This is a genomic window from Haladaptatus sp. AB618, assembly GCF_024136965.1.
Classification (GTDB): Archaea; Halobacteriota; Halobacteria; order Halobacteriales; family Haladaptataceae; genus Haladaptatus.
In genome coordinates this window covers 57,672-115,342 of the sequence record NZ_JAMYJX010000006.1, presented here as the reverse complement: position 1 = coordinate 115,342, position 57,671 = coordinate 57,672, and the positions used below count along the sequence as shown (strand labels likewise).

The 57,671-nt window shown below is 54.2% G+C and carries 51 protein-coding genes and 1 pseudogene (1 of these 52 only partly in view); 31 read left to right on the top strand and 21 right to left on the bottom strand.

Annotated elements, in window-relative coordinates; translation table 11 throughout:
* Positions 1-389: 389 nt before the first annotated feature.
* Together NKF26_RS17595 and NKF26_RS24450 are read left to right on the top strand one after the other, a co-directional pair.
* Positions 390-1,514: a PQQ-binding-like beta-propeller repeat protein gene (locus NKF26_RS17595; protein WP_253226984.1), complete on the top strand. Its 1,125-nt coding sequence runs from the start codon at positions 390-392 to the stop codon at positions 1,512-1,514.
* A gap of 552 nt (positions 1,515-2,066) precedes the next feature.
* A complete protein-coding gene (locus NKF26_RS24450) occupies positions 2,067-2,279 on the top strand; it encodes a glycerol dehydratase reactivase beta/small subunit family protein (RefSeq protein WP_369682169.1) in 213 nt (70 codons plus the stop codon).
* Here the strand turns inward: NKF26_RS24450 and NKF26_RS17590 are convergent.
* Complete coding sequence (locus NKF26_RS17590; protein ID WP_253226985.1) at positions 2,212-2,619, bottom strand: heme-binding protein; 408 nt, start codon at positions 2,617-2,619, stop codon at positions 2,212-2,214. The genes NKF26_RS24450 and NKF26_RS17590 overlap by 68 nt on opposite strands.
* 270 nt (positions 2,620-2,889) lie before the next feature.
* On the opposite strand from NKF26_RS17590, the gene NKF26_RS24445 reads away from it, so the two are divergent.
* Complete coding sequence (locus NKF26_RS24445) at positions 2,890-3,537, top strand: transcriptional regulator FilR1 domain-containing protein (RefSeq protein ID WP_253234673.1); 648 nt, start codon at positions 2,890-2,892, stop codon at positions 3,535-3,537.
* A gap of 130 nt (positions 3,538-3,667) precedes the next feature.
* Here NKF26_RS24445 and NKF26_RS17580 read toward each other — a convergent pair whose 3' ends face one another.
* Positions 3,668-5,125: a CehA/McbA family metallohydrolase gene (locus tag NKF26_RS17580; RefSeq protein WP_253226987.1), complete on the bottom strand. Its 1,458-nt coding sequence runs from the start codon at positions 5,123-5,125 to the stop codon at positions 3,668-3,670.
* 968 nt (positions 5,126-6,093) lie between these two features.
* Positions 6,094-7,062 (bottom strand): hypothetical protein, encoded by a 969-nt coding sequence (locus tag NKF26_RS17575; protein ID WP_253234672.1) that lies wholly within the window; start codon positions 7,060-7,062, stop codon positions 6,094-6,096.
* Positions 7,063-7,823: 761 nt separating this feature from the next.
* On the opposite strand from NKF26_RS17575, the gene NKF26_RS17570 reads away from it, so the two are divergent.
* The 3 genes from NKF26_RS17570 (at position 7,824) to NKF26_RS17560 (ending at position 11,411) form a co-directional block, all read left to right on the top strand.
* Positions 7,824-8,738 (top strand): 2Fe-2S iron-sulfur cluster-binding protein, encoded by a 915-nt coding sequence (locus tag NKF26_RS17570; RefSeq protein WP_253226989.1) that lies wholly within the window; start codon positions 7,824-7,826, stop codon positions 8,736-8,738.
* Positions 8,731-11,064, top strand: coding sequence for a formate dehydrogenase subunit alpha (fdhF, locus tag NKF26_RS17565; protein WP_253234671.1), 2,334 nt, complete (start codon positions 8,731-8,733; stop codon positions 11,062-11,064). Before NKF26_RS17570 ends, fdhF begins: the two co-directional genes overlap by 8 nt.
* Positions 11,065-11,252: 188 nt before the next feature.
* Positions 11,253-11,411, top strand: coding sequence for a hypothetical protein (locus tag NKF26_RS17560; RefSeq protein WP_253226991.1), 159 nt, complete (start codon positions 11,253-11,255; stop codon positions 11,409-11,411).
* Between the two features lie 280 nt (positions 11,412-11,691).
* On the opposite strand, the gene NKF26_RS17555 is transcribed toward NKF26_RS17560, so the two are convergent.
* Together NKF26_RS17555 and NKF26_RS17550 are read right to left on the bottom strand one after the other, a co-directional pair.
* Positions 11,692-11,901 carry a hypothetical protein gene (locus tag NKF26_RS17555; protein ID WP_253226992.1) on the bottom strand — a complete coding sequence of 70 codons (210 nt, stop codon included), beginning with the start codon at positions 11,899-11,901 and terminating at the stop codon, positions 11,692-11,694.
* Between the two features lie 335 nt (positions 11,902-12,236).
* Entirely contained in the window at positions 12,237-13,502 is a 1,266-nt protein-coding gene (locus NKF26_RS17550) for a sulfite oxidase (RefSeq protein WP_253226993.1), read from the bottom strand.
* Between the two features lie 260 nt (positions 13,503-13,762).
* Between NKF26_RS17550 and NKF26_RS17545 the strand changes: the two genes are divergently transcribed.
* On the top strand, positions 13,763-14,419 hold the full coding sequence (locus NKF26_RS17545; protein WP_253234670.1) for a dihydrofolate reductase family protein: 657 nt from the start codon (positions 13,763-13,765) through the stop codon (positions 14,417-14,419).
* A 157-nt stretch (positions 14,420-14,576) separates the two neighbouring features.
* Here NKF26_RS17545 and NKF26_RS17540 read toward each other — a convergent pair whose 3' ends face one another.
* The gene (locus tag NKF26_RS17540; RefSeq protein ID WP_253226995.1) at positions 14,577-15,548 is read right to left on the bottom strand and encodes an NAD(P)-dependent alcohol dehydrogenase; all 972 of its coding nucleotides are present in this window, start codon (positions 15,546-15,548) and stop codon (positions 14,577-14,579) included.
* An 805-nt stretch (positions 15,549-16,353) separates the two neighbouring features.
* On the opposite strand from NKF26_RS17540, the gene NKF26_RS17535 reads away from it, so the two are divergent.
* Positions 16,354-17,775, top strand: coding sequence for a right-handed parallel beta-helix repeat-containing protein (locus tag NKF26_RS17535; RefSeq protein WP_253226996.1), 1,422 nt, complete (start codon positions 16,354-16,356; stop codon positions 17,773-17,775).
* 201 nt (positions 17,776-17,976) lie between these two features.
* Here NKF26_RS17535 and NKF26_RS17530 read toward each other — a convergent pair whose 3' ends face one another.
* Positions 17,977-19,059 carry a TrmB family transcriptional regulator gene (locus NKF26_RS17530; RefSeq protein WP_253226997.1) on the bottom strand — a complete coding sequence of 361 codons (1,083 nt, stop codon included), beginning with the start codon at positions 19,057-19,059 and terminating at the stop codon, positions 17,977-17,979.
* A 164-nt stretch (positions 19,060-19,223) separates the two neighbouring features.
* On the opposite strand from NKF26_RS17530, the gene NKF26_RS17525 reads away from it, so the two are divergent.
* The 5 genes from NKF26_RS17525 (at position 19,224) to NKF26_RS17505 (ending at position 24,775) form a co-directional block, all read left to right on the top strand.
* Positions 19,224-20,603 (top strand): extracellular solute-binding protein, encoded by a 1,380-nt coding sequence (locus NKF26_RS17525; RefSeq protein ID WP_253226998.1) that lies wholly within the window; start codon positions 19,224-19,226, stop codon positions 20,601-20,603.
* A gap of 100 nt (positions 20,604-20,703) precedes the next feature.
* The gene (locus NKF26_RS17520) at positions 20,704-21,651 is read left to right on the top strand and encodes a carbohydrate ABC transporter permease (protein WP_253226999.1); all 948 of its coding nucleotides are present in this window, start codon (positions 20,704-20,706) and stop codon (positions 21,649-21,651) included.
* A gap of 1 nt (position 21,652) precedes the next feature.
* Complete coding sequence (locus NKF26_RS17515) at positions 21,653-22,513, top strand: carbohydrate ABC transporter permease (protein WP_253227000.1); 861 nt, start codon at positions 21,653-21,655, stop codon at positions 22,511-22,513.
* Between the two features lie 79 nt (positions 22,514-22,592).
* Positions 22,593-23,741 carry an ABC transporter ATP-binding protein gene (locus NKF26_RS17510; RefSeq protein ID WP_253227001.1) on the top strand — a complete coding sequence of 383 codons (1,149 nt, stop codon included), beginning with the start codon at positions 22,593-22,595 and terminating at the stop codon, positions 23,739-23,741.
* Positions 23,738-24,775: a Gfo/Idh/MocA family protein gene (locus NKF26_RS17505; RefSeq protein WP_253227002.1), complete on the top strand. Its 1,038-nt coding sequence runs from the start codon at positions 23,738-23,740 to the stop codon at positions 24,773-24,775. The genes NKF26_RS17510 and NKF26_RS17505 overlap by 4 nt, the downstream gene beginning before the upstream one ends.
* Before the next feature lie 126 nt (positions 24,776-24,901).
* On the opposite strand, the gene NKF26_RS17500 is transcribed toward NKF26_RS17505, so the two are convergent.
* Positions 24,902-26,212, bottom strand: coding sequence for an aspartate aminotransferase family protein (locus NKF26_RS17500; RefSeq protein ID WP_253227003.1), 1,311 nt, complete (start codon positions 26,210-26,212; stop codon positions 24,902-24,904).
* Positions 26,213-26,418: 206 nt separating this feature from the next.
* On the opposite strand from NKF26_RS17500, the gene NKF26_RS17495 reads away from it, so the two are divergent.
* Positions 26,419-27,900, top strand: coding sequence for an NAD-dependent succinate-semialdehyde dehydrogenase (locus NKF26_RS17495; protein ID WP_369682168.1), 1,482 nt, complete (start codon positions 26,419-26,421; stop codon positions 27,898-27,900).
* 197 nt (positions 27,901-28,097) lie between these two features.
* The gene (locus tag NKF26_RS17490) at positions 28,098-29,495 is read left to right on the top strand and encodes an APC family permease (protein ID WP_253227005.1); all 1,398 of its coding nucleotides are present in this window, start codon (positions 28,098-28,100) and stop codon (positions 29,493-29,495) included.
* Between the two features lie 49 nt (positions 29,496-29,544).
* On the opposite strand, the gene NKF26_RS17485 is transcribed toward NKF26_RS17490, so the two are convergent.
* Positions 29,545-30,039 (bottom strand): Lrp/AsnC family transcriptional regulator, encoded by a 495-nt coding sequence (locus NKF26_RS17485; protein WP_253227006.1) that lies wholly within the window; start codon positions 30,037-30,039, stop codon positions 29,545-29,547.
* Between the two features lie 517 nt (positions 30,040-30,556).
* On the opposite strand from NKF26_RS17485, the gene NKF26_RS17480 reads away from it, so the two are divergent.
* Positions 30,557-30,931: a HalOD1 output domain-containing protein gene (locus tag NKF26_RS17480; protein WP_253227007.1), complete on the top strand. Its 375-nt coding sequence runs from the start codon at positions 30,557-30,559 to the stop codon at positions 30,929-30,931.
* Positions 30,932-30,998: 67 nt separating this feature from the next.
* Here the strand turns inward: NKF26_RS17480 and NKF26_RS17475 are convergent, their stop codons facing one another.
* Positions 30,999-31,238, bottom strand: coding sequence for a hypothetical protein (locus tag NKF26_RS17475; protein WP_253227008.1), 240 nt, complete (start codon positions 31,236-31,238; stop codon positions 30,999-31,001).
* Positions 31,239-31,972: 734 nt separating this feature from the next.
* On the opposite strand from NKF26_RS17475, the gene NKF26_RS17470 reads away from it, so the two are divergent.
* The 3 genes from NKF26_RS17470 (at position 31,973) to NKF26_RS17460 (ending at position 34,741) form a co-directional block, all read left to right on the top strand.
* On the top strand, positions 31,973-33,235 hold the full coding sequence (locus NKF26_RS17470) for an AAA family ATPase (protein ID WP_253227009.1): 1,263 nt from the start codon (positions 31,973-31,975) through the stop codon (positions 33,233-33,235).
* A gap of 317 nt (positions 33,236-33,552) precedes the next feature.
* Positions 33,553-34,326 (top strand): ParA family protein, encoded by a 774-nt coding sequence (locus NKF26_RS17465; RefSeq protein ID WP_253227010.1) that lies wholly within the window; start codon positions 33,553-33,555, stop codon positions 34,324-34,326.
* Positions 34,313-34,741, top strand: a complete 429-nt coding sequence (locus NKF26_RS17460) for a hypothetical protein (protein WP_253227011.1) — start codon at positions 34,313-34,315, stop codon at positions 34,739-34,741. Before NKF26_RS17465 ends, NKF26_RS17460 begins: the two co-directional genes overlap by 14 nt.
* Before the next feature lie 353 nt (positions 34,742-35,094).
* On the opposite strand, the gene NKF26_RS17455 is transcribed toward NKF26_RS17460, so the two are convergent.
* The 3 genes from NKF26_RS17455 to NKF26_RS17445 all read right to left on the bottom strand — a co-directional run bounded on the left by NKF26_RS17455 (position 35,095) and on the right by NKF26_RS17445 (position 37,647).
* Positions 35,095-35,526, bottom strand: coding sequence for an arsenate reductase ArsC (locus NKF26_RS17455; RefSeq protein WP_253227012.1), 432 nt, complete (start codon positions 35,524-35,526; stop codon positions 35,095-35,097).
* Between the two features lie 93 nt (positions 35,527-35,619).
* Positions 35,620-36,672, bottom strand: a complete 1,053-nt coding sequence (gene arsB / locus NKF26_RS17450) for an ACR3 family arsenite efflux transporter (protein WP_253227013.1) — start codon at positions 36,670-36,672, stop codon at positions 35,620-35,622.
* Between the two features lie 582 nt (positions 36,673-37,254).
* The gene (locus NKF26_RS17445) at positions 37,255-37,647 is read right to left on the bottom strand and encodes a metalloregulator ArsR/SmtB family transcription factor (RefSeq protein ID WP_253227014.1); all 393 of its coding nucleotides are present in this window, start codon (positions 37,645-37,647) and stop codon (positions 37,255-37,257) included.
* Positions 37,648-37,957: 310 nt separating this feature from the next.
* On the opposite strand from NKF26_RS17445, the gene NKF26_RS17440 reads away from it, so the two are divergent.
* Positions 37,958-38,374: a low molecular weight phosphatase family protein gene (locus tag NKF26_RS17440; RefSeq protein WP_253234726.1), complete on the top strand. Its 417-nt coding sequence runs from the start codon at positions 37,958-37,960 to the stop codon at positions 38,372-38,374.
* Positions 38,356-39,265, top strand: a pseudogene (locus tag NKF26_RS17435) (hypothetical protein); the annotation flags it as partial. The gene NKF26_RS17440 and the pseudogene NKF26_RS17435, both read left to right, overlap by 19 nt.
* Before the next feature lie 20 nt (positions 39,266-39,285).
* On the opposite strand, the gene NKF26_RS17430 reads toward NKF26_RS17435, so the two are convergent.
* From NKF26_RS17430 to NKF26_RS17415, 4 genes are all read right to left on the bottom strand, one after another.
* Positions 39,286-39,654: a hypothetical protein gene (locus NKF26_RS17430; RefSeq protein WP_369682164.1), complete on the bottom strand. Its 369-nt coding sequence runs from the start codon at positions 39,652-39,654 to the stop codon at positions 39,286-39,288.
* Positions 39,585-41,051 (bottom strand): arylsulfotransferase family protein, encoded by a 1,467-nt coding sequence (locus NKF26_RS17425; RefSeq protein WP_253234667.1) that lies wholly within the window; start codon positions 41,049-41,051, stop codon positions 39,585-39,587. The genes NKF26_RS17430 and NKF26_RS17425 overlap by 70 nt, the downstream gene beginning before the upstream one ends.
* A gap of 255 nt (positions 41,052-41,306) precedes the next feature.
* Entirely contained in the window at positions 41,307-41,789 is a 483-nt protein-coding gene (locus NKF26_RS17420) for a DUF892 family protein (protein ID WP_253227018.1), read from the bottom strand.
* An 87-nt stretch (positions 41,790-41,876) separates the two neighbouring features.
* Positions 41,877-42,494: a hypothetical protein gene (locus NKF26_RS17415; RefSeq protein WP_253234666.1), complete on the bottom strand. Its 618-nt coding sequence runs from the start codon at positions 42,492-42,494 to the stop codon at positions 41,877-41,879.
* Positions 42,495-42,703: 209 nt separating this feature from the next.
* Between NKF26_RS17415 and NKF26_RS17410 the strand changes: the two genes are divergently transcribed.
* Both NKF26_RS17410 and NKF26_RS17405 read left to right on the top strand, forming a co-directional pair.
* A complete protein-coding gene (locus NKF26_RS17410) occupies positions 42,704-43,312 on the top strand; it encodes a class I SAM-dependent methyltransferase (RefSeq protein ID WP_253227020.1) in 609 nt (202 codons plus the stop codon).
* 261 nt (positions 43,313-43,573) lie between these two features.
* Positions 43,574-44,545 carry an NAD(P)-dependent oxidoreductase gene (locus NKF26_RS17405; protein WP_253227021.1) on the top strand — a complete coding sequence of 324 codons (972 nt, stop codon included), beginning with the start codon at positions 43,574-43,576 and terminating at the stop codon, positions 44,543-44,545.
* A 161-nt stretch (positions 44,546-44,706) separates the two neighbouring features.
* Here NKF26_RS17405 and NKF26_RS17400 read toward each other — a convergent pair whose 3' ends face one another.
* Entirely contained in the window at positions 44,707-44,979 is a 273-nt protein-coding gene (locus tag NKF26_RS17400; RefSeq protein WP_253227022.1) for a helix-turn-helix domain-containing protein, read from the bottom strand.
* Positions 44,980-44,991: 12 nt separating this feature from the next.
* Here NKF26_RS17400 and NKF26_RS17395 point away from each other — a divergent pair, with 12 nt between their 5' ends.
* Both NKF26_RS17395 and NKF26_RS17390 read left to right on the top strand, forming a co-directional pair.
* Entirely contained in the window at positions 44,992-45,420 is a 429-nt protein-coding gene (locus NKF26_RS17395) for an alpha/beta hydrolase (RefSeq protein WP_253227023.1), read from the top strand.
* 1,206 nt (positions 45,421-46,626) lie between these two features.
* Positions 46,627-47,472 carry a fumarylacetoacetate hydrolase family protein gene (locus tag NKF26_RS17390; protein ID WP_253227074.1) on the top strand — a complete coding sequence of 282 codons (846 nt, stop codon included), beginning with the start codon at positions 46,627-46,629 and terminating at the stop codon, positions 47,470-47,472.
* 41 nt (positions 47,473-47,513) lie between these two features.
* Here NKF26_RS17390 and NKF26_RS17385 read toward each other — a convergent pair whose 3' ends face one another.
* Positions 47,514-48,839, bottom strand: coding sequence for a GntP family permease (locus NKF26_RS17385; protein ID WP_253227024.1), 1,326 nt, complete (start codon positions 48,837-48,839; stop codon positions 47,514-47,516).
* Between the two features lie 306 nt (positions 48,840-49,145).
* On the opposite strand from NKF26_RS17385, the gene NKF26_RS17380 reads away from it, so the two are divergent.
* The 6 genes from NKF26_RS17380 (at position 49,146) to NKF26_RS17355 (ending at position 56,008) form a co-directional block, all read left to right on the top strand.
* On the top strand, positions 49,146-50,000 hold the full coding sequence (locus tag NKF26_RS17380; RefSeq protein ID WP_253227025.1) for a tripartite tricarboxylate transporter substrate binding protein: 855 nt from the start codon (positions 49,146-49,148) through the stop codon (positions 49,998-50,000).
* Positions 50,001-50,136: 136 nt separating this feature from the next.
* On the top strand, positions 50,137-50,643 hold the full coding sequence (locus NKF26_RS17375) for a tripartite tricarboxylate transporter TctB family protein (protein WP_253227026.1): 507 nt from the start codon (positions 50,137-50,139) through the stop codon (positions 50,641-50,643).
* Position 50,644: 1 nt separating this feature from the next.
* Positions 50,645-52,150 (top strand): tripartite tricarboxylate transporter permease, encoded by a 1,506-nt coding sequence (locus tag NKF26_RS17370; RefSeq protein ID WP_253227027.1) that lies wholly within the window; start codon positions 50,645-50,647, stop codon positions 52,148-52,150.
* A 91-nt stretch (positions 52,151-52,241) separates the two neighbouring features.
* Positions 52,242-53,225: a D-2-hydroxyacid dehydrogenase gene (locus NKF26_RS17365; RefSeq protein WP_253227028.1), complete on the top strand. Its 984-nt coding sequence runs from the start codon at positions 52,242-52,244 to the stop codon at positions 53,223-53,225.
* Between the two features lie 126 nt (positions 53,226-53,351).
* Positions 53,352-53,807: an LUD domain-containing protein gene (locus NKF26_RS17360; RefSeq protein WP_253227029.1), complete on the top strand. Its 456-nt coding sequence runs from the start codon at positions 53,352-53,354 to the stop codon at positions 53,805-53,807.
* Entirely contained in the window at positions 53,804-56,008 is a 2,205-nt protein-coding gene (locus NKF26_RS17355) for an LUD domain-containing protein (RefSeq protein ID WP_253234665.1), read from the top strand. The genes NKF26_RS17360 and NKF26_RS17355 overlap by 4 nt, the downstream gene beginning before the upstream one ends.
* A 64-nt stretch (positions 56,009-56,072) precedes the next feature.
* Here the strand turns inward: NKF26_RS17355 and NKF26_RS17350 are convergent, their stop codons facing one another.
* Positions 56,073-56,939 (bottom strand): amidohydrolase, encoded by an 867-nt coding sequence (locus tag NKF26_RS17350; protein ID WP_253227031.1) that lies wholly within the window; start codon positions 56,937-56,939, stop codon positions 56,073-56,075.
* Between the two features lie 72 nt (positions 56,940-57,011).
* Positions 57,012-57,671, bottom strand: the 3' portion of a protein-coding gene (locus NKF26_RS17345) for an LLM class flavin-dependent oxidoreductase (protein ID WP_253234664.1). 369 nt of this gene lie beyond the right edge of the window; only the last 660 of its 1,029 coding nucleotides appear in the window; the start codon falls outside the window, past its right edge — the gene reads right to left on this strand; the stop codon is at positions 57,012-57,014.

Here is a 57,671-nt window from a genome sequence, read left to right as displayed (position 1 = left end):
CTGTGCCACCTTTCCGACCTTCTTTCGGGGCGTCATACGCCATATTCTCTCATTTCCCGTTTAGAATATTGTTATGAGTCTCTTGATTATATTTAGTGTAGATATTGTATCATCTTCTAATTTTCAGGGAACACATAACAATAATTCTCTCGATTATTGGATTCATTTGGAATATGTTAGAAAACACCCGTGCTAACCGAAGAACCATCTTGAAGACAATGGGGAGCGTTATCGCTGCTACTTCCCTCGAGAGTCGAACAATAACCGCAAACGAGTCTAAATCAGGCCGCCAACGATCTTCATGCTGGACAACTCATCGGTCAGATTCAGGACGAACAGGGACGGTTAGAGATTCTGGCCCGCGATTGTATCCGACGACCGACTGGAAAATGGATCTCTCGGGGAGCATGGATGCGATCGAGCCGATCGTTACAAATGAAACGGTGTATCTCGCGGTCACGACGTCGAACAGTCCCACAGAGGGAGACGGATATATTGGGGCATACGATCGTGCGACAGGTGACCAACTTTGGGAAACGAACCGGTTTCCACGACCGAAAACACCGACGGTTTATGATGGTACTCTGTATGTCGCGACGCGGGTCCCGGAATACCCAGGATCCAACGAGGGCGGATTGTACGCGATCGACGCAAAAACCGGTGAGATCGAGTGGAAACGGACGAATCGGCTGAAGTGGCTCATGCCGGTCGTCGAAGACGATCGACTGTACACTGCAACTGCTGATGGCGCTTACGCACTCGACACAGAAAGTGGGGAAACGATTTGGAAGAGAGCTAACGTCGGTGGACTCTCCGATGGGCTCGGTGGTTCGTTGAGTTACGCGGACGGTACTGTGTTTGGTAGCGACGGTACCGCGTTAGATGCGACTGATGGGTCCGTCAGTTGGCAAGCGCCGGAGGAGAAACGCACGTTCGGAAATCACACGGTTAGCAACGGTAGGATATTCTATATTCGGTCGGACTACATTCAGGGGGATGATAGTCGGGTTGTCGTTGAAGCACGCTCAGCGGCGACAGGTGATATCGATTGGACGTATTCTTCATCAGGTCACAATCGATGGGATGGGCGACTCGCAGTCGCAAAGAACTACGTTCTCATTCCTCATTCGAACGCGACGGAAGCGGGCATTGCTGCTCTCGACGTACGGTCGGGAGCAGTGAAGTGGTCGACAGACTTGTATGGAGATTTCTTTAGTAACCCAACTGTTGCTGATGAGACGGTCTATCTCGGTGGGAGATACCTTCCGGAAGACGACCCTAGGAAGGGGTTTGCAGTCGTTTACGCTGTTGCTCTGAGATCTGGTAACATACGATGGGTTTACCGATTAGACAGTAGTAATCTCAAAACAACGTCAGAAAACCCGTCAGCCGCGGGGACGCCGGTCGTATCGGATGGAAACCTCTACACTGCCACCTATCCAGCCGGATCGACGCTTCGGTATCAGTATCTCGAATATTCGAATTTCTTCGCGCTCAAATCCTGGAACGAGTAGTTTGATGGATAGCTATCCAATTCTAATAAGCATCCGCTAGCCTGCTACGTAGCAGCCTTTCCGCAACCGTGATATTCTCCACTATTCCACGGATTAATGCGCGAATCATACGGTCGCCGTAGCCCAAACGCCTACGAAAGACCACCGGTCGATAGTCTGACCAAATCTGTATACTGAAAGGGTGGAAACATATTGCCATGCACCGACGGCACGAACACCCACCAATCGAGGAGTTTTCGGGCACCATCGATGAGTCAGTGCCATCGTCGGCGGTTGGATACTGTTTGTCGGCTTCATCCCCGCCCTGAAGAGCGAGGCTTTCGCCTCGAATTTTCCGTAACATCGCACCATCGACGCGGGCACAGATCCGGGTATTCCATCGGGTGATCGATCCGAGATACTCGATTTCGTTGAATATGGTATCGAGGAAAAGGGAGTTCCCTGGCAAGTCGAAAGCGTCCTGCGGGACGAACTTCTCGTGATTGCAAACGCGGTGCCGATGATTCACGACTAGGTGTCGGGGTTGCGTTTTGAGACGGTAATCCACGTCGAATTATTCTTCAGCATGAACGGTTGCCAGCAGAACAACCATTGTTCGATTTGGCGTCACCAACAACTGCACAAGCGAGGCATCTTGGGGCGAACAGTGCCCGATCAGCAAAACGAACTCCGTTGAAGCGGATTCGTGATCGCAGTCCTACGATTCAAAGGCTTCGACACCCGCTTCAGCGACGGTTCGGTCTTCTTCAACCGCACCGCCACTGACTCCGACAGCGCCAACGACATCGCCATCAACACGAAGGGGATACCCACCTCCAAAGATTACGATACGGTCATCATTCGTCGAATGAATCCCGAATAAGGACTCGTTCGGCTGACTGGCATTTGCTAGTTCGTGGGTCGGCATTTTCAGGCTCACCGCTGAATAGGCCTTATTCTGGGCAATATCGATGCTCGCTAAGAGAGCATCATCCATTCTGCGAAATGCGACCAAATTAGCGCCTTCATCGAAGACGGCGATACACATCGGTACCTCGATCTCCGACGCTTTCTCTTCAGCAGCCCCGAGGATCGATTCTGCGACGTCTGCACTCACATTAGTCATTGTTCATCACAAGCTTGTCATACGATAACATTGGTCGAAATATAAGGTTTGTGCCGAGTATCGTATGAATTACCGTAGTATTCTGCGGTAGTGATTTGTGCGAGGCGAAAAAATGATGAGACCGGATAAAAGACTCTGGCTATGAATGACTCGTCATTAATCGACTCTTTACTCCGATCTGATGTACGAACGTCTATTCTCATTGCGATCGCTAACGACTGTAATTCGACCCAATCGCTGCTAGACTCCGATCTCGCTAGCGAGTCGGGTGTGTACAACACACTAACTCGCTTCCAGGAACAAGGATTGATACATAGCCCGCAAGCGAACCACTGGTCGCTAACTGGACTGGGGAAAGTCGCGGCCAAAATCATCGACAACTGCCAACAAACCGAGTCAGTACTTGCGATTGATTCCGACTTCTGGCAGACTCACGACGTGACTGCAATACCGCCACGTTTCCGGCTTCGTCTTTCAGAGCTTGCTGGTGGCCAGGTAGTAACGGCTACCGAAACGCGACCATCAAATGCTATCTCTGAAATCGAAGAACGATTGATAAATGCGAACGCAATCAGCGCTATCACACCAGTGTACGACGAGCAATTGGCCGATGCAGGCACCACTGGTGAAATAGAGCGACTCATTTTTGATGAAGCCGTTTTCGACGACGTCATCCAGGAAACCATCTCGTCACGAATAGAGGCCAAGGAGACAATGCGCGTGACAGACGTTTCTGTTACGGTTACCGTTACTGATGACTGTCTTCTCCTTTCACTACCGACGTTGGACGGGACTTACGACCCTCAGGCAGTATTCATCGCCGAGACGGAGGAAGCTCGATGTTGGGGTCACCGCCTTCTCGATTTCTACTGGGATTCTGCAGAGCCATTGGACCACTACTTATCGGGTCAAAGCTGATTTTCTCACCGTCTAGGGATTGCTGTTTCTCGGCCGTTGCATCCGTACGTTCCGCGAACCTTCGCTGATCAGTGCGGTCCGTGAACGTCATTCGGTGTGCCAGGGAGAAAAAAGCTGAAGCGAGGGTTCGTTATGCTGATTCGAAGAAAACTGGATTCGTGAGCCCAACCATGGTATCGTCCGAATCTCTGATTTCAACACGAACAAATTCGGCGGCTTTCGCATTGGTAGTGTACGAGACCTGTTCCGAATCGCTAGCCAGGGAGACGGCCTTGACAATACTGTCCTGCGTGTGGAACGTAACAGTTGCGTCCTTTACTCCCGTTACAGTCATCTCAACTTCGATAGGCGCATCCTCCGGGCGTCGAAGATATTGCCCCGGAATCACGCTCCGACAACCACTGATCGCTTGCAAATCGACGGAAACGGAGTCTGAACGCGCGAGATAACTGTTCCCGGATGAAATACCGGAGAGAATGGCATCTGTTCCGAGTTCCGATGCGTAGACAATCGTGTGTGGCAAGCCGATTTGGTCGTCGTAATCGTGTGCGTCACTCGCCCCGACAGCCGGAAGATAGTGCCCTTCACGAAGCATTCGGTCCCACGTCTGGAGTGCGGCCTCGTCTTCCCACGTCCACGGTCCGTTCCAAACTTCGATGGCGTCCATTACCTCATAGCCGAATCGCCAATCACAGCCTTTGTAGGGGCAGAATGGATGATTCGCCACAGCGAGTCCTCCGACATCGTGTACCTGCTCGACGTGAGACGACAAATCGTCATCCGTGGGTTTGTACCGCCAATCGATCCATTGGTCCGAATCGAGACCGAGTGCACCGTAGTGGCCCGCACGTGTGGTTACCTCCTCACCGTTGACGATGAGCAGATTTGGACGGGTGTGTTTGCCCCAAATCTGGTTCGCGGTCGTCGTGTTGTGCTCCGTCGAGACGAAGAAATCGAGGCCAGCATCGACGACCCCGGAAACGAGGTCAGCGGGAGTATACGAACCATCGGAATGAACGGTGTGGAGATGTAAGTCACCCCGATACCAGCCTGCGGTTTCGTTGACGGGGGTGCTTGGTGCTGGTTGTGGCTCGAAAGCGGGTCCCGGGGTGGACGACCGCATGGTGACGTCGATCGTGTAATCTATGCCTTCTGCACCGACACGGTACGGACCCAGAATGATGTACCACGTTCCGGCCTGGATTTCACCAGGATAGTATCCCGGTGTCGCCTCCGAACGAGAGAGCATGAACTTGGTTCGTGCACCACCGGACCATCCTCGGAACCCACTCACGTCGTCAGATGCGTGCCCATCGGAGTCGAAAATGCCGATATCGAGCAGGTTCTCGGCCGATTTGTTATACTCATATTCGACGTGTAGTTCGGTAATATCGTCCTCGACATCGAACGGAACGTACACCCAGTTCTGAACATCCGGTTCGAGATGTCCCGTGATTCGTTTTACTTGCTCGCCGGGTTCCCCCTGTGTAAGACCGGTTATTTCAGTGGTAGCGATACCCACGACACCGAGTGAGCCAACTGATCGGAGAACCGTCCGTCGAGACGTCTGCTGGTCGTCTGGTTGCATTATGTCTCTAGATATAGATTATACAACTCCACAATATAATTTTATAATTTATATATGAAGAATACAATCTACAAACTGGCGGATAAGAGAGCTATTGAACAGTAGAATCCCAACGTAGATATCCCTTCAATAATGCACTCGGACGTTGAGCTCACTATCTCAATGGAGTACACGACCGACGCTTCGTGAAGAAGAGAAAGTTGAGTCCGCGGGTTGTTCTCTGGTTGGTACTGAATTGACGGCTACGAAAATAGAGAACACGATACTCGTGGTCAAGTCGCCGACCTTGACAGCGATATGTTCGATCAAGATGGATGTTGGTGTTTCAATTTCTCGCCGATTTGTCCAGGAACTGGCGTTCCACAGTCTTTACACTTCCACGTTGGATAGACATCACCCTGTTCCCTGATGAGGTCCTGTTTGAACTCGAGAGTCGCCCCACAGACACATCGGTAAGACGTGGGTGACATACCTAGTGGTTCGTGACGGTATCCGATAAACTACAGGTGACCGAACCGTATCCGAGATTCATTGAGACATGGTTCACGAACGGGGGTGGAATCGAACCACCGGGGCCACGAAGTGGCCGCCATCGACGTGGTGTCGATGGTGCTTCTACCAACAAGCAACCCGTTCTCGTGAAACGATGCGTGGTCGTGCCAGCACAACCACACAACGGACGTTCGGCATCAGGCGCGGAGTTTGTTCGTTGACGATGCTCAAGCGTCACACGACACGACAACCTGACTGATGTAGTGCGACGCTCGCAATTCTTCTATCGTGCGCTTCGAGTATTGTTATTGAGTGCCTGATGGTAGAGAAAAGCCTTCCACGAAGGAGAGGGTGCAGCTCGGAAGCTCTGATATGATCTCGTGTTTCAGTGACGGAATTGATCTTTAGAGACGAAGAAAATGAGCGGTGAGCGGACCAGATTCGACAGAATCGATGGCCGTGAGGCGCTTATACTCTCAGAATAGACTAGTGAAAAAGGACTCTATCGAATGGAGTACCGAACTAAAGTCGTTCCAAATCTGTCCGAGGACGGATTGTTTGTCGTTCGTACTCTTGGTCGCTTGTTTCACTGTTGTCGTAGCTGTGTTGCTACTCGTTTTTGTTTGGGTTGTTTTGGTCGTCTTGGTTGTTCGGGTCGTTTGCCGTGTTGTCGTCTTCGGCTGGCACGATTTCGACGAGATTGTGACCGGTTTGTTCATATTCAGCTTCGTTCGCGTGGGGTTGTTTATGTCCCCCGAGAGAACTTCCCATCGCTTTATTTCTCCATGGGTGTCATTTGAGAGGACGGCTTTCTGGTTGAACTCGGGATTAATGGTAAACTCAAAATCGTTACCCAGTCCCCGATAGGCCATACCATCTGTGCGTTTTTTACCGTGGGCCCAACTGGCCTCAAGGGTCGCCACTTTCTTTCCGTCCGAATTGCGGTATTTCGAGAGGTCCCACTGGTCGTAATTCGTCTGAAGTGGATACTTATCGTCTTTGACGGCAATCTCTCCATCTGCAGGAAGATTGGTGATTCGGAACGTGACCGCACCCCCCGAGCCAACACCCTTCTTATCGTGAACCGCGACGAGACTCAGCCCTTTCGGTCCCTGGTAAAGAAAGAGGATGCTCGTATTCTTCCGTTGTAGGTTTGTCGTCCCGAAAGAGGCGTACCGGAACGATGACGGATGGGTAAATGGTGTCCGGAAGTCATAAAATTTCTCCACAGGAAGTCCCTTTGAGAGCGGTTCGATAGGAATACATTTTCCGTCCTGTTCGAGGGAATATTGGGAGGGGCCGTGCGATTGACTGGCCGTTGCCGTCGAGATAGTTCCAAGCACGGTGGTCGAAGCAATGGTCGCTTGTAGAAATTGGCGACGGTTAACGGAGGGAGGACTCTGGGACATCCTCAACTCAATGTGTTCCAATCCTCTTCGTTCCATGCCGTCTAATCCGAATCAGTAGGAGTCACACGAATCGGTAGGGACCACGTTCACTGTCAAACCAAACAAAGAAAATACGATCGGCGATTGAAAGACTCCCCAAGTATGGTACAAATATACGGAGAGATACGAGTCCAGATCTGAACCAGCGGCTAAGACGACAATTACATCGAACAGTATAATGATCATAATGGAAACAATCGCTACTGATGAACAACCAGGATTTGGAATCGATATAGCCCTCGTTTGGATCGTTGGAGGAAGATGGTATACGCTCTACAATCGAATTCTGATTGGGCCTCGAATGCAGGCCGCCAGCTTTTCGAAACAGTGCGGCGCTCGGAACAGAATACCGAACTGGTCAACTTTCGCGAGATGCGTGCCGAGAGTCAGCAAGTCGAGGACAAGTACCTCGATGTGCTTGAGCACGCGTAGAACGTCGCCAAGACGAACGACGTAATGGTTGCACGGCTGAGCTATCGCGAAGTCGCGATATATTCTGACTGTGCGTACACGAACGACGACCACCGAACGATGGAGGATGGCTGAACGTGTGCCTGGGGAAAGATACCTATGGTTTCTGGAAACCGCATTCAAATATATCCAATATTATATTGGTTATAGACAATAATTCTGCCATCATAGCTAAGTAAATTCCCGAGTGAATTTCAATCGATTGCATTACCTAATGGAACCCGAGTTACGTTCATCTGAGAAGGCAGGAGAGTTTCGAGGAGGAAACAGCAATACCCCGAGGGAAAATGAGTTCTGATTCCATTTGGGAAGATTCCCACGACGGTCCCGACCTTCCGCTGAATGACTATATCCAGACAGGGACAGCGAACGACCCAGTCGTCGAGACTTCGGAAAGTGCGAGAATCACCATCAACGGTGAAACAGTAACGGTGGAGGAAGGGGGAACGCTTCTCGACGCCATCAAGCAAACTGACGCTGAAGAGAATGTTCCGGCACTTTGCTCCTACGATGGAGACGACCGAATCGGTCCGCGAAGCGAGTGTCGGACATGCATGGTCGAAACAGAAAATCATGGTATCGTTCCATCGTGTAGCTTCCCGGCAGAGGACGGTATGGTCGTTCGAACGGATGCCGAAGTAGCAGCAAACGCACGTGACGTGAATCTCGATCTTCTGCTTTCGGACCATAACCTTCGGTGTACGACCTGCGGAAAGAACGGTCGATGTGAGCTTCAGGATGTTTCTATTGAAAACAACGTCGTCGAGCCACGATACGGTGTCCTCGACGACCGTGATGAGTACGAACCACTGGACGAGTCATCACCATTCATTCAAATCGACCGCAACAAGTGTATCCTCTGCAATCGTTGCGTCGAAGCCTGTAACGATGTGCAGGTGGAAGGGGTGTTGCGGATAGAAGGGAACGGGGACGACACACGAATCGGGTTCCAGAATGGCATGGAGACGATGATGGAATCGACGTGTGTCTCCTGTGGTCATTGTGCGACTGTTTGTCCAACCGGTGCGCTTGTCGAACAAAAAATGACCGACGTTGCGACGATTCCGATTCCTGGGTTCACACAGGAGAACAGCATCGGCAAGACCATTGGCGACGATTATGAGCATCAATCTCGGCAGATGACGCCGATGAAAGAACACCGAAAACAGCGCAAAGGAGGTGCCGAATTCGACGATGACTGATGACGATACTGAAAAGAAAGGCGTCGCAGGCTTCATGTCTAGAGCGAAAGAACAGGCTCAATCCACAACGGAAAAACTCGAAGACGGCAGTGCTTTTGAAGCCCTCGAACACGCTGCCGAAAGCTTCGCCGCGAACACGATGTCCGAGGGGAAGTTGTTCGAGACGGCTGACGCGGTAAGCGACTACCGACTCAAGGATGTCGATGTGACCGACACGACGTGTGGTTACTGCGCTGTCGGCTGTCGGTTCGATATCTATTCGAAGGATGGCGAAGTTCTCGGCGTGCGTCCGAACCCCGAAAAAGCACCGATAAATGGAATTTCGACCTGTGTCAAAGGAAAGTTCAGCTATGAGTACGTCAATAGTGAGGACAGACTTACCCAGCCGCTTATAAAGGAGAACGGTGAGTTCCGGGAAGCCTCATGGGACGAGGCGATCAAACGCATCGTCGCGGAACTCGGGAGGATCAAAGAGCGACACGGGGCTGACGCACTGGGCGTTATCTCTTCGTCTCGGACCTCGAACGAGGCAAACTACTTGATGCAGAAGTTCGCCCGGCAAGTACTCGGAACGAACAACATCGATAACTGCAACCGGCTCTGTCACTCGCCGACCGTCGCGGGACTGTCGCAAACGGTAGGATTCGGGGCTGCCTCGTCAGGAATCGATGCGTTCGAGAATGCCGACTGTTACGTCATGGCGGGGTCGAACACGACGGAAGCTCACCCGGTCCTAGCGACCAAAATCAAACAGAATATCAAGGATAACGGCGCAGACGCGTTCGTCTTTGACCCACGGAAGATCCAGATGGCCCAATTTGCCACGCAATATTCCCGCGTGAAACCCGGCTATGACACTGTTTGGATCAACGGATTGACCCGATACATTATCGAAAACGATCTGCACGACGAAGAGTTCATCGAGGAACGAACGGTCGGCTTCGAGGAGGTGAAAGAAGGTGTTGAGAAGTTCACGCCTGAGTTCGTTGAAGAGAAGACGAACGTTCCACCGGAGGAACTGAAAAACGCTGCGGAAACCATCGCCAAGGCCGACTCGTGTGTGTTCTGCTGGACGCTCGGGCTGACCGAACATAGCCACGGCACCGAGAACGTCATTTCCATGGCGAACCTTGCGCTCGTCACCGGCCACGTTGGAACGGAAAAATCGGGGCTTGCACCGTTCCGTGGTCAGAATAACGTCCAAGGTGGGGGTGGTGACATGGGACCAACACCTGGAAACTTCCCGGGGTATCAGAAAGTAACAACTGACGAAACTCGAGAGAAGTTCGAAGATGCCTACGGCGTTGACCTTCCGGATAAGCGGGGCCTCACTGTCACCGAACAGTTCCTCGCGGCCGACGATGACGAAATACGTGGGATGTTCGTGCAGGGAGAGAATCCCATCTACTCGGAACCCAATCTCAATCACACTGACGAGATCATCACTGGACTGGACTTCCTCGCCGTACAGGATATCTTCCTCACCGACACCGCAAAGCATGCAGATGTCGTCCTCCCTGCAAACGCGTCGGTCGAGACGAACGGGACATTTACGAGTTCCACCCGTCACGTTCAACTCGTTAAACGGGCGGTCGATCCACCTGGCAACGCGAAACCCGACTGGGAGATCACTCAAAAACTCGCTAAACGATTCGGCTACGACTGGGGATTCCGGAACCCGAGCGAGATAATGGACGAGATCAACGAACTCACGCCGATTTACGCTGGCATCACACACGAACGGCTTGAGATCGAAGGGAGTATCCCGTGGCCGTGTTGGGATGAAGACCATCCTGGTACACCGAACCTGTATTTGGACGAGTTCAACACGGACGATGGAAAGGCCCACATGTTCCCGACCGATGTCTCAGGCCCGGTCGAAGCAGACATGGACGACGAGGAATTCCCGCTGGCGTTGACGACGGGTCGCGTCCTTTATCAGTATCACACCGGGACGATGAGCAACCGGGAACCCGGAATTCGATCGTATACGGATGAACTGTTCGCCGAAATCCACCCCGCTACGGCGGAGAAACTCGGTATCTCCGACGAAGAATACGTCAAAGTGACGTCTCGAGCGGATTCGATTACGGTACTGGCACAGGTAACCGAACGGCCAAGCGAAGACGTAATATTTGTGCCGATGCACTATTTCGGCGACGACGGTATTGCCAACAGGTTGACCGATGCAGAACACTTGGATCCACAGGCTCACGTCCCCGAGTACAAAGTTACCGACGTACGTATCACGCCGGTTGAATCGGAGTCGGCACAATCCGCTCCCAACCCCGTCGCTGCCGATGGGAATGGACAAAACGATAACTGATAGTCAGATTATAGCGACGAAACCACCGAGTAGAGATCGTTTAAACGTGTCGAATCTCTAGTGACATTCAGGCATACATTGACGACGGTTTTGACACTCGGCTCCAGCCCCCCTTTCGCAAACTAGGGTAACGCTTGTCCTCCTTTCTGGCTCCCTTGTACGCGGATATAAAGTGCTGATTTATTTGTGTGTCATACCTGTGTCACGACGAGTCACGAACGCTGTCGGTCGATAACGCGACGGGCGTCGGTGGTCATCACATCGAGATGATGTTCGCCCACCTCGACTTAGCCAGGTGGATGCAAGTCCACGAAGCCAACGGGGAAGTAGCGGAGGGAGGACGCTGATTAAAGCGTTGTACTCACGGAGGTTCGCAGAACCCCTTCTTCGGTGACGTCGCCACCCGAGATTCACACCACATTGCCGGTGAAACATGGTAGTGTGTCGGTTACGGTAGAATGCGTCTGATCTTGCGAACACGAGGGGGTCGCAACCGCGACCCCCTCGATTACAATATTACCCTCACCACCGACAATCGAAGTCGGCTTGATTGAAAGAGAACCGAAGTATTCCGAACTGACGAGCCAACGGCTGAATACGATCCCTCGTTGTCCATTCTAATCGGGGTCAAACTGAGTCCGTAGTGGGTTCTCCCCCGTCTTCGGTATCTTTCCGAGACCCGCCTTGGCTGTTCTTTTGCTTGTATTCTCGCCACTCGTACCAGAGGACGAGGAGGGTGAGGCTGATCAACGCGCCTATCCTCTGTCCGTTGACAATACTCCCGACGAGACTGAAAATCAAGAGGAATTTCACTACCCCGCTAGTCGTGATGTTCATACTATCAATTCCAGTTCATCCTCTAAATATGTGATCGTCAGTAAAACGATTTGGAGCTAAGTTCGTCAATCCTCGTGATTCCGCAGTTTGACGAGATTCTTGCGACCGGTATCCCTGCGCTCCCCAAAGGATCGGTTATCTATGCGCTCCTATTTATGGCGTTGATGGTGGTGCAGGTCCACGAACTTCTCCCCCTAATCGATTCAATTATCTACTCACGTCTTTACTCGTGATTCAGAGTGTGGGACCTAGTCTGTCGGCCCCGAAGTGGCGATGGGCCACTCTAACCCGCATACTGAATTTGCCGACGGGAATTGACAAGCTACATCACAGCTTCAATTTTCATGTTGAGAGTGTTCATCCGATTTGCGGACTTCGACAGTTACAGCGTTCGGTTCGTAGGCGTTCGCGGCGTACCCACCTTCGTTCCAAGGGAAGTTGTCCCCATCGAGGCCATCGTGCCACCCATCCGGATCGGAGATGTGTTCGGGTTGCCGTCGGCCGAGTTCATCCGTCGCACGCGACATGAGGACATGTTGTCCTGGTGTGGCGTTCCAATCGTACCGAAATAGCCGCCATGCACCGTCATACGCAGGGCCGAATAGTTCCGCGTCGTTCCACGTCTCGCCATCGTCAGTTGAAACCTCCACGCGTTCGACTGCGTTATCCCCCGCCCAGGTAACACCGCGTACTTCGACCGGCTCGGTTTGTGCTGGGATGTTTGACTCGCCATCCGGTGTCCCGATCACTGACATCACGTTTGTGTCGAACGTATACGGGTATTTGACGCCATTCTCTAGTTGGTCCCACGTGTCCCCTGTATTGGCAACCTCATTCGTGTCGGGCTCGATTCCCTGTGGGTGCAAGCGATAGGCGACTTGTTGCCAAAACGCATGTTCTCCCGGTCTATCGAGAGAACCCTCGACCACCATGGAATCCATGATCTTGAGCTCATCGACCCACTTCACGTTGTTAACGCCATACCAGCCGGGAACGATCAGTCGAACCGGATAGCCGTGTTCTCGTGGGAGCGGTTTGCCGTTCATTTCGTAGGCGAGGATGCAGTCGTCGAACACCTTCGTGAGAGGTATCGAACGAGCGAACACGTCGTCGCCATCCGATGGATCACCTCCGATAGCAGTGAGCCACTTTTCAGCAGGTGATTTTATTCCGTTCGCGTGGAGAATCGAACGGACAGGAGTTCCAGTCCAGACAGCGGTCGCTCCGGCTTCGAAACCCCACTGTACGCTGCCAGTTTCGGGTCGATGTTGGCCGCGACCGTTGCCCGCACATTCCATCGTGTGTGCTACCGCAACCCTCGGAAACTCGTTGATGATGTCGGACAGCGAGAGTTCGGCGTCGACGTGACCAGTGAGGGAGATGGTCCATGTATCAGCATCGATGTCCGGAATATCGTTTCGATGGCAGACGAAGTGTTCTTCGATCGGCGTCAACCAGTTAGCGAAAGTACGTCGGTGAGCGGCACCGACAACCGTGTACTTATCCGCTTCATCTCGGACCTCCGTTACGCCACCATCTTTTGTCTTTAGTATCTCCTCGATCTCCTCGTGACGACTTTCCCGCGGAGTTTCGGTTGCCATGCTAGTCTTTCACAATCGGTTGGTTATTATCATTTTCGCCGGAGCGAATCACCAGTTACTGCGTGGTTTCACTGAATATCGAGACGGTCTAGCGTATGAAGGAGAAACCGGACCGCTTCCCGGGAAACGCACCGGAGTAGCACGTCGGAGACTGTACAAATGAGGAAAAAGCCCAACTATCGAATATCGTTATCGCAGGAATACATCGACTTGCTGAGCCACAACGGTCTTGCAGGAATATAGCGATTGATGTCCCTATAATGAGCGAGACAAACACGGACGAAGGAACGGGAAAAATCGTGGTAGGAACGTTCTTGACACTCGATGGAGTGATGCAGGCACCAGGTGGTCCAGAGGAAGACCGTGACGGTGGCTTCGAGCATGGGGGGTGGTCGGTCAACTACTGGGATGAGAAGATGGGAGATGTCATGGACGATCAATTCGCGGAGACCGATGCGCTGTTGCTCGGCAGAAAAACGTACGAGATCTTCGCCGCCCATTGGCCCAACGTCGATGCGGAGGGTGACCCCATGACAGAGAAGTTGAATAACATGCCCAAATACGTTGCCTCCAGAACCCTCGATGCGGTGGAATGGAACAACTCGACGCTCCTTTCAGGCGATGTCGCGGAAGCCATCGAGGACCTCAAGGACGAACGCGGGGACGTGATTATGGTGCAGGGGAGCCACGATCTGATCCAGACCCTGCTTGCACACGATCTAGTCGATGAGTTCTGGCTCTGGATCTTCCCCCTAGTTTTGGGAGACGGGAAACGGTTGTTCGAGGGCGGAACGATTCCAGCAGCCCTCGTGCTGACGACTGCCGAGACGTCGAGTACGGGAGTCCAAATGCTCCGATTCGACCGAGCAGGGGAGATCGATTATGGTTCGTTCGCTGTGGATGATGAAACGGAGTAGTTGCCCCAACTTTCGAATCACGGAGTGGAATTGATCATCAGTTACGAAGAAATGACGACCAGCGTCGAAAGGGATATCCGTGGAAGTCTTAACGTATCATCGCACGAGATTCGCGATAAGGGAGTAAACCACGTCGATGTTAGTATTGAATACTAACTTATGACAGTGTAATGACGACGTTCCCTGTTTTGTGCCCCGTATCGACGTATCGGTGAGCGTCCGCGATTTCGTCCAGCGAGTACCGTCTGTCGATCACCGAGTGGATTTCTTCGGCTTCGATAAGTTTCCTCAAGGACTGGAGATGGGCGACCTTCTCTTCCGGTGATTTCAACCCGGTGGCGGTGAAGACTGCCCGTTTACTGCCGGATAGCTTTGTCCACCCCATCTGGAACAGGATCGCCGGTGACGGAACCGTCGTCATATAGATCCCACCTCGCTTGAGCGAGTCTTCACACCGCGAATACGAACTCTTGCCTACCGTGTCGAATATGATGTCGTATTCCTTGCCGAGCGTAGTGAAGTTCGTTTGCGTATAGTCGATGACCGTATCGGCACCGAGCGATTTCACCAGGTCAACGTTTTTCGTACTGCAGACGCCGGTGATCTCGGCTCCGAAGTGGTTGGCGAGCTGGACCGCAAAGGTCCCGATCGATCCGGATGCCCCGTTGATGAGGATCGATTGGCCACGCTGAATATCCGCCGTATCTCGAAGGAATCCCATCGCCGTGAGTGCTCCATCACAAACTGCGGCAGCTTCGCTATCGCTCATATTCGACGGCATTACCGCAAGCGCTCCATCTTCGGGGAGACAGATGTACTCGGCATGCGCACCACTATCGGGAGCAGCGGTTCCAAACACTCGATCGCCTTCACCAAATCGTGTGACGTCGCTACCGACTGCCTCGACCTCTCCGGCGAGCACGTCTCCCAGAATGGAGTTCGGCTTCGTGAGCCCGCTGAAGAATCGCACGACAAACGGTTTGCCTCGCCGAAAGGCAGAATCCGACGGTCCAACCGTCGTTGCGGCGATCCGTATCAGTACCTCGTTATTCTTGGGTGTCGGTTTTGCGACCTCTGTAACACGGAGAACATCTGGGGATCCGTATTTCGTCGCCACGACGGCTTTCATTCGAGGACCTGCCAGAGCCGATCGTTCGGTGGTACTGGTGGACATTTTGACCCCTTATACGGCAGCGAACCTCCTAAACTAGTAGTTATGTCATTTGAATTGCATAACATAACGAGGGTGTGCGGAAGCCGAGATTGCTGCTCTCAACGCACTAGGGAGTGAACGCTCACCACGTTGCTTCGTTTCGATGGACTACCGAGATCAGGCGTTGAGTGGGAAAAATTGTGAGCCAGTGAAGGCAGACGATAGGACGACATCTGCTTCGGGCGTGGACGACAGGCAAACGTCCTGAGTGGTGTTTTTCTAAGTCAATACGACGCATATGCATGTGGCATGCTATCACACTTAACTATTTCTATCAGACAGAGGCTCTTTGAACGAAGAACGAATCACGGCGATGTGAGCTGGATTGGCAGTTCGTTTTCCGACTGCATCGTATCTCTGGCCGAACCGAAACACGGTCTCCAATCATCAGTGCATCGTCCACTCACGACCAATTGGTGTGAATACCAACGTTGCCACAAGCCCTCATCATCGAGCCATCCGAGAAAGACACTGATGACCACATCACGGAGATGTACGGAGAAGAGAATTATATGAAACAATGGTCATTCCCGACGATAGTCCCACATGGTTTGGAAATTCAGTTTTTATATTTTTTACTATAATTGAAATAATCTGGGCATAAAATCTTAAACTCCTCTCTATGGGTATTCTCGTGATGGCTCCAGACCGACAGAAACAGACTAAAACAAACCGTCGTTCGTATCTCAAACTGGCCGGTGTCGCTGTAGGCTCGACTGCAATGGTTGGCGAAAGCGTGGCCGCGACGTCCGGTCTTGAAGACCAGTACGAGACGGTAATCGACGTCACGGATGAAGGAGTAGATCCGACCGGGGACGAATCGATTTCACCGATCATCGAAGAGTTAGCGGGGAGCGATACGCTGTTACAATTCCCGAGTGGGGAGTACTACATCGATAAGCGGATTCGCGTCACCGGTTGCGATAACTTCGCCATGGTCGGAGACGACGCGACCCTAATTCCGGCATCGTTCAGTGAATTCGACGATAACGGCGACTGGGATTACAAATTGTTCCGACTGGGGGTCGAATACGACCCCGTGACGAACCCCCGGGTGGAGAATTTCACGGTCGATATGAGCCGTGAGAATACCGGCGTTCGAGTTATCGAAGCGGCCGCCGACGATGGATTGGTCGTCCGTGACATCGACGTCATCGGCACTCACGATAGCGGCGCCTGGGGACCCGGACGGTTCGTCATTACAGAACCCGACGGCACGGGACTCGTCGAACGGTTTTCGGCACCCGACGGTGCAGTTGCGACGGTGAATGCACCGGGAGACAAACTAGAGTGGGGACCGACTGGAATACTGTGTAATCAGAACGCGGGGACGATGACTTTCCGCGACTGCGTTCTCGGGTCGTTCCCGGACCACGGACTGTATGCGTCCAATGGCACGGGGTCCGTTCACGTCGAAGGCGGCCGCTTCCAGAACAGTCTGGGGGCGAACGTCCGCATCGGTGGGACAGAAAGCACCGTCAAGGACGCGACCATCATCGTCGACCAACAAGACGGGTTCGGGCGTGCCCAACAGGGCCTTCGATTCGATAACGGCGGCTATGTCGTCGCATCAAACCTCGATATCAAATCGAACGTTTCCGAAAGCCCGGCCGTTTGGATCGACGAAAGTACCGACCGAAGCGATCTCAATAATAGCACCATCACGGTACGAACCGACGATGCAGTCTCCGCGATAATGGTTCGCCCGGGGTCGGGAGCAGCCTTCATCCAGCGCTGTGATGTCACACACGAAGCGGGTGGCGGTGCGGCAATAAAAATCAGTGACGGTGAGAAACGAGTGAAACTCTTGGATACCAGCGTCACAGGACAAGCGGCTGCGAACGGTACGTATAGCGCGATCTACAATGATCGCGATAACTCCATCTTCCACGGTCTTACCGTCGATCACGGCGGCGACGCTGGCCGCCATGCACTGACCAACGACGGCACGAACTGTGTGATTCGTGGCGGGCAGTACGTGTCTGAAAGCCATGCGCTCGTCGAAAGCGGCGATGGGACACTGATCGAGGACGTCTCTGCTCGCTCGGAGTCCGGGAAACCAGCCCTACAAATCACCGAGAACGCGGAGGACCTCACGCTCAAGGACAACGATTTCGACGGCGGCGTCGAAGACGACCGATAAGCGGGCACCACCGGAGACGAACGAATCTTCGATCGGTCGTCGAAACGAAGGACGTCAAACACCTCGCAGGAATTATCTTTTTCGGGAACGATACACGAGGAACGGCCAGGGACAACAGTTGTAGCGACGAGCAGTCTCCCCCGCTTTTGGTGAGGACGATACACATCGATCGACGACTGGACACCGCTCCAACGAATCCGGTTAATCTGTATATTCGATGGACTCGATCGTCAATCGCTCCAGTTCGATGTCTTCCACTTGTGGGAGCCACCCACCGATACTGTGAGTGGTTTCCCCATCGTCGACGAATATCGAGACTTGACCTGACACTTCACAGAGTGCCGGGTAGGTGTTGTCGGTCGTCGGTCCCGAGAAAATCAGGTCGGTAACCCGTCCGGAGACGTGTCGTTCTTCCCCCGTCACCCTGTCGTATCCTCGTGCCGTTAGCTGAATCGTCGCCCCTTCGTGGAACAGTGGTGCGATATCGGCCACGCACTGACGGATGTTTACGTAGGTAAGTGGTGGTGAAGCGTCGTGCACCGAGTAGATCGTTTCGAACGAGTCCCACAGTGTCGTCTGAAAGTACCAGTGAAAAACGTAGGTGAGTTGCCGATTATCCGCGATGATGCCGAATTCCGTTCCGCTCCCGCGTTGTGGAGCGAAACAGACTCTCGAATGGTCGACGATGACGACGAACGGTGTGAGGAATTCTCGATAGCACACTTCCGATGTCGTATTCTCGAAGTCGAGGTAGTCATCGGGGGGGAGCGAACCGTCCATCGACGGAGAGAGGGACAGTTTGATGAAAATATCACGGTCGTGAGCTTCGTGGAGCACGGGACGGAGTTCGTGGAACTGTTCGGGTAGTACGGCTAACCGGACCTCGTTTTCGGCGGTTCGGATGTACTGTCTGGCACGTTCGATTACGGTTTCGAGTCGTTTAACGACGGTCAGATCATTCTCGGTGAGTTCGGGTTCGTCCCACAAGTCGTCCAGTTCGTCGGCCGTATCGGCGAACGATTCGGCCCGTTGGCGTAGGTCCGCAATGACCGCATCCGGGTCTAGGACTCGTGCTCGTAGATTGTCCTGTTTATAGATCTCGACGTGACCATCGGATTCGAGATCCCTGAGCACGTCGTAAACACGTGATTTCGGCACATTGCTCGCATTTGCAAGGTCAATTGCCGAGGCGGATCCCCGTTTCAAAATTTCCAAATAAACTTCGGCCTCGTACTGTGTGAAGCCTGCATTCTGTAGTGCTTGTAAGGATACAGTCTGCTCCATTAGCATAGACGGATTACAATTGAGCGGGTAAATGGATTACTACTGCAGTGAGTAGTTGGTCAATTCACCGAAGAAGTGGTTGTTAGTTCTATTCACTAAGTGAGTTATTACACCAGGGAAAAATTAATATAGTATAATGTCGATTTGGATTCTTGTAGTACGACATGCGCAAACAAACCACATCCGAAAGTCTCGATCGGCGAACCGCACTAAAGCTAAGCGCTACGACGGGGTTGAGTGCCTTTCTCGGCAGTGTTGCTGGCTGTCTCGGTGGGAGCGGGTCCGATGGATCCTCCGGGAAGTTGGTGACGAAAGACCACATCGGAGCGAGCGACCCGAAAACGTCGCTCACCTACTGGATGCTCCCTGATGCGTCACACGTTTCTACGGAAAACGAGGAATCGGCAACGGTCATCGAGGGGTTCTTCAAAACGTGGGCGAAGGATCACTCCGACGCCGGTATCGACATCGAATATCAGACGAACCTCGAGCAGATGAAAACGAAACTGCTTCAGGTCGCCGCCAGAGGGAGCGCGCCATCGATGTCGCAGGTCGACTCCTTCTGGGTGCCTAGCTTCTACGATAAACTCCAACCGGTAACTGACGTGATCGACGACCCCGACGACTGGTATCCGTTCGTCAAGGACGTGATGGTCAAGGGAGGTGAATGGAAATCCGTGTGGAAAAACACCGACTGTCGAGCCTTGTACTACCGACAGGATTTGATGGACAAGTACAACGACGGAAACCCACCGGAGACGTGGGACGAACTCATCTCGGTCGGAAAAACCATCAAACAGAAGGAGAACATGAACGGGTACATGTACAACGGGGGCAAGTGGGAGGCGACGACGTTCGATAACTTGGCCATGTTCTGGGCACAGGGCGGTGACCTCGTGAACGACCAGGGGAAACCCGTCCTGGGAGAGGACGCGAACAAGAAAGCGTTGCTCAACGTGTTCGACTTCTTCAAGCGTACCATCGATTCCGGGGTGACGCCGAAACGCGTCGCCAACATCAACGACTACGCGCTCCTCCGACAGGCCGCACTGAACGACGAAACGGCGATGTTCCTCGGCGGCAACTGGCAAATTTCGGTGATCAAGCAAAAGGCCGATAAAAATACGTGGAAGAACTGGAAGGTCGCTAAAATCCCCCAGATGAAGGCGGATATGGCAGCGACGGGAACTGGCGGTTGGACCGAGGGCGTATTCGCCACGGACGAATCGAAGCGAAAAGCCGCCGCCGCGTGGGCAGGGATGTACGCCACGAAAGAAAATATGGCCAAGTACTGCAAGGCGTCGGGTAATCTGCCGACCCGAAAATCGGTCTACGAGGGAACGAAATATTTCTCGGAGGACCCGTACATGCAGGTCTACAAGAAACTGCTGGAGGACGGCCGAGCGCGCCCCGGCTATCCGATCTATCTCACCATCTCTTCGGAGTGGCAGGCCGCCGCCGGGAAGGTCATCACGGGGCAGGCTTCCCCCGAAAAAGCGGTGAACACGATGATCAGCAACGTGAATTCCCAATATAATAGCTAAGAGGATGAAGGACATGACAACGTCGATAACCCTCGTGAGAGCGAGGGATAGATCGGTCGATAATCGATGTACGACCCCTCGGCAAGGAGTAATCTGAGCCATGTCGGTAGAATCGAAGCAGTTCTCAGAGCGGGTCCACAGGCTGTTCATTGATGTTACGGATCGCCTCGAACCGATTCAAAATACGCCACTGACGTGGATAATCCCGGCCGTGCTGTTCCTGCTTACGTTCCGGCTCTACCCGCTTCTCGAAGCCATTCGAATGAGCTTCACGAACATGAACCTCATTCAACCGTCGTATCACTACGTCGGGTTCGAAGCTTTCACCCGGGTTGTCTCGGCACCATCATTTTGGACGATGGCACGGGTGACGGTCATCTTCGTCGCCATTAGCGTCGTTCTCCAGATCGTGTTGGGAATGATTCTCGCCCTCGCGATCAATCACGGGGTGAAAAAACACCTGTATGGAAGCGTCACGACCCGCGTCGCCGTATTGTCCGCGTGGGTTATCCCGGGCATCGTGATCGGCATCCTCTGGAAGATCATGTTAATCGAGACCAACTATGGGATCGTGAACTACTTTCTCGTGCAATCGGGATTCCACGTCGTCTCGTTTCTATCGGATCCGCAGATCGCGCTTCTCTCGACTATCGCTGCCAACACGTGGCGAGGCACCGCATTTTCGATGATCATGTTGTACGCCGGTCTCCAGCAAGTACCACAGCACCTGTACGATGCGGCGCGGGTGGACGGGGCGGGACCACTGGAGCGGTTCCGCTACGTCACCCTGCCACAGATAAAACCCGTCGTGTTCATCAACCTGGTTCTGATCACCATCTATACGCTCAACACGTTCGATATGATCATGAGCCTCACGGGAGGCGGGCCCGGGCACGCGACGGAGGTGCTCGCGCTCTTCATGTACGACGAAGGGTTCAAGCAGTTCAATCTGGGACAGGCCGCCGCAGTAGCCGTGATGATGCTGGCAGTAAACGTCGTGATGACCGTCATCTACATGCGCTTGTTTATCAACGAGGAGGAGTTCTGAGATGAGCACGGGAACCAGTGTACGAACGGTAGCCGATGACATCTCGATCACCACTGCGTTCACCTACCTCGTATTCGCGCTCGGGATGATCCTCTTTCTGTTTCCGGTTTTCTGGGTCATCTCGATGAGCCTTCGACTTCCCGGAGAGGTGCTTACCTATCCGGTGCAGTTGATTCCACATCGAATCACCTTCGAACCGTATCGACAGGTGTTACAGGATTCCTCGATGACGACGTGGATCGTCAACTCGTTGAAGATAGCGATACTGGAAGGGGCCGGTATCATCCTCGTGGCGGTACCCGCAGCGTACGGGTTCTCCCGATTCGAGTTCAGGGGGAAGCGACACGCACTGTTCACCATCCTCCTGTTTCAGATGATCTCGCCGGTTGTCATCGTGATTCCACTGTACAACATGATGGACCAGTTGAACCTCCTCGACACGCACTTCGGACTCATCCTGTTGTACATCGGTCTCCAAGTGCCGTTCTCGATTTGGCTCCTGAAAAGCTACTTCGACACCATCCCGTCGGGACTCGACGAGGCGGCACGTGTCGATGGGTGCAACAGGCTACAAACGTTGATCTACATCCTCCTGCCGTCGATGGGCCCCGGAATCGCCGTGGTCGCCATCTTCAATTTCGTCTTTTCGTGGGCGGAGTTCGTGATGGCGTTTACCGTCCTCGGTGATTCGAGCCTGTACACCGTTTCCATCGGCCTGTTTTCCTTCCAGGGACAGTACTCGACTGACTGGCGGGTGATCTCGGCGGCCAGCGTCATCGCGATGTTACCGCTGCTGGTCATGTTCATCGGGCTCCAGCGGTACTTCGTCAAGGGTCTCGTGGAGGGGTCGGTCAAAGGATGATCACCGAACCGTCCACGACGCACGGCAACGATTCGCGGTACGATTACGAAGCGCGGACAGACACGACGGACAGGACATCATGTCAAGCATAAAAATAGAGCATATGACGAAGCAGTATCGAGACACCAACGACGATGGCATCCTCGCAGTGGACGACCTCAACATCGAACTCGCCGACGGCGAGTTTCTCGTTCTGGTCGGTCCCTCGGGGTGTGGTAAATCGACCACCCTCCGCTGTATGGCAGGGCTCGAATCGATGACGTCCGGGGAGATTTACTTCGGAGGTCGAGACGTCACCGATCAGACTCCTGAGGAGCGAAACATCGCGATGGTATTCCAGAATTACGCACTGTATCCGAAGATGACCGCAGAACAGAACATCGGATTTGGACTGAAGATGACGACCACACTCTCGAAGGACGAACGAACCGAACGGGTACGAAAAACGGCGAAGATGCTCGACATCGAGGATTTGCTGGACGACAAGCCCAAAGAGCTATCGGGCGGACAACAACAACGAGTCGCCTTGGGACGTGCGATCGTTCGTGAACCGGAGGTGTTCCTGATGGACGAACCGCTCTCGAACCTGGACGCCAAACTCAGAACGACGATGCGGACGGAGATCCAACAGCTACAGTCGGAACTGGGGGTCACGACGGTGTACGTCACCCACGATCAGACCGAGGCGATGACGATGGGCGACCGGATCGCCGTCCTGAACGGCGGTCGGTTGCAACAGATCGGCACCCCGCTCGAATGTTACTACGAGCCGAAAAACCTGTTCGTCGCGAACTTCATCGGCGAACCTTCGATGAACCTATACCCATTCGAAGTGGACGGGAACGAGTTGATCGGAAACGAGATCCGGTATCCGCTTTCGGACCGCCTCCGTGAGGCGGTCGGGGATCAACAGCGCGTCACGCTCGGAATCCGACCCGAGGACATCGAGATCGCGGAACGGGACGCCCCAGATTCGTTTGCCGGTACCATTCGAGTGGTCGAACCGATGGGGGACCAGAATTTCTTACACCTCTCCGTCAGCGGGCAGGAGATAACGGCCGCGGTTCCTGGCGAGTACGAGGCCGAAGAAGGTACGAGCGTCCTACTCAGGTTCCCGGAAAACAGCGTCCATCTGTTCGCCACGGATGGTGGGGAGGCATTACTCAATTGTGAACGCCATAGCACACGTCTTCCGACGGTTGCAAACACGGAAGGTGAAGCAGCATGACCGTCAAACTCGCCGCGATCGGACTCGGGCAGCTCTGCATGTACGAATTGGATACCTACGATACCATGGAAGGTGTCGAAATCGTCGCCGGTGCGGACATCGCCCCCGATGGACGCGAGCAGTTCGAGGAGCGGTTTGACGGCCCCGCATACGAGGACTACGAGACGATGTTACGAGAGCACGCATCGACCCTCGATGCAGTTACCATCGTCACCCCACACACGCTCCACTACGAACAGGCGATGGCTTGCTTGAAGAACGACCTCCACGTTTTCCTCGAAAAGCCGCTCGTGACGGATGTCGAGGATGCACACGAACTCGTTGCGACGGCGCAACGACGCGACAGGGTCCTCGTCGTCGGCTACCAACGGCACTACCACCCGGTGTATTCGAAGATCAAGGAGATAATCGACAGCGGTCAAATCGGCGACGTTCACACGGTATCCTGTTATATGGGACAGAACTGGATTCGAAAATTCCCGGATGCGTGGCGCACTGACCCCGCCCTCTCGGGAGGGGGCCAGTTGTACGACTCCGGATCGCATCTCATCGATACTCTCCTCTGGACCACTGGGACGACACCCGTCTCCGTTTCCGCCATGATGGACTACGGCGAGTACAGCGTTGACGTGAACAGTTCGTTGGCGCTCCGTCTCGAACGCGATGGACGTCCGGTAACAGCCGGGGTTACGATTACAGCCGATGGCGTTCAAGACCCGAATACCTACGAAGGGCTCAATATATGGGGAACGGAAGGCCGAGTGACATACGGACAGGACGTCTTGACGGTCACTCCACGCGGAAAATCACCGGAACGGATAGAGATCGATGGCGAGGCAGACTTCCAAACACTGCTGGCGAAGAAGTTAGGGGACTTCATCGAAGCTGTCCGCGGTGAACACCCGCCGACGGTTCCGGGATCATTCGGCCAAATCGTCGTCGCGTTGACTGAAGCCGCATACGAATCCTACGAGACAGAATCCGTCGTCGATGTCCGCCCGTATCTCGACGTGGAGTCCGTCGCAGAAATGTAACGGAACATCTCCCTGTACATTTTTCGCGTCGATGGATTACATTTGAGATCAGCGTTCTCTTTGTTACCGACTCCACTCTAGGAGACAGCACCAAGCCACAGGTTGGTTACTGTGTTCTCGTTAGTTTCAGGCGACGTTTTCGAGCGCATCTCGAAGCGCTTCGACCGCATCGCCGAGTTGATCGCGTGAAATCGTGAGCGGTGGCTGGAAGCGCATGACGTTTTTGTAGTATCCACCGACACCCATGACGACATTCGACTCTTCCCGGAGGTATCGACCGATCGCGGAAGCCAGTTCACTGTTCGGGCGAGGGGCGACGTTCTGCGGACCCGTCGTCCCCGGTTCGACGAGTTCGATGCCCTGCATCAACCCGAGGCCGCGCGTTTCACCAACCACATCGTAGTCAGCTTCGAGCGTTTCAAGCGCGGATGCGAGCCACTCGCCGTTCTGGCGTGCATTTTGGATGATTCCACCCTGCAGTTCATCGATAGTCGCCAGCGCTGCTGCGCAGGCGACGGGGTTGCCACCGAATGTCGAAAGATGGTCTCCAGCCTCGAACGCGTTCGCAACCTCCTTGGATGCGGTGAACGCGCCAAGCGGGAGTCCGTTTGCGATTCCTTTCGCCTGTGTCAGGATATCCGGCTCGATATCGAAATGGCTGCTCGCGAAGAGCTTCCCGGTACGACCGTAGCCGGTCTGGACCTCATCTGCGATGAGGAGTGCACCGTGGTCGTGAGCGATCGCTTGGACACGCTTGAGCCATGCATTAGAGGGAACGATAATACCGGCTTCACCCATAACGGGTTCGACGACGACTGCCGCGAGGTCACCGCTCGTGTGCGAACCGATGACTCGTTCGAGCTGGTCGGCGCAGCTAGCGTCACACTGCGCGCCGTCACAACGAGGGCACCGGTACGCGTACGGTGGCGCGGTATGAGAAACGTCGTTGATAGTCGGGGCCATATCCTGTTTGTACGCCTTGTTTCCCGTGAGTGCGAGACTTCCAAGCGTGCGCCCATGGAACCCCATTTCGAGTGCGATGACCTCCTTCGATCCGGTGTACTTTCGCGCAAGTTTGATCGCTCCTTCGACCGCTTCCGTTCCGGAGTTACAGAAGAAGCTCTTTTCCAAGTCACCCGGTGTGATATCAGCAATCGTTTCGGCGAGGTCGGCTACCGGCTCGTTCGGGTGAACGTACGAGCAACCGTGGGTGAACTCTTCAAGCTGGGTTTTCGCGGCCTCGACGACGGCTTCGTTTCCATGCCCGACGTTCGTCACCGAGATTCCCGAAAACACGTCGAGATACTCGTTCCCATCGAAATCTTCGAGCGTACAGCCGGATGCTCGCTTGACCGGAACGTTCAGCGACTTCCAGATGGGCATGACGTGGTCGTCGTAGGAGGATTCGATCGACCGATTTGTCTTCTGTTCCTGCATTACGAGATAATCGAGACTGAATCCTAATAAATTATTCCCAACGGAATTCAGTCCAGAAAATACAGCCATTACTGGTTGGTGAACAACACTCGATAGAGGGAGAATCTTCGTATCCGGAACAAAGCAGAGCGAATCGACCGGAATCCTCGACGATTCACACCGCGACTCCAAACCAGACATGGTTCCAATAGAATTAAAATAATGGGATTCAGTTCTACTATTCTTCGAAAAGTAGAACACTTATCACCGGGTGGCGAGACAGTTGGGCCGTACGGGAGTCACGGCCCGTCCATCCCGAACAGACGAAAATGAGATCGATCAACCCAGCAACCGAAGATATCATCGAAACGTACGACGAACACGACGAACCAACGGTCAGCGCCCGATTGGACGAGGCGTGGAAGGAATTCGAATCGTGGCGAACGAAGCCGATCGAACGTCGCGAGGCGCTGCTGGCGGATGTGGCTGACGTGCTGCGCGAGAACGCCGACGAGTACGCGACTCGGATGACCACCGAAATGGGAAAACCCATCGAACAGGCGGTTGCCGAGGTCGAAAAGTGTGCGTGGGTCTGTGAGTACTACGCTGAGCACGCCGCGGAGTTTCTGCAAAACGATCGGATCGGTACCGTTCCCGGTTCGAAAACGTACGTCTCGTATGAACCGATCGGGCCAGTCCTTGCGGTAATGCCCTGGAACTATCCGTTTTGGCAGGTGTTTCGGTTCGCTGCGCCCCACATCACTGCGGGAAACGTTGCAGTTCTCAAACATGCACCGAACGTCTTTGGCTGTGCACGAGCCATCGAATCGGTCTTCGAACGCGCCGGATACCCCAGCGGCGTTTTCACCTCCCTTCAAATTCCCGCCGAACGAGTATCGACGCTCATCGAAGACGAGCGAATCAAGGGGGTGAGCCTGACGGGCAGTACGCGAGCGGGGCGAGCGGTTGCGGAGACCAGCGGCCACGAACTCAAACCGACCGTCCTCGAACTCGGTGGGAGCGACCCCTTCATCGTGCTCGATGACGCGCCGATCGAACGTGCTGCCAACCAAGGGGCCAACGCTCGAACACAGAACAACGGACAGTCCTGTATCGCGGCCAAGCGGTTCCTGGTACACGAAGCGGTCTACGATGAATTCCTCGAACGGTTTACCGAGGAGATGAGCGCACTCACAGTCGGAGATCCATCGAAAGCGGAAACCGATATCGGGCCGCAAGCCCGAGCGGATCTGTTGGAGTCGCTCCACGAGCAGGTTACGCAGTCCGTCGAGGCCGGTGCGACGCTCCACCTCGGAGGTAAACCGCTCGATCAGCCCGGTCACTATTATCCACCGACGATCCTCACCGATGTGCCGGATGATGCACCGGCAGCGACCGAGGAACTGTTCGGCCCGGTCGCCACCGTCCTCAAAGTCGAAACCGAACAGGAGGCAATTCGTGTGGCGAACGATACCCCGTACGGACTCGGTGCAAGTATCTGGACGAAAGATACCGAGCGCGGCGAAGCACTCACACGGAAGATCACCGCTGGCAACGTTTTCGTCAACCAAGTCGTCGCATCGGACCCACGAGTTCCATTCAGTGGGACGAAGGCCTCGGGCTACGGAACGGAGCTCTCACACCATGGTATCCAAGAGTTCGTCACGAAGAAAACGGTCTGGATCGACGAGGCGTCGGACAGCGTCTAGGTATCGAACTACGCCCTTCCGATCGCCTGTTTTAGCCCACTACATCGGGAGAGAATCCACGGACATCGAGAGTAATCAATTGACTAAGGTTCCCCAGTGACCTACAATATTGGACTGTGTTTATGAATTTCAACGAAAATTGAACACAGAAAGATATATAGTGAGAAAGTTTGACTATGTGAGTGTCGCACATAACCATGACAGATGAACTCTCACGCGTCCTCTCGAAACGCGATGTGTTCGTACTCGCACTCGGCGCAATGATCGGCTGGGGTTGGATCGTTCAGACAGGCTATTTCATCGACAAAAGCGGTGTTAACGGAGCGATATCGGCATTCGTTCTCGGCGGGTTCATGGTGGGTGTCGTCTCACTCATCTATGGTGAACTCGCATCGGCGATGCCCGTTGTCGGCGGAGAACACGCCTATAGCATGCGCGCCTTAGGGCCAGCAGGCTCGTTTGCCTGCACGTGGGCGATTATTTTCGGCTACGTTAGCGTCGTCGCATTCGAAGCAGTTGCACTCCCGAGCGCACTTGCATACATCGTCCCCGGGTTCAACGTCTTCCAACTGTGGACGGTCGCTGGTCAACCCGTCTACGCAACGTGGGTTCTCACGGGAGTCATTGGCTCGATGGTTGTTACCTACCTCAATTATCGAGGCGTCCGCCCAGCGGCGCAGTTCCAAGCGATCCTCGCGCTCGTAATCACGCTTTCCGGTGTAACGCTCTTACTCGGGGCGCTGTTCAACGGGACCTCGCCATCGTCACCGCCCTTCGCGAATGCCGGAATCGAGGGCGTGTTTACCGTGGCAATAATGACGCCATTCATGTTCGTCGGATTCGACGTAATCCCGCAGGCAGCGGGCGAAGCCGACGTTTCCCCGAAAACGCTCGGAGGACTTATCGTCATCTCCGTCGCCTGTGCTGCCACGTTCTACATTGCAGTGATTTGGGCAGCAGGTCAGGTTGCTTCAGGGACGACGCTCGTCGAGAGTTCCCTCCCTGCTGCAACCGCGATGGAAATCGCGTTCAACAGCAAAATCATCGGACGAATCATGGCACTCGCCGGTCTCGCCGGTATCCTCACGAGTTGGAACGGCTTCGTGCTCGGTGCTAGCAGAGCGATTTATGCGCTCGCCGAGTCGAACATGCTGCCCGACTCGCTCGGGACGATTCACTCCGAATACAGTACCCCATCGACTGCAATCGTACTCGTCGGAGCGCTCGCTGCACTCGCACCGCTGTTCGGCAAGCAGATGCTGGTGTGGATCGTGAACGCGGGTGGACTCGGGATGGTCACGGCGTGGTTCCTCGTCGTCGTCTCCTTCCTGATCCTTCGATATCGCAACCCCGAACTCGACAGACCCTTCAAGCTCCCAGGTGGATACGTCGTCGGTGGACTGGGATTGGTGTTGACCGTCTTCTTTATCGGTCTCTACCTTCCTGGGTCACCCTCGGCACTCTCGTGGCCCTACGAATGGGCTATCGTCGCCATCTGGTGTCTGCTCGGCGCTGTTCTACTCGCCATCGCTGGTGGGCTTCCCACGCAAAGCGAAGCAAAGGCCCACATGAGTGTTCGCGACTTGGACAAATAGCGTCCCGTCGAATGTAGTTTTCTTCAGTGGCCTTCGAGGTACGTGCTCGCTACGAAAGATCCGGAAGAAGCGCGTCCTTCAGTCCCTCGATGTCGTAGTCGTTGAGCGGATTTGATTCGTCCTTGATCGTCGTGATAACGAACTTCGAACTCGTCCTCGAAATTTCGTCTACATCTTCGAATTCCGAGATGAGTTCTTCGACCATTCCACGGGACGCAAGGTGCGAAATCAGAATGAAATCAGTGTCACCGAGGGTGAAATACACCTGGTTAACGCCGTTTATGTCACCGAGCTTGTCACCGACTTGTCTGTGATACCCGGAGTCGTATTCGGCCCAGACTTCTGTGATGAGGGTGAGGTTGAGTCCTGCTTGTTCGAAGTCGATATCGAAGATTTCGTTCTTGATGATCCCTTCTTCCTGTAACTTTTCGAGACGATAGTGGACAGTCGACTTCGGAATCCCAGTCTCGTCGGCTATTTTGTCAGGGCTCCCCGATTCGAGCGTCCCAATCGCTTTGAGGATTCGAAGATCCTTATCGTCCATAGAACTCAATCAGAAGGGAATCGATATTATTGTTTTGTGTCCAACTACGTCGCTACATCTCGGAGCAGTTGATTTCTTTAACCATCTGGTCATGAAGGGGCCAAATGCAACACCACTAGCTGTATCCTGTCAACGGGACGGTCGTGAATTGCGATACACAAACGTGCTGGCCCCGAATGTTCTCACGCACGCCAGGAAAAATCAGTGAAAGAGTGGATGGCGGGGTGTCCAAAGTGCAACTCACAGACAGCTCGAATATGAATGATTTTTCTGGGTGATGGCACCAGACAACGTGTCCCTGTTGTGGGCTGTGTGAGTGCAGTTACACTGATGGACGAGAACCTAAAGGAGCTACCGTAAGCACAAAATTCGATTTTAGTTTTCGATTGATGGTAGCAGTTCCACACAACTCGACATTGGAACACATACAAAGTAATATACGTCCCCTTGAACGGAATAAACGACAGAAAGTACTTAATAGATCGTCTTCGATATCGAATTTATCCCGGGTATCATAATGGCCCCAGAAACAACCAATTGGTTCGGAAGTGCCACTGAATCATCGAATTCACGTGCCTCAGCACAACAGTATTCGTTGTCCACTACAATCTCTATTACTCCAGATAAATCAGTGGCCGTAGGAATCGTTGAGGCAGTCGTTGAGACGTTAGAACCACAGGGAGGACAGGCATCGCTCAGTCTGTATGAACATGTGAACCCCGATGCACTCAAGGAAATCATCGATACAAGTGCAACCAAGAAGAGCGATGTCGAAGTACGATTTACCTTCGAAGAGCATTTGATCGTCGTCCGAAGTAACGATACGGTTCTCGTCTACGAACCGCTCGAAAAACAACACGAGGAGAGCCGACAACTCGCCCCAAATCCTTGAGAAAGGCAAAGGTTAGGTAAGAACGATCACTTCTAGGACTTTGATTACCTTCCTCTAGGAGACAGCCTCACGCTTCAGCCTCGTAATCGGTGAGTCGAAGCTTGCCCTCAACCTCATAGAGATGACCGTTCTTGTGGAGCCGTTCGACGAGATCCTCGGCAGCAGGCCGTTCAAGATTTTCTTCCTCTTTCAGAATCGTATACGTTTGCTCGTATGTGAGCTTTCCCTCGTCCGGAAGTGCGGTTGCGAGTGCATCGAGTGCTTCTTGGGCAAGTGGGGAGAGTGGCGACGTCCCATTTGAGACCATTCGTACGAAAGGATTCGAGGACACGATAGGTAAACCCTCGGACAGTGTTTACTCGTTACACTCTCTGGCAGAATGTAATAGGGAAAACGAGCAGACGGCGTGGGAGGATGGATGGATGAGTACGAGAACCCACGTCATCTGCTGAGTTCCGCTGATCGCAATTTACGATTAGTACCCGATAGATAAAGAGTTCAGCCAATCAGGGTGGAAGTAAAATACACGATATTACTTGGAAGGGCGTTTGAGGGGACATGGAGGTACTTTTGACGAATCCTCACACCCCTCGTTTTCAGTGAAAACAAAAGTCGATCCTACTTTCATCGAGTTCGACCATCTCCCGATAGAGAGACCCCTCATTTTCAGTGAAAACGGAACCACTAGTCGATTCTCAACTACTCTACTAGTTTACCTAGAACGTATAGTAAGTAAGTTAGGGTGGTGGCAACTTAGACGACACAGATTTGAAGGCAAAAATCGTCTGCAGCCTTTGTGTTTTTCACTGAAAATCTGGTGTCTATCTTGAGAACGACACTCGGTTCTTTAAATACCTCTATCCAGATCGGATCGAGTAGCTACTCACTCGACTGGTTTCACTGAAAACGAGGGGTGTGTCCCGTCACTTTTGGTCCACTCATCATTCGTACTCATACTCTCTCGATACTCGTTCTGCGTTTTTCACTGAAAACAGGGGGGCGGTAGAACTAAGATGCTCCTTCTCGAAATGTTGGAATAACGTGCCAAACGATCCAATCCCCACGCCGGATCCAGAAGACCTCGCTGACGATCCACTTACCAAGCGCAACGATTCTATTTTCGCGCGTCGTGAGCTACTTCGAATTGGTCATGTTCCGGATAGTGACCGTATCGTCGGTCGCGACGCAGAAATCAAAGATATAGAAGAGTTACTCCAACCCGGTGTTTTTGGCGATCCGCCCGGAAATGCGATCGTATACGGTAAAACAGGATCTGGTAAATCACTAGTCTCCCGACACGTCACGGGGCGTGTTCGAGCAATCGCCCAAACTAACGACGTCTCTCTCATTTCTGCCTATATTGATTGCGATCAAGCTAACACCATTACTCGTGTCGCTCGGTCTCTCTCCCAACAAGCTGAATTCCAATCTAGTCGCTCACTTACTATTCCGGATAAGGGGATCGGCTCTAGTGAGTACATGGATTATCTCTATACGGTCCTCGACGATACGGATGTCCTTATCGCCATTATCGACGAGATTGACAAGCTTGGTGACGATGAAATATTATTTAAACTCTCGAGAGCCGAAGAGAGTGGTAAAACCGATTGCTATATCGGCGTCGTTGCAATCAGCAACAAAATCGAGTATTACGAGAATCTTGACGAACGTGTGAAGTCCAGTTTCCAAGACGATGAACTCGTCTTCCATCCATATGATGCCGGCCAAATTCGTGATATTCTGAGCAAACGGCGAGATGCATTCCAACCGAATGTTCTCGAAGATGGTGTTATCCCACGCGTCGCAGCGCTTGCCGCGCGTGAGCATGGTGACGCACGGAAAGCGATTGAAATCCTTTCGAGCGCAGGGAAGTTGGCTGCGCGGAATGGAAATTCCAGTGTTACGGAGGAGCATGTCGATGCAGCACAGGATTATGCGGAAATGTCTCGATTCCAAGAGCTAATTCGAGGATCAACTCCTCATTCGAAATATGTCCTATTTGCGCTCGCCTATCTCCAAAAATCCTCCTTGAAGCAAGCATTTAGCACAGGCGAGATTTACCGTGTGTACGAAGACGTCTGTAAGAGTGAAGGAACAGATCCCCTCAGTCACCAGCGAGTGCTGGAATTATTGAAGGAATGGGCCTTTAGTGACGTCACGGAAAATCGGCATACTGGTGGTGGAAAGAGCGAAGGAAGTTATCGGGAACACTCTCTCTTGCGCGACTCGGATATGGTGCTCGATACTGTATTTGAACAGCCAAAAACCAAACAGAATATCGTGTCGGATCTTCAAAACAGTTAATTGGTGGTTGAGCAACTGACGATCTCATTGATAATCGTCTATTTTGCACCAATTGTCGTTGATCTATTTTTTAAGAAGTGAGTGCTATCACGAGTGATACTGGAAGCTTAGCCATTGATAGTGGCGTACCAACGCCGTCAAACGCTTCTGGGTGACTTTCTTCTATCGTGTTCGGTGGTGGTCTACTGTGTCGACCGAATTAGCGACCTACTGATCGCACTAAAACGTCCATAGTTATCTGGATACATTCACGGCACAAAGAATTTGTCTGACATACTTTTATCCCATCTTAGAAGGCATAACTAGAGTAGAGAAGTATGACGACTAAGATCGCTGTGAGTAATCAAAAGGGCGGCGCTGGGAAAACGACGACCTCGATTAACGTCGCAGGAGCGCTCAACCAGCTAGGATACGACGTTCTTCTAATTGACTTGGACCCCCAGGGACATGCAACCGAAGGGGTCGGTTTAGAGGATGAATACGATGCAGACGTCATAAGCTTCTATGATGTCTTACCTGATTTAGACGTCATAGACGAAACAGCGCAACTGATTTACGAGCATTCCGAGATGGATGTCATTCCAAGTCATCAGGATATGATCAACATCGAAGATGCGCTGGCTGGCGTGCCCAACCGTGAGAATCGCCTCAATATGGCGCTTAACAAGCTCGACGAGTACGAGTATATCGTTGTCGACTGTCCACCAAACCTGGGTGTCCTGACCGACAATGCGCTTCTCGCATGCGAAAACGTGCTCATCCCAGCGCAAACGAAGACGACGAGCATCCGTGCGCTTGAATTGTTGTTCAAACAAATCAATGCCCTCGAAGCCGCTTTTGACACGGGGATCCAAGAAGTGGGGCTCGTCGCGAACGAAGTCGGGACGGACAACGAAGCAGACGAGATGATGGAGTGGTTCGAAGATGTTTTCGAGGAAAGGGCACCAGTGTGGGAAATCCGAAAGCGAGTTGCATTACAGCGCGCGTGGAACGCGGGGGGTTCGATTTTTGAACACGAGGAAGACTGCGACATGGAAGAGGTTTATCTGCAGATTGCCGAATCGTTGGAGGGAATCGATGGCGAGAGATAAAACACAGAACCGCGATCCATTTGGAAGTCGATACGCTCAGAAAGAAGAGCCATCTGAGACAGAAGCTCGTGAAACTTCGTCTAAGACGGATAAACCAGATAGTCTCTCGAAGACAGCTGAGACCGACAGTATGTCTAAGACTTCTAAGAGCGATAAACCAGAACAGACTGAAAAGACAAATGAGAAAGAAAAGACGTCTGTGAAGGACCTGCCGTCAGTGCTGATGTATCTCCCCGAAGAGCAGCACACCGAACTGGATATTCGATTCGACGAGCTCAACGCGAAATACAAACGTGAACACGGCGAGTCGCTTCAGAAAAACCGTGACTACTACCCAATTCTCATTGAACTCGCGATGGAAAAGACCCAAGAGATGGATGAGGATGAATTACTGACTCGTCTAAACCAGAGCTAATTGTCTTAGATAGAATAGCCGTCTAAGCGATCTTAGAATGACCTCGGAATCATTCATACTTTCTACTCATCCATTGAGCAGGGTTTCAGACAGCTTCTAAGACGATTATGATGGAATAGATGGAATAGATTAGATTCGAAGATCGAGAACAATGCTATCTGATAGAGCGCAGATCTAATTCCTCTTAGATGGCTTAGATATGATAAACATGCCCGTAGCGTGTGTTTCCTTCTTCTTCCGATACGATACATATCGGAGGAAAGCTGAAGAACGGCTCTCGCGGAAATACACTCCAGGTCCGTGGATGAAAACAACAGTGTGTTCACCTCATGACTTTGCTCTTCTCGACAGTCCTACTCACGTGATTCTAATTCGTCGAAGAACTCACTAACCCGATCTTCGATTTCGTCTCGTATTTTGCGTACCTCCTCGATCGATTTCCCATCCGGATCGTCGAGTCCCCAATCACGATTGTCACCACTCCACGTCGCGGGACAGACGTCCTGTGCTGAACACCCCATCGTGATCACATACTCGGACGCTTGAAGTTCCCCGACGGTAATGTCACGCGGCGTGTTCTCGGAGAGGTCGATACCGATTTTTTCCATCACAGTCACGACTTCTGGATGCACATGGTCGGCGGGTTGCGTGCCACCAGTCAGGATGTGGATCTCATCGGTTAAGTTTCGGCGGTCTCGCTCACGCTTGGCAAAGGCAGTCGCCATTTGGGAGCGGCCAGCGTTCTGGACACAAACGAATGCGACGGTGGTTTCTGACGTGCTCATAGGGTTGTAATTCGGCTGTGTGGTAATGAAGCGATGCGTCGAACTCTGCTTCTCTGTTTGAGGGTGGCTTTGTACGAGGCCAGCCGCTCGATCTCAGTCTGAGTAGCTAACATCACTGGTTCCTGTCGCGCCGGGGAAGAGGTTCTCCTTTGTCGCCAGTGCCACTCGAACGAGTGCAAGCATAACGGGAACTTCGATCAATGGTCCGACGACTGTCGCAAGTGCGACATTGCTGCCGACACCAAAGACGGCGACTGCCACGGCAATTGCGAGTTCGAAGTTATTCGACGCGGCTGTGAACGCTACACTGATCCCTTCGGTGTAGCTAAAGCCGAGCAGGGCACTCGCGCCGTATGCGAGCCCCCACATTGCGGCGAAGAAAATGAACAGTGGCGTTGCGATCAGAACGATTTGTTCGGGATGGTTGACGATGTACTCACCTTTCAACGCGAACATGACCACGACCGTAAACAGTAGTCCAAGGAGTCCGAACGGACTAATGCGAGGAATGACTCGTTCGTAGTAGGTCCGTTCACCGACCGTTTGGAACGCAATTTTTTGCGTGAGAAACCCGAGGAGCAACGGCAATCCAAGGAAGACGCCGACCATCTGTGCGATGAGACCGATGTCGACGCTCACCGTTGTCTCACGAAGAACAGTGAGAAAGAGGAAGGCGTAGGGGACGAACAACACGATTTGCAGAAGGCTGTTGACGCCGACACAGACCGCACACATCTCTTGATTCCCACTCGCGAGTTCATTCCAGACGAGTACCATCGCGATACACGGCGCAATCCCGACGATAATGAGCCCGGTGACGAACTCGGGGTAGTCACTCAAGAAGAGGACTGCGAGTCCGTACATAACGAACGGGGCGATAAGCCAGTTGAACGTGAGCGTCAGCGCGATTTCTCGCCGTGCAGTTCGCGTGACACGTGGAATTCGCTCATAATCGATTTCGGCCATAATCGGGAAGATCATGACGAACAGTCCGACAGCAATTGGAAGGCTCGTTCCATGCCATGTAACGGCGTTCAGCATGTCCGCGATACCGGGAACGAAGTGTCCCAGTGCGACACCGAGCACCATCGCCAAACCGATCCAGACTGTGAGATAACGATCGAGGACGCCGAGGTCGTCACTCATTTCGGTCACCCTCCATTTTTTGATTTGGGACTTTGCTGTTGCTACCTGATTCTTTCTCAATCGATAGAAATCGTATTCGTCTTTCTCGCTTCATCAACAAGACAATTGTATAGTCGCTCAATTAAAGTTTTGGAATAAGACTGCTACGACCATCTCTATAGCCATCCCTAGTGATCTTATGGTTGAGCAATTATTCATTCATCTAGTGAAATACTGGATCGAACGAGTTCCTCGGTACGACGTGAATTGGACCGGAAAGAATCGTTGATTGGCTACGGGAAGCACTCTTACAAGACAGAACTCCCGTTCACGGAGAGCTATCTTCCCGAAACTGACGATGGATCGTCCTCAACCATGAATCGGTTGCAACCCAAATGCGCCAGTGTCTCGAGAACCTCAGATGAGCCTAAGTGCTTCGTACCGGGTGTCGTTCGCCCTTCATCTGAACATACTCTCATATGAGTGTTTTCTCATATACTCGTTGCGGTGAGTATGCTCGATCGACTATTGTGGATTACTCTCGCGTAGTTCTCACTTTGCACTACAATTTGACCGAAGAAGAGAGGAACCGACGACTATCCGTTAGGCTGTCTGCGTGCCGTCGAGTGCAACGAGCAGGGCGGTTGCACGTCCTGTCGCTCGATACTTTCGCCACTTTCCATCCTTGCGTCTCGTAACGAGTCCAGCTTTCGTCAAATCCGACAGTGCATGACTGATCGCACTCTCACTGACGTCGAGCAGTGGTGAGAATTCACAGACACAGAGCTCACCATCAGTCGCGTGCAACAGTCGAACGATCTTGTAGCGCGTTTCATTGGCAAGTGCAGAAAGAACTTGCACGTCGGATTTGAGTGCCGTCTCGTCCGTCTGTGCACCGAGTTCTTCGAGTTCGTCGACGCGTTGTTCGACGTCTTCATCGCAGCATTCTCCCAATTCATCGGTGAGATAGCGTCGAAGCCGATCGTTGGTCGCCATTACCATACACTTGAGCAAACACTTCAATAAGGGTTCTGGAGTCCAAAAGCCCGCGGTAGGCCTTTTGAATCGTCTTCTTACGGACTTTTGTCTTTTGGTTGTTTCCTGTCTCCTTCCTGACCCGAACGATACTGCAAATCTTCCAAGATTGGCCTCGTCTCTCGTTTGAACCCGCTTTCTACAACTATAGTGAGCTACAGTGACATTGTCGTGAGCATCGTCCCCTCAGTGCCTCTCCGTCTCGAATATAGCCTCGATCTCCGAAATTTTAATAGAAGAGTTGTTCAATTATTCATCTATGGGCCAACGGATGCCCAGCCAGACGACCCGGGTCGCATTTATGTGCATGCAAAACGCTGGTCGAAGTCAGATTTCGACGGCATTTGCGGAACGGGAGCGTGAGCGACGCGGACTTGAAGACGAAGTGGAGATTGTGACCGGAGGGACACACCCTGCAGATCACGTTCACGAGATCGTTGTCGAAGCCATGGATGAAGAAGGATTCGACCTCGCAGGTCGGTCGCCACAAGCCATTACGACTGATGAACTCGAATCGTGCGACTACGTCGCGACGATGGGGTGTTCGACGCTCGAACTCGATACGTCGGCAGATGTCGATGTTCGTGATTGGGCGCTTGCTGACCCTGATGGACAAGATATCGATCGTGTTCGCGAGATTCGCGATGAAATCGAAGAGCAGGTGAAGATGGTGCCGGGGCAACGGTAGTGGGTCTCTATGGCAGTGTTGGAAATCTCATTTCGGCTGTATATCCCTATCCCGGTGGGACATTCTCGGATCGAATCGGATCCCGGATTGCACTGACCGCTTTTGGAACAATATCGACGATCGGATTTCTCCTTTGGTTTGTCGTGCCACTAGTCCCTGCCGTAGAGGTTGGGCCATTGTCTGTGGAGCCGTGGATCTGGATTTTCGTTGGCCTGTTCCTCACGCAGGCGTGGAATCGTTCGAGGGTTTCGATCAGATCGTTGATGACCTTCGGTCGCTTCCAGCAACGCTCAAACCGTTGCTCGTTGCGGATACGCTCATCCGGTTCGGAAATGGAATGGTGTACGTCTTTTGGATTCTCGTCGTCACCGACCTTCTCAACGTTGGATTTCAGGGCTTTGGTGTTTCACTTCGGCCTGCCGCCTTTTTCGGAATCTTGCTGGGCGTCGAGATGGCCGTTGCAATCCTGACGAAAGTGCCGGTGTCGAAGCTCGCCGAATCGACGGGCCTCAAACCGGTTGTTGGACTCGGATTCTTTGTTATGCAGTGTTTCCGATTCTGCTCATTCATGCACCAGCGAATCAGTGGATTCTCATCCTCCTGTTTGCATTTTCGGGCCTACGCTTTGCTGGCCTTCCCGCTCATAAGGCACTCATCGTCGGGCCAGCTGAGAAGGACGCTGGTGGTCGTGTGACGGGAACATACTATCTGATTCGAAATACAATCGTTATCCCGAGTGCAGCTATCGGTGGATGGCTCTATGCGCAGAGTCCACAGCTGGCGTTTACAATCGCTACGATTGTTGGCCTTCTCGGGGTTACATTCTTTGCTGTCTTTGGGCGTGAATTCAGTGCGTACGCCGAGAACATCTCCTCGACATCCAATTCATGATTGGAACTCTGACAGATGGGTCAGAGTGGAACGTATCCGCCGGCCACGAAGAGCAGATAAAGAAGCACGAAAATCGCGCCTGCCCACCGAGGCACCCGCTTTCGGAGCATGACAAGCGAAAGGAAGAGTACCGTGACGAGCATCACCGGCAGGTAGAACTGAAGCACCTGACTCGACACGTGAACGGGACTAGCGAGGGCGATGATCCCGTCGTTGAATAAGAAGAATTCCATAATCGATCCGACGACGTTGCCGAAGCTAATCTCTGCTCTGCCACGTAACGCAGCAGGCAATTTCCCAAAGAAGGATCGGGTGACGGTTAATCTTGATTCACCGGTTCGTCGCTGGAACTCTTCCCCGTCGTTGATCGCCGTCGGCGGATATACCACCCTGCTTCAAACCCGCCCCAGATGAGGGCGAAGAGGGCACCAAATACGGTCGCAAATACTTCGGGAACTCCCATCCAGACGGGTGTAATATACATCAGTCCATTCAGGTATTTCCCAGGGATGAGACGCTTTACCCCGATCCAGAACTGATCACCAAGGTTCCCGGACCGGGAGGCGATATGGGCTGACTGTGCACTCGGCCCGTTTGCGGACTCGTCACCGGTACCGAGTCGTTCGGCTTCGTATGGGAAGGCGATGTTGAGTTTCCAGACGATATTGCCGTTCTTATCGAGTTCGAAGACGCGGTTGCCGTTCGAGTCGGAGACTAATGTGTGGCCGTTCGGCAGGCGGTCGGCGTCTCTTGGCCACTGCATTCGCCCATCCTGCCAGACCCACGTCTGTTTCCAGTCGTTATTCGTTCGTTGGTACTCGACGAGCCGATTGTTCTCGCTGTCCGCAACGACTGCTGCCGGGCCGCCGTTCGACGTATTGATGTAGTCGGGGTTGTGCTGCTCGTAGAGAGTATCGTAGTTGTCCTCCTCGCCGAGTGTTTGCTGACCCACAACCTTGTGCGTCTTCGGGGAGAGGAACACGACCCGGTCGAGGTTCCGAACGCTCACCATGATGCGGCCATCGTCTAGGACCTCGACGTCGTTGATGTGCGACCAGTCTTTGGGGTAGGGACCGCCAGTGTTCGAGTGGTTGAACGTGTCGGAGGCGTTCCAGCGCCACTCGATCCGATCCGTCTTGGTATTCACGACGAACACTCCATCGAGGTAGATGTCCGCGACGACGATGTGGTTCTCGTCGATCCGATCGACGTCGTGGTATCGCGTTGCCTCCTTTCCAGGCGTGAGTTGTCCCCAGATTTTCGTGACTTTCCCGGTCGTGAGATTCACGCGCTCGACGCCGTCGTAGGTACAGGCACCGACCTTGCCGTGGGTCTTATAGTACCTGTCCCACATTTTCTGATTCACGCCATACTTACTCGCGTTCCACTCGTCGGCACTCGGACACTCATTTGCGCTGTGGTGATCCGCGTAGGAGTACTCGACAGTCGTCTTCGTCCCCTTCACGGGGTCGACGTCCCAATAGCGGGTATGCGTATCGTTGTAGTAGCGGGCTGTCCCGTTTGGATTGAGCGCGACAAGTTCGGCCCGTGCTCGCGGTCCTTCGTTATCACCGCCTCGCCAGGAATTCGAGTCGGTGGCAATAACCGTGATGCCATCGGCTTTCGGTGCAATCTGTGCGTTTCTATCCACGTTGTTTCCGTGGAGATAGGATTCGAACGTCGAGTCCGATCGTGATGATGCGAACCCATAGCCCACAGAGACGACCGAGAGCACGAGGAGGGCGGCGAAGAATACTCGAATTCGGCGTTTGGTAAGTGAGATCATAAGTACGATGTGTTGGGGGGGATGCTAGTTCTCTTACTAGGGGTCTGTGCAGTGCCTTTCGGTGGTGTTCGTTTTTGCCTTGTGCTTATTGCCGAAGGATGGACTGGTTTCATCCATTCCCGACCAACAGATATGGGAGGGGTGGAGGGAGCGGGATTACCGACCATATCCTACCATTGCCGAACTATCCTAAATAGATTCTCAATAGTGGTATAGCCCAAAACTATTTACGCCAACTCTGATCTCAAACTCTCTCTACTTCGAATGCTTCCGCTCGACAACGTTTTTCATTCGTTCGAGTGCGGTTGCAGCCTCCTGACGATTTGTCGCGAGCGGGTTGGTAACATCCTCGGCCATCACTAGATCATCTGCAAGCGCTAAGAGCCGATCAAGGAGCGTGATTTCGAGGCGTTCGTTAATCATACCGATTCCGAGCGTATCGATGTCCCGTAACTCAGCAGGTTCGACCTCACCTACAAATTCGTCTTTTTCGGCGAGCAATCCCTCCATAATCGGGCTGCCTCGCTCCGTAGGCTCTTCGCCGAGATACTCGAAAATCCCTTCAATCCGATGGATTTGAGCAACGGTATCGTCTTTATGTCCGGTAAAAATCTCGCTGACCTCGCTACTTCCCGCCGCGTCGGATAAATCGCCATGTAAATCGAGAATTTCGAGTTCCGCGTGGTACAGTTTCTGTAGCTCCCGATCGAACATCTCGCGCTTCGTTGTGATCGTCATTGGTGTCTGTTTCTCCAGCCGTATTTGCTGGTTGACCGCATCCTAGTACTTCGTTGCATCCATCGCGTGAGGTCGTTCGATTTCACGTTAGTTCTCCTGTGAAAGTGAGTTCTCAGCTGGTGAACCGTCGTCGAACACTACCGATCGCAACTGTTCTTGAATTGTAGCGGTGTCGACTTGCTCACTTTCCAGTAACACTCGTAATGCTGCGGGTGAGAGTTCATTGCCCGCTTCGAGATCGGCAAGGATGTCTTCGAATGGTAGTTGTATTGCTTCGACGTCAAGATCGACCTGATCGACGAGGAGATCTGCTTTCATCCCGGCGCGATAGAAGGCTTCGATCAGCAACTCTTCTGCAACTGTTGCTTCCTCGTGCGCTTTATCGTCGGTTCGCATCGTGGCAGCGGCATCGACGTTATAGAGGAGAAATGCGAGTGCATCACTTACTCCCTCAATGAACGGTTTGTCATCTACATCCCAGTGACGGCCATTCGCTGTGACCTCGCCGAAGAGCTTCTTTCGTTCGGCTTCTTCGAGATGCTCGAAGAGGATTGTGAAATCTAAGATCGAATTATAAACTCGCTCTCGGATGTCGTTTCGCCGCTGGTAGCGCTGTTGTTTGGCGTGTTCACCGTCATAGGTCTTTTCACCGGTGAGCCAGCGGCGGTCCTCAGTCGTCAACATTGCATTCTTGCGGCTGGCCATATTCTACTCTCACCGATGTTCCCCCACCGGATAAAGGCAGACGTGTCGAGTCGACTCCGTACCCACGACGCAGAGAGAAGCCGAGGTCCGGGAAGTCGCCGGACCGTTGGCGGATAATTGAACGCTACGGAGAGGCGGTTGGCCTAGTTCCCGGGGGAGCGAGTAGACAGGGTGATAGCGTGAGGATTCGATGGTCGATACACACGAGCATGACCGACGACTACCACAGAGATCTGAGCCACCTCACCTGGGACGAAGTGTACGATCGGCAGGTTGCACGCGACGAGTACGTTTCCAGGTGGCTCGACGAGATCACGGTTGAAACCGGTGACGCGGTCCTCGAGGTCGGGAGCGGTCCCGGTTACACAGCGCTCCGCGCGGCTCGGCAAGTTGGGCCGTCGGGTGCCGTGTACGCCGTTGAGAGAAATCGCGACGCCCTCCGCTACCTCCAGAGGAGGATGGGTGAGGCGGACGTCGGAAACGTGGAGCCGATTCACGCCGACGCAGAGGCGCTCCCTGTCCGGTTCGACCGGCCAGTCGTCGCATTCCTCACGTACGTCCTCCACCACGCCGACCACCCGAAACGCCTGCTCGCCGAACTATCCCAGGCACTGCCCACCGAGTCTCGTCTCTTCGTCTGCGAGCACCACCCCGACGGCCCCGGTGAGGAGGGCCCACCCGTCGATCACCGACTCGCGCCGAATCGACTCCGCGACTGGCTCGAGGACACCGGATTCGAAGTCGAACGCTCGGTCGACTTCGAGAACGAGAGCTACGCCTTCATTTGTCGGCGCACCGCGGACGATTCCGGACCGTAACGCTCCATTTGAGGGCGAGGGATATCTCGCGCGGAGGCGGCCGACATCGACTTGGGTAGCGCAAGTGGAGCGATGAAGATCCGGCTGATGGTATCCACGACGAACTCGTCGTCCAACGCGGCGAACTCGTGCCAGTCAGTGACGACGAGCGCGTCGACTGAGTCATCGAGCACCTTGGATGCGATACGCGGGTTGCCCGGACAAGAGACGAATCAGTCCGGTATCCATACCTTTTCGTGGGGACTAATCATAGCGCTACCCATGCGAGTCACCGTCATCGGAGCTACCGGACACATTGGCACCTACTTGGTACCGCGACTGGTGCGGGCAGGCCACGAGGTCGTCGCAGTCAGCCGGGGAGAGCGTGACCCCTACCAAGACGATAGCGCGTGGACCGACGTCGAGTCGGTCGAGCTCGACCGCGAAACTGCCGAGGAACGCGGTGAGTTCGGTGAGGCGATCGCGGCCACCGACCCGGACGCCGTTGTCGACCTGATCTGCTTCGAGCCAGAAAGCGCCGAAGCGCTCGTTGCGTCGCTTCGCGGGGAGGTTCAACACCTACTCCACTGTGGAACGATCTGGGTCCACGGTCCCAGCGACGTCGTCCCCACGACCGAGGACGCCCCGCGCACGCGCCGCCCGCTCGGCGAGTACGGACGAAAGAAAGCCGAGATTGAGGCGTATCTGCTTGACGAGGCGCGACGGAACGACTTCCCGGCGACCGTCCTCCACCCCGGACACATCGTGGGCCCCGGCTGGGATCCCGTCAATCCGGCGGGCAACTTCGACCCCGACGTGTTCTCTCGACTCGCTCGGGGTGAAGAAGTCGTGCTCCCCAACTTCGGGCTCGAAACCGTTCATCACGTCCACGCCGACGACGTCGCACAGGGCTTCCAGCGTGCGCTAGAGAACTGGTCAGCGGCTATTGGCGAGAGCTTCCACGTCGTCTCACCGCGGGCGCTCACCCTCCGCGGCTATGCTGAGGCCGTCGCCGGGTGGTTCGGACGAGACGCCGACCTTACGTACCTGCCGTTCAACGAGTGGGCCGATCGACCCGAATACGACGAGGAGGACGTCGAGATGACCGAGGAACACATCAGCTACAGCCCAAACGCGAGTATCGAGAAGGCGCGCGAGAAACTCGGATACGAACCGCGATACACCTCGCTCGAAGCGACCCGCGAGGCGGTTGAGGGCCTGATCGAGGCTGGCAAAGTCGACTCGAGCGAGTAGCACACCCGCGCCGGAGAATCCTAGACTAGAAAGCGGTCACGACTTCTCAGGCCTCTCGTCGTCACCAACACGCACCTGAAATCCATACTATGTACTCTTGGATCGATCGTAATCATTTCGTGTCGGTCGCAACTTAACAGCCTGCCCGTGACTGTCGCGAGTTAGGTGTAAAAACCGAGACTGTCGTCAACGAGTTCGGTGGCGAGCCATGCTTCTGCGCGCTGGAGACGGTAGCGGAACGTGGATCGGGGAACGCCGAGTTGGTCGGACAGTTCCGCGAAGTGGACGGATTCGGAATCGTCGTAGTATCCCATTTCGACTGCCGTTTCGAGCGCCTTTCGCTGTTCGTACGGGAGATCGACGCCGATCGGATCGGTGTGCTCGGCATCTGCGGGTCTGGCGGTTACGCCCCCTACGCTGCGCAGACCGACCACCGAATGAATGCCGTGGCAACCGTCAGCGCGGTAGATATTCCGAGCACCGTCCGCGATCCCGACCCCGAGGCGTTCCAGGAGATGGTCGAACGGTCGGGAGAACTGCGCAGCGAGGAAGCGAACGGCTTCCCGGCCGAACTCTTCAACCAGTTACCGGATCCGGAAGAGGTCGACGAGTCAACGCCGCAGGCCACCCGCGAGTTCGTCGACTACTACAAGACATCCCGTGGCCAGCACCCGCGCGCGCCGAACAAGTGGGTAGTCCGGAGCGCGGACCTGCTCGACCAGTTCGACTCGTTCGCCGATGTCGACAAGATTTCCCCGCGACCCCTACTGATGGTCGCCGGCACTGAGGCGTCCTCGTTGCCGTACAGCGAGAATGCGGTCGAGGGAGCCGGCGAGAACGCTGAGCTAATCACGATTGAGGGCGACGCACGTTGACCTCTATGACAGGGACGAGTACGTCACACCGGCTGTGGACAAGCTGACCGAATTTTTCGACCAGCATCTGGCCGGCTCATAACGCACCGAGCGCGGAGGACCGACTTGTGACTACATGGCTTAGTACCCTCGAATCTGCTTGACCTGAACACGCTATCAGTGTAGGCGTCTCCGTCTGCTTCAGCACTCGACGGCGGTTAATTCTCGATGGGATATTACGTCGGATTCGTCACGATTGACGCAGACAGGAATCAGGTAGGCACACGTTCTCGAACCGGTGTTAATGAGAGGTGATGAGCGGCAGCGCTGGGCTGGCTTCTTTAAATATAAAATTCGAGTTGGAATACTAACTGGAGTGGGTGTCCCGACCCGAGTTTGAATTGTGGGGTGTTCGTTGGTTGGGCTGAAATCGTGTATCCTGGCTACGCTATTACCTGTGTAGTCTCACTTTCCAGGCGAGATTTTTGATATAGCGTTATGGGATTTATATATGTCTGAGGGGCCAATATCGTACGATAGAGCCATTGTATCCTCCATGCATACTCGATGTGGTGGTGTGTGGTATACTACCGCTTTCTATACTAAGCGGAAGTGGGATTACCCCGGTACCTTCGAGCCAATCCATGCGCAGCGAGATTCGGTTCGCCGACGAATCGGACTGCTAGCCCCCTCTCGTTGATCCTTATTAAAGAACCCAACCTATTTATGTACCTATAATAATCGGCATTGCCGGAACGATGTATATTACAGGTATAGGGATGTAATGAGGGTCCGTGATCGTAGTTCTGTCGATGTGGGGCTCTTGAAGCGAATACGGACCAGAGACGTACTTGAAACTCTACCAAACGCTTTCGATTACTCTGGACTGAGACGAACGAGTACGAAGAATCGTCCCCATTAATCTACTATCTTTGTTGGGTAATACCGGACGAAGTGTACCGTATCGATCGGCATACTGACTGCGAGATCGAACGACTAGCGAACCTATCCGGCTACTCGCAACACTAGCAATCTCTCGAAACGAGGCCCTACGAAACCAAATCAGGCAGTATCAAATTAGAATGTGAGCTCGACGCTCTATTTATCGGCGTATTCTCATTGGAGAAACCCGTCGAAAGGGCTTCGCACGGATCCGGGATTACCAGACGGATGGACGCATTCCCGGCTGGGAAACTGTTTTCAACGGGCTCTACGAACACTGAGGTGATGCGATTCATACGCTATTCCGAAGGTAGCACGCAGCATTGGGGTGTCGTCGTCGAAGATATGGTTTACTCGCTCGCTGACGTCCCATTTGGTGAACCCACATACGAGGATATCGCAACGCCCGGCTTTCGAGAGAAGGTTCAGCAGGCAGTGGCTACGGACGCACTGACCGGTATCCCGAGGGCTGATATACGGGAACTAGCCCCAGTTCCCAACCCGGGAAAGATCGCCTGTGTCGGGCTCAACTATCACGATCACGCGGAAGAACAGGATGAAGAGATACCCGAAAAGCCGATACTGTTCGCAAAGTCCTCCACATCCGTTACGAACCCGGATGCGGCGATTATCCATCCGGAAGACGTCGAGCAGGTGGATTACGAAGTCGAACTCGGGATCGTCATGGGACGAACCGCGAAAAACGTGACCGCTACCGACGCTTCGGACTACATCGCTGGGTACACGGTGGTAAACGACGTGAGTGCTCGGGACGCACAGTTCGAGGATGGCCAGTTCTTCCGGGGGAAGTCCTACGACACCTTTGCCCCGATGGGACCCGAGCTAGTGACCGAGGATGCCATCGACCCGAACGCGCTTGGTGTCCGAACGCGGGTTAACGGGGACCTCAAACAATCTTCCAATACGGAAGAGTTCATATTCGACACGTACGAGATCGTCGAATATCTCTCCCGGGTAATGACGCTCGAACCGGGCGACGTGATTTCAACGGGAACGCCCGGTGGCGTCGGTGTGTTTCGTGAGCCACCCGAGCTTCTCGAACCGAGCGACGAAGTCGAAGTCGAGATAGAGAATATCGGCGTCCTGAGAAACCACGTCATCGCGGAATAGGCCTCGATTCTTCCCGCAAGAGTCGATCCAATATTTGAGTATCAGACGACCACTGCGATCAGAACGGCTCCTACCAAACCGAGGGCAGAGAGAACGGCTTCTCCGAGGGTATACGTTTTGAGGCCCCCAGTGACTTCCAGGCCGGTCAACTCGGTCACGACCCAGAACCCACTATCGTTGATATGTCCGATACTCATGCCACCTGATAGCGCTGCAAGCGCGATTGCCGACCCCGTGACGGTCGTTCCGACGCCAGCCATAATGTTCATCGCGGTAATTCCCGCCACTGTGCCGGATCCCTGGGCGACTCGCATGACCAATCCGAGGAAGAACGCGAGAAACACTATCGCGAGACCTTGGCCGTCGATGCCGATCAGATTTACAAACGCACTTGCCGCTTCCGTTTGTTGAATTACGTATCCAAACGCACCTCCAGCACCGGTGATGGCGAGCACCAATCCTGCCGGTCGAGTTGCCTCTGAAAGCGTCTCTGAGAGCTCATCTCGTCCTACTACCGAGATGAAGACCGCGATCGCAATCAGAAGTCCGGCAAGCATCGCCACGATTCGGCTCCCGAGAAACTTGACGAATGGACTCACGCTACCAGTCAGGGCTTCCGACGTGGTAGTAAGAAGGATGAGTACGATCGGGGTGAGAATCGGAAGAAGTGATGCAAAGAAAGACGGACTCCGTGTGGATCCGTCTTCGGCTTCTTCAAACGGAATATCTTCTATATCATTCTCGCTGGTCCATAGATGCCTAACGAGAGGCATATAAATCGCCGTTGCCACGAGAATGGCCGGAATACCGACCACCAACCCAGTAACCATCATACTGCCGAGCGAAAACTCGAGAATCTCCGGTGCGGCAAGTGGATTCGGTGTTGGCGGGATAAATGTGTGTGCGCCTGCTGCTCCGATAACGAGGGCTCCGATGACGACCGGATATTCGAGGTCCGTCTCCCGCCAGAGTGCGATGACCATCGGCGTGAGGACGAGGAATGCGACGTCGAAAAACACGGGGATTGCCACGATCGCCCCGGATAAAGCAAGCGCGTATGGTATGTGTCGCTGGGGGACCGCACCCGTTAGTGTGACAGCGATCTTTTTCGCGGCTCCACATTGGGCGAGCAACGTTCCGATCATGATCCCGAAGATGATCGGAATACCGATACCAGCCATCAGGTCTCCGAATCCGGTTCCGATGGCCGTGACGGTCGTATCCAGCCCTAAACCCGATGCGATTCCCATGTACAACGCTCCGATGATGAGCGAAATGGAGGGATCGAGGTCGAAGTGGATTATCAATAATAACGTGATCGATACGGCGATACCTATGTTTGCAGCTAACAGGGTGGAACCCACCATGTGATGGAATTTGAACCCGCCCTGATAAAGATTTTGTATTAAATTGAAGTAGACCAAATGGAAATTCTTTCATATAGTCGCATATCAACAACTACCTCTCCCCCAAATATCATATATTTTTCACCATTGTCAAGATTTAAAACCTAAGGAATGATTCCTATGATTATGGTCGATAGCCATAGATTTGAGCTGGCGGACAGGCGTAGCTTCTTGAAAGGTACACTAGGGACGGCTGGCATGTTCGGTCTCGGTGGTTGTAGTTCGCTCAGTGACTCGTCCGGTACGTATCCAAGCGAGGATATCGATATGATAGTACCCTGGTCCGCAGGTGGTGGGACTGATCGAACGGCCCGTCAACTCGCACAGGTCGGAAAACACCATACGGATACGTCGATATACGTTACGAACAAGACCGGCGGTGGCGGTGTCATCGGCTTCAACGCGATCAAAAACTCCTCGTCGGACGGATATACAGTCGGGGTTATCGCGAGCACGCTGATGGTTCTCAACCAATACGGCCGAACGAACATCTCGTACGAGGATTTCGATCCGATCATGCAGTACAATGCGGATCCCGCTTCCATCACGGTCCGCAAGGACGCACCGTACCAAAATCTCGAGGAGTTCGTCGAGCACGCGAAAAACAACAAGGTTTCCGTCGGGACTGCAGGTCCGGGAGATATCTGGCATCTCGCCGCGGTCGGATTCGCACAGAAGTCCGGGGTAGAGTTCGAGCACGTGACCTACGATGGATCCGCACCGGCGGTTACCGCCGTCGTGAATGGAGAAGTCGATGTGACGACGACGAGCATTCCCGAAGCGGCGCCACAGGTCGAAGGCGGCCCGCTCGAATTCCTCGCCACGATGGGAGAAAAGCGCCACTACCAATTCCCGAACGTACCGACGCTCCAGGAAAAGGGATACGATTGGAATCTGAGTGCGTGGAGGGCACTCGTCACGCCGACCGGTGTCGATAAGAGCAAACTCACGTCGTTGAACGAGTTGTACACGAAAACGTACAAGGACGATTCGTTCAAGTCGTTCATGAAGAAGAACGGATTCAATCTCGCGTACAAGGACCGGAAAGAGTTGGGTGATTTCATGAAAAGTCAGCACCAGAGCATCGGTGAGGTTATCAAAAAAGCAGGTGGAAAGAAGTGATGAAGTACCCTATTCTCCAGAGAGGATCGTAACGATGACGATCAGCTCTCGATACCGATATGATCAAAACGACCAGAACGGGTCCCAATTCGTTCGAATATCGGAACTCCAGCTCTAACAACCCAGGTGGTTAAGAATGTCAATTGAGATCAAAAAATCGGATTCGTACTCAGGAGTACTGTTCTTGGCAATTGCCATAGCAATATACGTCATCAGCGGGGGGTTTCCAACCCCTGCCACCAACGGTCCCGACCCAGCATTTTTCCCGCGAGTTATCGCACTCTGTATTGCGATACTCGCGGTCGTCCAGATAGCACAGAGTTGGCTGAGGAGTACCGATACCGTTCACGAGGTGAAGCGGAAGGAAATAAAACGCGTTCTCGTACCCATTTTCTTGATGGTGGTGTACGTCGCGACGCTCCCACTCCTCGGATTCATCGCTGGAACTATCTTCTTTCTCTCGTCACTTCTCCTGTACTCCGGTGTGGAATCGGCTGGATTCGTCGCGGCGTTTTCGTGTGTCTTCGTCCTCGTTCTGCAATTCGTATTCGGGTCGTTTCTCCATATCCCACTTCCGGACGGGGTCCTGCCCATCTTCCGGTCGTTACCCGACCTTCTGTTTCTGTCCGGGGTGACTCTCTGAGATGAGCTTTCTCGCAAATCTCCTCCAAGGAATCGCGTTAGTTCTCCAACCGTCCGTTCTCCTCCTCATGGTCATCGGTCTGTTGATCGGTATCACGATGGGGTCGATACCGGGGATGACTGCGACGATGACGGTCGCCGTCCTCGTATCGTTCACCTTCGGCATGCAACCGATAGAGGGGATGACGTTGTTGCTCGGCATCTATGGCGGCGCACTGTACGCCGGCTCAATTCCCGCAATACTCATTCGTACACCCGGCACCCCGAGCGCTGCGGCAACGGTGTTCGACGGGTATCCGCTTGCGAAACAAGGGAAGGCCGGACAGGCGATCAGTATTGCCACCATCGCATCCGTCATCGGCGGTATCATTAGCGTAATTTTCCTAACGATTCTCTCTCCCCAGGTCGCGAAAATAGCCCTCGAATTTGGATCTCCAGAGTACTTCGCGCTCGCGTTCTTCGGTCTCACTATTATCGCGAACGTTAGCGGCGATTCCCTCGTGAAAGGACTACTGACGGGTCTCCTCGGAATGTTCCTCGCAACGGTCGGACTGGATCCGATCGCGGGCGTCCCCCGATTCACGTTCGGATCGGTCGAATTGACCGGTGGTATCGAATTCATTGCCGTGATGATCGGCCTCTTTGGTATCGCCGAGGGACTCAATCGCTACGCTGAAGGGATCGGCCGTGAGGCCTTCGATCGCCGCGTCGCACGCGTTACTCCGACAGTAAGCGACATACGAGCGATCACACCAACTGCCGTTCTTTCAGGTATCGCCGGGACGTTCATCGGCGCGATACCGGGTGCTGGCGGCGATATCGCTTCGTTCGTAACGTACAACGAGGCGACTAGGTGGCTCAGCGAGCAGACGCCTTCGTTCGGCGACGGAAACCCGCTCGGCGTCGCCGCTGCCGAATCCGGAAACAATTCGAGCACCGGCGGTGCCCTAATCCCGACCCTCACGCTCGGGATTCCCGGGGACTCCGTGACCGCCATCCTCATCGGTGCGTTGATGGTACACGGAATCCGACCCGGACCAAACCTGCTGGAGAAGGAGCCACAACTCGTTTACGCGATTTTCGTCGCCTTTTTCCTCATCTACGTTCTGATCCTCGTCTTCGGGTTGCTCGGCGCGCATCTCTGGGTGATCCTCATCGATTTCCCCGCGAAATATCTCTGGCCCGCCATCTTCGTTCTGTGTGCAGTGGGAGCGATCGCGCTTCGTGGAAACCTGATCGACATCTGGGTCATGCTTGGTGCAGGTCTGCTAGGGCTATTACTGCGTGCCGATGGATATCCGCTCGCTCCGATGGTGCTCGGGATGATCCTCGGTCCGATCGCCGAGTCGAACCTTCGCCGCTCGCTCACCATCTCCGGCGGATCTCTCGACGTTTTCGTTCATAGTCCGATCGCGTTCGGAATCTTGGCTCTCACAGCGGTATCACTTCTCATCCCGATCGTCCGGGCCAACGTCGACCGGTCGCCGTTCACGACGAACCGCTCTTGACCTCGCCATTCCAAATGCAGTATACAAATTACTTAGATTTATATTCTCCACCGAGAACCGTATGATCGCTCCCGTTCTAACGGAGCAAACCATGACTACGTCCAATCCTGACATCGTCGTTCTCCGCGGGAAAGCGCACGGAATTCCCACGGAACGCTACGGTGCTGCACTACGAGAACGGTTGCCCGAATACGACGTCAGAGTCGCTTCGACGCCCAAATCGGAACGGGAACTCGTCGAGCGCGCTCCCGTCGTCACGGGTATCGGTATCGACGAAGAGACGCTAGCTGGCGCGGACGAAATGCGATATTTTGCCTGCGGCGCTGCCGGGACCGACCATTTACCGAAGGACGAATTCCGTACGCGAGGAATCACAGTAACGAACGCGGCTGGAACACACGTTCCAAACATCGCGGAACACGTTCTCGGTAACCTCTTGCTTATCGCACGTCGCCTCGATCACGGCATTCGTCAGCAGGATCGCCGCGAATGGCGCCAGTACAAGGCGTTCGGCGAGTTACGGGGAACCACCGTTACGGTAGTCGGACTCGGTGAAATCGGTCGCTCGATAGTCAAACGGTTGGACGCATTCGATGTCCATACTATCGGCGTGCGGTACACTCCCGAGAAGGGTGGCCCGACGGGCGAGGTCGTCGGTTTCGAACCCGCTGACTTTCACGAGGTTCTTTCACGGACGAACTATCTCGTTCTCGCTTGTCCTCTCACGGAGTGTACTCGGTATCTCATCGGCGATGCGGAATTCAGGACACTCCCGTCGGATGCAGTCGTGGTCAACATCGCGAGAGGGGAAGTGATAGACACTACGGCGCTCGTATCTGCCCTTCGTAGCAACAAGATTCACGCAGCAGCGCTCGACGTGACGGACCCCGAGCCACTCCCCGAATCTCACCCCCTTTGGAATCTCCGTAACGTCTTCATCACCCCTCACGTCTCCGGACATACCGAGGAATACTGGTCTCGTACTGCCGATGTCGTTGCGAGGAACATCCGTCGGATCGATGAAAGGGGGAGCTACCGCGACCTCGAGAATCAGGTATTGGATCCGAACGAATAGGTTCGTATGGTTGGTACCTGACTGCAAAGGCCGATAGGGGGAAGAACTAACACCGCCCGACCCCGAGCAATAATTGTGACTACGAGTGCCATAGAATCGTTTGTCGATTCGTTGACTACCCAGTCAGTGCCACTGACGCGTGTCGTATCGGCGGATGCAACGGACGAACTCGTTGAACTGATCGAGCCGCCCGCAGTCGGTGTCGAGCTTCCGTTCGAGAGCGTGGACCTCCCCGAGACGGTCGTCCAACACCCCTCACCGAGCGACTTGGCCGCTGCGAAGACCGGTATCACGACGGTCGATTCCTGTGTCGGCGGCTACGGTTCCGTCGTGATCAACGACCGTGGTAACGGGGCGGAACCGATCAGTTTGTTCGCGGAAAAACACGTCGCTGTGGTCGCCGCGAGTGATGTCGTCCGGTCGATGAACGATGCGCTGATCGACATCGGCGACCGCGTCCGGAACGGTCTGTCGAGTTCGGTTATCGCTACCGGTCCCTCGGCGACCGCAGATATGGGAGAGCTCGTTCAGGGAGTACACGGCCCGGCGTCCGTACACGTCCTTCTCGTAACCGACCGATGAGTGACCGACAGCAAACGGCCGCTCACATTCGTCAACTGATGGCCACCGAAGGAGCTGCAGTCGAGCAGAATACACGGGGATTCAATGCGGGTCGATACGACTCGGTGTCCGACCTCGAGAATTATGAGGGGCTGAAGGACGAGGCTCGGAGCATCAAAGCGGACGCCATCGAGCGCCTATCCGAACTCATCGATAGGGTGACCGAGACGGTCGAGCAGAACGGCGGAACGGTCTATCTCGCCGATGATGCTGCGGATGCGAACCGCTATGTTCACGAAGTCGTTCGGAGCGTAGACGGTGAATCCGTGGTCAAATCGAAGTCGATGACGACCGAGGAGATAGAGCTCAACGAAACACTCGTGAACAACGATATCGATGTCTGGGAGACCGATCTGGGGGAGTTCGTCTTGCAGGTCGCCGACGAAGCACCGAGTCATCTCGTCGCTCCAGCCATCCACAAGTCCCGTGAGGACATCGCACATCTGTTCAACGAATACTTCGACCTCGACGAGCCGTTGGAAACGGCGGAAGAACTGACACGGTTCGCCCGGGATTATCTCGGTGACCGTGTGCGTGAGGCAGATGTCGGAATCACGGGGGCGAATTTTATCGCGGCAGACACGGGCACGCTCGCGTTGGTGACGAGCGAAGGAAACGCCCGGAAATGCGTCACCGCAACTGACACGCACGTCGCTGTCGCGGGTATCGAGAAGTTGATTCCCTCGTTCGAGGACTTACAGCCGTTCATCGAACTTATCGGGCGGTCGGGAACCGGACAGGACATCACATCCTACATTTCGCTGTTCACGCCACCGGTGGATACACCGACCCTCGACTTTTCGTCCGATGAGTTCGGCTCAGCGGCGGACCGCGAATTCCATCTCGTCTTGGTGGATAACGGACGGTCCTCGATGCGTGAGGACGATCAGTTGCGGGAAACCCTGTACTGCATTCGATGCTCGGCCTGTGCGAACTCGTGTGCGAATTTCCAGCACGTCGGGGGTCACGCCTTCGGCGGTGAAACGTACACGGGCGGTATCGCCACCGGTTGGGAAGCCGGTCTCGGTGGTGAGGACGCAGCAGCGGAGTTCAACGACCTCTGTACAGGTTGTTCTCGCTGTGTCAACGCTTGCCCGGTGAAGATCGACATTCCGTGGATAAATACGGTCGTTCGGGATCGGCTCAACAACGGCGAGGAGTCCTCGAAATTTGATCACCTCGTCGAGGGGCTCCTCCCGGATGACGAGGGGGGCCTCGACCTTCAAAAACGCCTATTCGGAAACTTCGAGTTGCTCGCGAGGTGTGGCAGTTTGACGGCCCCGGTCTCGAATTGGATCGCGAGTACCGCCCCAGCACGTACGCTCTTGGAACGGGTCGCCGGTGTCGACCCTCGTCGCGACCTCCCCTCGTTCCAGCGTGAGACCCTCGTCGACTGGTTCAGGGCACGTGGCGGCTCCCACGTGCCGAAATCGAGTGCCGACCGCGAGGCAGTTCTCTACGCCGACCTCTACACGAATCACGTGCTCGTAGAGCGCGGAAAAGCAACCGTCAGGGTCCTCGAATCCCTCGACATCCACGTATCCGTTCCCTCCGTGTCTGGGAGCGGCCGCGCCCCGCTTTCACAGGGGATGATTTCGACGGCCGAATCCCAGGCGGGTCGTGTTCGTGACCGACTTCGGCCGTTCGTGGACGATGGTGTCGATATCGTTGTGATCGAACCGTCGGACTTCGCCATGTTCGATCGCGAGTACGAGAAACTGCTCCCACGAGAGGACTACGAATCACTCGCCGAGAACAGCTACGAAGTGATGGAGTACATCTACGGCTTGCTTTCGAACGATGCAGACGTCTCCTCGCTCCGATCGGTCGACGGCACGGCCGTCGACTATCACAGCCACTGCCAACAGCGTACATCGGGGTTGGAACCGTACTCGACTGTTGTGCTTTCCCGATGTGGGTTCGATGTCACGACGTCCGACGTGGAATGTTGCGGAATGGCGGGGAGCTTCGGCTACAAGAGCCAGTATTACGAACTCTCGATGGACGTCGGCCGAGAACTGGAAACGCAGTTCACACGGGAGGATGCGCTTGGAGGAAATGCGCTCGTCGCAGCGAGCGGAACCTCTTGTGTGGAACAGTTGAGTGACCTCCTGCCACGGGATGTCGTCCATCCAGTTGAGCTGATCGCACCACCACGGTAGGAATGCTCCAATCCATCGGTTCTCGGCAGATATCGTTCCGACTTCCCCCCGAATCCGAGCGGTGCTATGGATCCACGTGCCGACGGAACGCTCGCTCGGTCAACCATTCCCGATCCGTGTCCGAGAGCCCCTCGACGTGTTCTACCCAGGAAACCGCCTCATCGTACGTCGCCTCGTCGCTGACGTTCGGATAGTCCGACCCCCAAATCACTCGTTCGCGGCCAAATTCATCGAGCATCCAGCGAACGTGGTCGTGAACGTCGGCATACGGAAACCCCTCTTCCGACCGATGAACGATTTCCGATACTTTCACGGCGACGCTTTCGTGTTCGGCGAGTTCGGAAAACTGTGAGAATGCGGATTCCCGTGGCGGTACCGACGGGTCCGTGTGGGCGAAATGGTCGAAGAGATACGGTAGCTCCGGATAGGTTTCGACGAGTTCGATGGCCTGATCGAGTTGCGTTTCGTCCGCGAGGATTTGGACGATGGCACCCGTTTCGCGGGCGGCGTTCCAGAACTCGGTCTCTTCGATCGCGTCGCGGAGCCACGTGACCGAGGCATCGAACGATTCCCACATGGCATCGTACGGGCATGCTGCTCCCAGTCGAAAGCCGAGCACTCGTTCGGTATCCATCGCGTTCCGGAGCGTATCGGCCGCTCCATCCGCAAACGGATCGACCATGACGACGCCGTAGAGGCGCTCCGACTGGGCGACGCAGTCGACCGTGTACGAGTTATCCGTCCAGTCACAGATGGGATAGCCGACGACGACGGCCTCGTCCACACCGACCGTGTCCATGTCGGCGAGGAGGCGTTCTGAAGTGAAGGCCGTGTGGACGTCGAAGCCATCGACTAGGTCGATTATCGGCCCGTTCGACCAGGGACGCTCGGGACTGGGATATCCCCACGCGTGTGTATGAGTGTCTATCATACATCACTGTTCGTTTTCTTCCTATTAAAAACATCCATTGAAAAATCGGTCCGACGACATCGGGTGTCTCCATCAGGAAAACTGGGGAATCACCTCGTCGGCGAACAACTCCATGCCTTCCAAGTCAGGGAAATCGACGAACCAGCCCTGGAACTTCGTCACACCGGTATCGATTCGATCTTGGATCGCCTCGGCACACTCCTCGGGCGTTCCCATCACGAAGTATTCACGCGCGTCCGCTTCCGTCGTGATGTCCGGCTGATCCTGGTACTCCTCCTCGAACTGGATGGGGAGCATTCGGTCGAGCATCCGATCGAGCTTTTCTTCGTCGCGTGTACAGATGACGTGGCCGTCCCACGAGTACGTAAGTTCGTCCGGATCACGTCCCACAGTGCTACAGTGGTCCTCGATGACGCCGATTTTGTGCCGGAGCGTCCCGACGTCACCGTTGAACACGTCGGTGTTCCAGACGTCCGCGTGCTTCGCGACGAGCTTCAGCGTCACCTGTTCGCCCTGGCCGCCGACGAGAATCGGTGGATGTGGGTCTTGTACGGGACCTGGTGTGCAGTACGCGTCCTCGATTTGGTAGTGGTCGCCGTCGAAACTGACGCCGCTCCCATCGTCCGCCCACAACCGTTTCATGAGGCGAATACTTTCGTCGAGGCGCATCAGGCGTTCGAATCCGTCCCGATACTTCCAGCCGTATGCATCGTACTCGGGTTCGTGCCAACC

Coding starts and splice junctions, on each gene's coding strand:
- NKF26_RS17595 (WP_253226984.1), top strand. CDS start 390: ATGGATCTCTCGGGGAGCATGGATGCGATCGAGCCGATCGTTACAAAT.
- NKF26_RS17590 (WP_253226985.1), bottom strand. CDS start 2,619: ATGACTAATGTGAGTGCAGACGTCGCAGAATCGATCCTCGGGGCTGCT.
- NKF26_RS17580 (WP_253226987.1), bottom strand. CDS start 5,125: ATGCAACCAGACGACCAGCAGACGTCTCGACGGACGGTTCTCCGATCA.
- NKF26_RS17575 (WP_253234672.1), bottom strand. CDS start 7,062: ATGGAACGAAGAGGATTGGAACACATTGAGTTGAGGATGTCCCAGAGT.
- NKF26_RS17570 (WP_253226989.1), top strand. CDS start 7,824: ATGAGTTCTGATTCCATTTGGGAAGATTCCCACGACGGTCCCGACCTT.
- fdhF (WP_253234671.1), top strand. CDS start 8,731: ATGACTGATGACGATACTGAAAAGAAAGGCGTCGCAGGCTTCATGTCT.
- NKF26_RS17555 (WP_253226992.1), bottom strand. CDS start 11,901: ATGAACATCACGACTAGCGGGGTAGTGAAATTCCTCTTGATTTTCAGT.
- NKF26_RS17550 (WP_253226993.1), bottom strand. CDS start 13,502: ATGGCAACCGAAACTCCGCGGGAAAGTCGTCACGAGGAGATCGAGGAG.
- NKF26_RS17545 (WP_253234670.1), top strand. CDS start 13,763: ATGAGCGAGACAAACACGGACGAAGGAACGGGAAAAATCGTGGTAGGA.
- NKF26_RS17540 (WP_253226995.1), bottom strand. CDS start 15,548: ATGAAAGCCGTCGTGGCGACGAAATACGGATCCCCAGATGTTCTCCGT.
- NKF26_RS17535 (WP_253226996.1), top strand. CDS start 16,354: ATGGTTGGCGAAAGCGTGGCCGCGACGTCCGGTCTTGAAGACCAGTAC.
- NKF26_RS17530 (WP_253226997.1), bottom strand. CDS start 19,059: ATGGAGCAGACTGTATCCTTACAAGCACTACAGAATGCAGGCTTCACA.
- NKF26_RS17525 (WP_253226998.1), top strand. CDS start 19,224: ATGCGCAAACAAACCACATCCGAAAGTCTCGATCGGCGAACCGCACTA.
- NKF26_RS17520 (WP_253226999.1), top strand. CDS start 20,704: ATGTCGGTAGAATCGAAGCAGTTCTCAGAGCGGGTCCACAGGCTGTTC.
- NKF26_RS17515 (WP_253227000.1), top strand. CDS start 21,653: ATGAGCACGGGAACCAGTGTACGAACGGTAGCCGATGACATCTCGATC.
- NKF26_RS17510 (WP_253227001.1), top strand. CDS start 22,593: ATGTCAAGCATAAAAATAGAGCATATGACGAAGCAGTATCGAGACACC.
- NKF26_RS17505 (WP_253227002.1), top strand. CDS start 23,738: ATGACCGTCAAACTCGCCGCGATCGGACTCGGGCAGCTCTGCATGTAC.
- NKF26_RS17500 (WP_253227003.1), bottom strand. CDS start 26,212: ATGCAGGAACAGAAGACAAATCGGTCGATCGAATCCTCCTACGACGAC.
- NKF26_RS17490 (WP_253227005.1), top strand. CDS start 28,098: ATGACAGATGAACTCTCACGCGTCCTCTCGAAACGCGATGTGTTCGTA.
- NKF26_RS17485 (WP_253227006.1), bottom strand. CDS start 30,039: ATGGACGATAAGGATCTTCGAATCCTCAAAGCGATTGGGACGCTCGAA.
- NKF26_RS17480 (WP_253227007.1), top strand. CDS start 30,557: ATGGCCCCAGAAACAACCAATTGGTTCGGAAGTGCCACTGAATCATCG.
- NKF26_RS17475 (WP_253227008.1), bottom strand. CDS start 31,238: ATGGTCTCAAATGGGACGTCGCCACTCTCCCCACTTGCCCAAGAAGCA.
- NKF26_RS17465 (WP_253227010.1), top strand. CDS start 33,553: ATGACGACTAAGATCGCTGTGAGTAATCAAAAGGGCGGCGCTGGGAAA.
- NKF26_RS17460 (WP_253227011.1), top strand. CDS start 34,313: ATGGCGAGAGATAAAACACAGAACCGCGATCCATTTGGAAGTCGATAC.
- NKF26_RS17455 (WP_253227012.1), bottom strand. CDS start 35,526: ATGAGCACGTCAGAAACCACCGTCGCATTCGTTTGTGTCCAGAACGCT.
- arsB (WP_253227013.1), bottom strand. CDS start 36,672: ATGAGTGACGACCTCGGCGTCCTCGATCGTTATCTCACAGTCTGGATC.
- NKF26_RS17445 (WP_253227014.1), bottom strand. CDS start 37,647: ATGGCGACCAACGATCGGCTTCGACGCTATCTCACCGATGAATTGGGA.
- NKF26_RS17440 (WP_253234726.1), top strand. CDS start 37,958: ATGCCCAGCCAGACGACCCGGGTCGCATTTATGTGCATGCAAAACGCT.
- NKF26_RS17425 (WP_253234667.1), bottom strand. CDS start 41,051: ATGATCTCACTTACCAAACGCCGAATTCGAGTATTCTTCGCCGCCCTC.
- NKF26_RS17420 (WP_253227018.1), bottom strand. CDS start 41,789: ATGACGATCACAACGAAGCGCGAGATGTTCGATCGGGAGCTACAGAAA.
- NKF26_RS17415 (WP_253234666.1), bottom strand. CDS start 42,494: ATGGCCAGCCGCAAGAATGCAATGTTGACGACTGAGGACCGCCGCTGG.
- NKF26_RS17410 (WP_253227020.1), top strand. CDS start 42,704: ATGACCGACGACTACCACAGAGATCTGAGCCACCTCACCTGGGACGAA.
- NKF26_RS17405 (WP_253227021.1), top strand. CDS start 43,574: ATGCGAGTCACCGTCATCGGAGCTACCGGACACATTGGCACCTACTTG.
- NKF26_RS17390 (WP_253227074.1), top strand. CDS start 46,627: ATGCGATTCATACGCTATTCCGAAGGTAGCACGCAGCATTGGGGTGTC.
- NKF26_RS17385 (WP_253227024.1), bottom strand. CDS start 48,839: ATGGTGGGTTCCACCCTGTTAGCTGCAAACATAGGTATCGCCGTATCG.
- NKF26_RS17380 (WP_253227025.1), top strand. CDS start 49,146: ATGATAGTACCCTGGTCCGCAGGTGGTGGGACTGATCGAACGGCCCGT.
- NKF26_RS17375 (WP_253227026.1), top strand. CDS start 50,137: ATGTCAATTGAGATCAAAAAATCGGATTCGTACTCAGGAGTACTGTTC.
- NKF26_RS17370 (WP_253227027.1), top strand. CDS start 50,645: ATGAGCTTTCTCGCAAATCTCCTCCAAGGAATCGCGTTAGTTCTCCAA.
- NKF26_RS17365 (WP_253227028.1), top strand. CDS start 52,242: ATGACTACGTCCAATCCTGACATCGTCGTTCTCCGCGGGAAAGCGCAC.
- NKF26_RS17355 (WP_253234665.1), top strand. CDS start 53,804: ATGAGTGACCGACAGCAAACGGCCGCTCACATTCGTCAACTGATGGCC.
- NKF26_RS17350 (WP_253227031.1), bottom strand. CDS start 56,939: ATGATAGACACTCATACACACGCGTGGGGATATCCCAGTCCCGAGCGT.